We start from the raw sequence: 56,196 nt of genomic DNA on the forward strand, positions 1-56,196 counted from the left end.
AATGGTGGGACTGGAAGGTCCATGCCCTCAACCTGACGGAACAGTTCGCGCAGATCGCCGTTGTGGGGCCGAAAGCCCGCGCCGTGCTGGAGGAATTGGGCGGCCTTGACGTGTCGAAGGAGGCGCTTTTGTTCATGGGCTGGGTCGACGGGACCTTGGCTGGCCACGATGTGCGGGTGTTCCGCATCTCCTTCTCCGGGGAGTTGTCCTACGAGGTTGCCGTGCGGGCCTCGGAGGGTCTTGCCCTGTGGGAGAAGCTGCACGAGGCAGGCGCCGCGTTCGGCGTGACCCCCTATGGCACCGAGGCGCTGCATGTGATGCGGGCCGAGAAGGGCTTCATCATGATTGGCGACGAAACCGACGGCACGGTCATTCCGCAGGATCTTGGCCTCGACTGGGCCATTTCGAAGAAGAAGGACGATTTTCTTGGCAAGCGGGGACAGATGCGCACTCATCTGACCGATCCGGACCGCTGGAAACTCGTGGGGCTCGAAACCTTGGACGGGTCTGTCCTGTCGGACGGGGCGTACGCTGTCGACGATGGCACGAATGCCAACGGACAACGGAAAGTACAGGGGCGGGTCACCTCGACCTACCATTCGCCGACCCTCGGGCGTGGCATCGCGATGGGCCTCGTGCGCCGGGGCCCCGAGCGGATGGGTGAGGTTCTGACCTTCACCGCCCCGCGCGACGGACGCGTGGAGGCCCGCATCGTCGATCCGGTCTTCTACGATCGCGAGGGAGAGAGGCAGGATGTCTGAGATCACCCGCGTCACCGATCTGGGGATGATCACCCTTCGAGGCGATCTGGCCACGCTGTCCGGGGCCGTAGAGGCGGCCACCGGGTGCGACGCACCCGACACGCGGATGATGACCGCTTCGGGCGATTTTCGCTGTCTGTGGATGTCGCCGGACGAGCTGCTTGTGACCTGCCGACGGGATGACGCCTCGGAGCTCGCGCGCCGGCTCTCGGCCGCTCTCTCGGATGGTTTCGCGACGGTCGCTGAAGTGACGGACGCGCGTGCGGTCTTCGACGTGAGCGGCCCGCACCGCGCTGCGGCACTTGCCAAGCTGATGCCGGTCGACTTTGCCGCGCTGGCCGAGGCAGAGGTGCGACGGACCCGGCTGGCGCAGGTCGCGGCGGCGTGCTGGGACGAAGGGGATCGCTATCGTGTGGTCTGTTTCCGGTCGGTTCAGGACTACGTGGAGGCCGCGCTCCGGAACGCGGCCCGTGGGCCGTTTCCGGCAGCTTTCAGGGCTTGACCCTCGCCGAAACCGGGCGACATGAAGCGCAGCGCAACTTCAAGGAGTCCACGACATGGCTTTCGATCTTCCGGATCTTCCGTACCCCCACGATGCCCTCGCTTCGAAGGGGATGTCGAAAGAGACCCTCGAATACCACCACGATCTTCACCACAAGGCCTATGTCGATAACGGCAACAAGCTGATCGCCGGCACCGAGTGGGAGGGGAAATCCCTCGAAGAGATCGTGAAGGGCACATACGATAGCAGCGCGGTGGCCCAATCCGGGATCTTCAACAACATCAGCCAGCTTTGGAACCACAACCAGTTCTGGGAGATGATGGGTCCCGGCGAAAGCGCGATGCCCGGAGAGCTGGAGAAGGCGATCACCGAAAGCTTCGGCACCGTCGAAAAGTTCAAGGAAGAGTTCGCGGCCGCGGGCGCCGGCCAGTTCGGTTCCGGCTGGTGCTGGCTGGTCAAGGACACCGACGGCGGCCTGAAGGTGACAAAGACCGAGAACGGCGTGAACCCGCTCTGCTTCGGGCAAACGGCTCTGCTGGGCTGCGACGTGTGGGAGCATTCCTACTACATCGACTACCGCAACAAGCGCCCGGCCTATCTCCAGAACTTCGTCGACAATCTCGTGAACTGGGAGAATGTCGCGTCCCGGATGTGAGGCGACAGACCGATCTGAACGGAAAGGGGCCCGGGCGGGCCCCTTTTGCGTCGGGAACCCTGCTTTCCACCGCGCGTTCGTCCTTTGAACCTATCAAGGAGGCGAGCCATGACGGAACGTGTGCGTTCGAAGGACGGATCCCGCGAAACCGATGACTACATCGAGGACATGCCCAAGACCCCCGATCATCAGGGGCGCCAGGGCGGCGATATCGCGCGGGAAGTCGGGACGCGGGACGCTCTTCTCCGCGCCAATACGCAAGGTGCGCGCGGCGTGACGCGGATCGGGAAGACCAACGAGGTCCAGGGCGGCAACAGGAACGGTGAGGGCCCTGCCGAGATGAACCATCCGGAGGACCGCGAATGACCAGGCTGACGAACGGTACCCTGGTCGTCGTGACGGACAGCGAGAAAGCGCTGTTCCTCATCAACAAGACCGACGACGAAAACCCGCATCTGGAAGTGGCCGGCAAGAAAACCGAAGACAACCCGCCGGACCGAGAGCAGACCGAAAACCGTCGGGGCCGCGTCCAAGAGAGCCACGCGCCAGGCAGCCGGGCCTACGACGAGACCGATTTTCATGAGCTTCAGAAAGAGCGCTTTGCCTCCGATCTGGCGGACAGGCTCTACAAGATGGCCCATGCAGGTGAATACGATCGGCTGGTCCTCGTCGCGTCTCCGCAAGTTCTGGGCGTCGTCCGGGACGAGATGCACAAAGAGGTTGCCGACCGGCTGGTTGCGACGATCGACAAGACGCTGACAAACCATCCTCTTGGCGAGATCGAACGTATCGTGGCGGAAGATCTTCACGAGGGATCCAGCGCCGCGTAGCCGCAAAAGAGTGAGCTTGAAATAATGCCCGCCGGTCTGACCGGCGGGCTTTTTCGTGGGCAAGGGATCACGCAGCCTCACTTTTGCGAGGCGCCGCGCCATCTCTTTTGACCGGATATGTCAGGCTTGCTACCTTTCCCGCCGGGGAACGCAGCGCGGCAGTGCTGTTCGTGGAAAGGGTCGGGTATGGCCGCACGTATGGGAATTCTGGCCGGCATCGTCGTGGCGGGCGCCATCGGGTTCGCTGTCCTCTACGGTCTGCCGGAGCGTCTGACCCCTCAAAGCACAGAAGGCCGCGACCCGCCCGTTCAAGCGGCGGAGCCGAAACGACCGGCAGCCCCCGAGACAGCCGAACAGCCGGCACAGGAAGAAGCCTCAGCCGACCCCGCACCCGTTCTGGAGATCGTCCGCGTCGAGGCAGATGGTGCTGCAATCGTTGCGGGCCGCGCCGACCCCTCGTCGGAGGTTCGGATTTTATTGGACGGATCGGAGATCATACGCGCACCGGCCGACGTTGACGGGAATTTTGTCGCCTTCCTAACACTGCCCGAAAGTACCGTGCCGCGGATCATCACCGCCGAGGTCGAGCGGGGGGACGGAAGGACCGTCCGCGCGCGGGACAGCGTGATCGTCGCGCCCCCCGCGCCCAGAGAGAAGGACGACAGGGACGTCGCATCCGCACCGTTGACCGCGCCGCGTGTCGCGGGCCCGACGGCCGGGGCCGCACTGTCACAGCCGCAGGGGGCGGAACCCATGGATGCGGCAGTATCGGAGCCTCCGGCAGAGACGGCTGGCGGCGATCCTGTGCCTGACACCACCAAGCCAAGCGCCTTGATCGAGACCGCGGCCGTCGACGCACCGGACCGGGGCCAAACCATCGACGCGCGGCCCGTTGAGGCCCCAGAGGGCCGAATGACGCGGGAGGCGGCCTCCGTGCCGCCCGACGAGGCTTTGGCCCCAGTGGACAGCCTGCAGACTGCGTCAGGGACCGCTCCGGAGGCGCCTCGCGTCTTCCGCGCCGGGGCCGACGGTGTGCGTGTGCTGTCGGCAATCGAGAGCGAGGCGCCCCCCAAGGAGGTCCGGATCGACGCGATCAGCTATGACGACACGGGAGACGTGCGCGTGACCGGGCGCGCGAAGCCGTCCGCGCGGGTCCAACTCTACCTTGACGGCGAGGCGATCGGTGAGACCAGCACCGTGGATCCCAGCGGCCTCTGGGACAGTGCCCTCGCCGATGTGAAGCAGGGGGTCTATACCCTCCGCATCGACGAGATAGACGAGGCGGGATCGGTTCGGTCCCGGGTGGAGACACCATTCGAACGCACGGCGCCCGAGATCGTCGCAGCCGCGGCGAACCGGGGAGAGGGCGTGTCTGTCGTGACGGTCCAGCCGGGCTTCACGCTGTGGGCGATCTCCGAAGGCTATTTCGGAAGCGGCGTCAACTACGTCCAGATTTTCGAGGCCAACCGCGACCTGATCCGGGATCCGGACCTGATCTATCCGGGGCAGGTGATCACGCTTCCAACGGCCGGCGCGGATCGCTAGGTAGCCATTCCCGACCGCAGGCCATAGGGTCCGCCAGATGCGGCGCAGCCAGACCCCCGATTCCGAAAGCGCAGCCGGCGGATGGTCGATCATCCGCCGTGTTCTGCCGTATCTCTGGCCGGACGGTCAGGCCTGGGTCAAACGTCGGGTGGTTCTTGCCCTCCTCGCATTGGTCCTGGCCAAGGTCGTGGCCGTCACGACACCGTTCTTTTACAAGGCGGCCGTCGACTCGCTGACGCCCGACACGCCGACACCGGCCTGGGCCCTGGGCATGGGCGCACTTGCCCTGACCGTCGTCTATGGCGGGGCCCGGGCGCTGAATGTCGGGTTCCAGCAACTCCGTGACGTGATCTTTGCCCGGGTGGGGCAGCGCGCCCTCCGCAGGCTTGCCGCTCAGACGTTCAGGCACATGCATCGGCTGTCGATGCGTTACCACATCAGTCGTAAGACGGGCGGGCTCAGCCGGATCATCGAGCGGGGCGTCAAGGGCGTCGAATTCCTGCTCCGCTTCCTGCTCTTCAGCATCGGGCCGCTGATCCTCGAATTGTCGATGATCGCGGTGATCCTCGCGATCGTTTTCGACTGGCGGTACCTCGTCGTCGTTCTCGGCACGATCGCGGTCTATGTGGCGTTCACCTTCAAGGTTACGGAATGGCGGGTCCGCATCCGGCGGGAAATGAACGAGCAGGACACGGATGCGAACCAGAAGGCCATCGACAGCCTGCTGAATTTCGAGACGGTCAAGTATTTCGGAGCCGAGCAGCGCGAGGCGCAGCGCTACGACGGCGCGATGGAGAAATACGAGCAGGCAGCGCTCAAGACCGCGTGGTCACTGGGCGCGCTGAATTTCGGTCAGACGCTGATCATCACGACCGGGCTGATCGCCGTGATGGGCATGGCGGCCGTGGGCGTCGAGCGCGGCACGCTGACGGTTGGCGATTTCGTGATGGTGAATGCCTACATGATCCAGATCACGATGCCCCTCAACTTCCTGGGGACGGTCTATCGAGAGATCCGGCAGGCGCTCGTGGACATGGGCGAGATGTTCGGGCTTCTCGAACAGCCGGCGGAGATAAAGGATCGCCCGGACGCCGAGCCTCTGCGGGTCACGGAAGGTCGCGTCCTCTTCCGGAACGTGGAGTTTGGCTACGACGCGGCCCGGCCGATCCTGCGCGATCTGACCTTGGAGGTCGAGCCGGGACAGACCGTCGCCGTGGTCGGGCCGTCCGGGTCGGGCAAGTCGACGCTCGGCCGGTTGTTGTTCCGCTTCTACGATGTCGGCTCCGGGGCGGTTCTGATCGACGGGCAGGACATTCGCGAGATCACGCAGGAAAGCCTGCACGAGCAGATCGGGGTCGTTCCGCAGGACACCGTCCTCTTCAACGACACCCTTCGCTACAACATCGCCTATGGACGCCCCGATGCGACCTTCGCCGAGATCGAAGCCGCCGCCGCAGCAGCACAGATCGGCAGCTTCATCGACGGTCTGCCGGACGGCTACGAGACGACGGTGGGCGAGCGTGGCCTCAAGCTGTCCGGTGGAGAGAAGCAGCGAGTGGGCATTGCCCGCACTCTCCTGAAGGACCCGCCGATCCTGATCCTCGACGAGGCGACCTCGGCACTGGACTCCGAGACGGAGCGCGAGATCCAGGATCAACTGCGCGCCATGGCCAAGGGGCGAAGTGTCATCACGATCGCGCACCGTCTGTCGACCGTCGTCGATGCGGACCGGATTGTCGTATTGGAGGCAGGCGTGATCGTCGAAGAGGGCCGCCATGCCGACCTGTTGGCGCGGGGTGGCCGCTATTCCTCGATGTGGGCGCGTCAGGCCGAGGAGGCCGATGCGGCCTGAGATCCGCGTCGGGACCTCGACGCGGGGCAGGCAGTTGGATACGGCGCGACACATGGAACCGCTCTCCGTCTTTTTGGCCGCTCCGGCCGGTCTTGAGCCGCAACTGCTGGACGAGGCGCGCGAGATCGGTCTGAAGGGGCCGAAGGCGGTCTCCGGGGGCGTCGAATGCGACGGCGGCTGGGAAGCGGTTCGCCGCGCCAACCTGCGCTCTCGGATCGCCTCGCGGGTTCTGGCGCGCATCGCGCGGTTCGATGCGCGCGGCTTTCCGGCCCTGATCGCTGGCTTTCGCGCAATCGACTGGTCCGCATGGCTGCCCGCCGGCGTCGGCGTGACCGTCGACGCGACGTCCGTCCGTTCCCGCGCCAGTCACGGCGGCGCCGTCGCGAGGCATCTCGGCGAAGCTTTGGCCCGGAGCGGGACCGAGGCCGGGGACGACTTCCGCATCCTGGCCCGGCTCGAACGCGACATCTGCACAATATCGCTCGACACATCGGGGGAGCCGCTGCATCGCAGGGGCTACAAGCAGCGGGTCAATCGCGCTCCGCTGCGAGAGACGCTTGCCGCGGGGTTTCTGAGGGCGGCGGGCTACCGGGCCGGCGAACCTCTCCTCGACCCGATGTGCGGCTCGGGCACTTTCGTCATCGAGGCGGCGGAGATTGCGCGCGGACTTCGACCGGGGCGGATGCGCGGTTTCGCATTCGAGCGATTGCCCTCCCACGATGCAGGCCGTTGGGATGCGCTGCGCGCGATGGACGCGGTCAATTTGTCGATCCTGAAATGCCATGGCTCCGACCGGGATGCAGGAGCCGTGCAGATCGCCAAAGAGAACGCCGCGTCGGCCGGCATGTCCTGTTCATTCGAATGTCGGTCGATTTCGGATGTCGTTCCGCCGGAAGGCGCAGCCGGCCTGGTCATCACCAACCCGCCCTATGGCACGCGGATCGGAGATCGCCGGCTAGAGCCGCTCTACGGGACCTTCGGTCGGATCATGCGGGAGAGGTTCGGCGGGTGGCGGATCGCCATGGTGACAAGCGAGGACGGGCTCGCCCGCGCGACGGGTCTCGATTGGGATGCCCCCGGGCCGTATGTCGACCACGGGGGCTTGAAGGTGAGGCTTTGGCAGACAGCGCTCTAACCGGGCCTAGGACGCCGCTTTCAACTTGTGAGCGAGGCTTTCGATATCGTCGTGCGGCACACGCGGAATGATCCGATACGCGGCGTTGACGAAGCAGAAGAATGCGAAGCCCAATAGACCGATGCAGATCGCGACGACAAGAAGGTTCCCGAAGGGCTGAGAGGCGAGCCAGTCGAAGGCCGCGCCCAGACCGCCGGCGGGCGCCTCGCTGGCACGCCAGGCCGCAATGGCGAGGAAGCCTCCGATGATGAGGATCAGAAGGCCGTTGCACATCACGCCCGCGCGCAGGGCCCAATCGTAGTTGCGGGTGAATTCGTTGGCGGCGAGCTTTTCGCGGTATTTCGCCTTCCATCCCTTCAGGATGTAGTAGATCCCGCTGCCGATCGTGCAGGTCGCGGCGAAGCCCACGAGCCAGCGCCCGCCGGGCCAGTCAAGAACGGCGCCGACCGCGCGGGACACGGTGTCTTCTTCACCGCCGCCCGACGAGAGGCCGAGGCCCAGTGCGAGCGAGAGAGCAAGTGCCGCGATGGCTCCGTGGATCAGGCCGGTCACGATCATCCCGGCCCGCGACACCAGACCTTCGGCATCGTCGCCGTATTCCTCGAGATCTTCGGCCGCATCGATCCCGCGCCAGATCGTGTAGGCGAAGAGGCCGATCGCCACGAACCAGAGGACGGCGACACCCCAGCCGCTGTCAGAGAGCGATCTCAAGGCCGATCCGGTCCCTTGTGCCTCGCCTCCGCGCCAGATCGCCCAAAGCGAAAGGCCGGCAACGGCGAGATACGTGACACCTCGGCCGGCATAGCCGGCGCGCATGACGGGAATTGCCCAGCGATAGTCTGACATAGCGGTCTCCAGCAGGTATACCGGATGAACGCAGCCCGCGGCTCGCAGGTTCAGTCGCTATTCGGCGGCGATCTGGATCACCGGTTCCATCGAGGCGAAGTCCTCTTCGGACAGATGGCACTTGATCTGATGGCCATCGAAGTTCCGCATCGGAGGCACCTCCGTCTCACAGAGCGCGCCCGGGACCTTTTCCTTCCACCGGCATCGCGTCTGAAACGGACAGCCCGGCGGCGGGTTCATCGCGGACGGAATGTCGCCTTCGAGCACGATCTGCTTCTTGACGACGTGCGTGTCCGCGATCGGGACCGCCGACAGCAGCGCCTCGGTATAGGGATGGTAGGGCGGCGCGAAGACCTCTTCGGTCGTGCCGAGTTCGACGACATGGCCAAGATACATGACCATGATCCGGTCGCTGAGATAGCGGACGATCGAGAGATCGTGGGAGATGAACAGGAGCGTCGTCTTGTGCTCGCGCTGGATCTCCATCAGCAGGTCCGTCACCGCGGCTTGCACGCTGACGTCTAGCGCGCTGACAGGTTCGTCGGCGACGACGATCTTGGCGTCCCCAGCAAAGGCGCGGGCAATGCCCACCCGCTGCTTCTGTCCACCGGAAAGCTGGCGCGGCATCCGATCGGCGAATTCGCGGGGGAGCTTTACGAGATCCAGAAGCTGTAGCATCCGCTGCCGTCGGTCGTCGTCGCTGTTGCCGTAATCGAAGACCTCCAGTGCCCTGGTGATCTGCCGTCCGACCGTCATGGACGGATTGAGCGTATCGAAGGGGTTCTGGAACACCATCTGCACGTCGGAGACCTGCGACGGACCTCGATCCTCGATCGGCTTGTCCTGGATCTCTTCGTTGCCCAGAGTGATCGTACCGTCCGTCGCCGTCTCCAGCCCCATCAGCATCTTGGCGAGGGTGGACTTGCCGCAGCCGGACTCTCCAACGATTGCCAGTGTCTCGCTCTCTCGGGCTTCGAAATCGATGGTCTCGTTCGCCTTGACGACGCGTGCCTCACCGCCGCCGGTCAAGGCGTTTGCGGCGACCTCGTAATACTTCTTCAGGTTCGACACCTTCAGGACCGGAGCGCCCGGTGCCGGAGCAGGTGGCTTGTCGGATGCCTCGGGCGGGGCATCCCAGTCGATCTCTTCGAAGCGGACGCAGCGTGAATTGTGCCCGGGGCCCGCATCGCGCATCGGGATCGGCTGTGCGTCGCAGCGGCCGGCTTCGAAATAGTCGCAGCGGGGGCCGAAATTGCAGCCGGGCGGACGCTCATGGGGCAGGGGGAAGTTGCCCGGGATCGCCACGAGCGGGCGGGCCGTCTTGTTCGCACTCGGCAGAGGGATCGAGCGAAAGAGGGCCTGCGTATAGGGGTGCCGCATCCGGTCGAAGACTTCGGCGATGGCGCCATCCTCGACCGCTTCGCCGGAATACATCACGCAGACCCGATCGCAGGTCTCGAGCACGAGACCCAGATTGTGCGAGATGAACAGCATCGAAGTGCCGTATTTGACGCCCAGTTCCTTCACGAGTTCGACGATGCCGGCCTCGACCGTCACGTCGAGCGCGGTGGTTGGCTCGTCCAGGATCAGAAGCGACGGTTTCGACATCAGTGCCATCGCGATGACGATGCGCTGCTGCTGGCCGCCGGAGAGCTGGTGCGGATAGGCGTCGAGGATGCGCGCCGGATCCGGCAGCTTGACGTCCGTGACGGTCTGGAGCGCCATGTCGTAGGCGGCCTGTTCGTCGGCGCCATCGTGCAGGATCGGGACCTCCATCAGCTGCTTCCCGATTTTCATGGCAGGATTCAGAGAGGCCATGGGTTCCTGGTAGATCATGGCGATCTCGTTGCCGCGGATATCGCGCAGTTCGGCCTGGGACATCTCGGCCAGATCGCGGCCCTTGAACTTGATCGTGCCGCCGACGATCCGTCCGTTCACGCCGAGATCCTGCATCACGCCGAGCGCGACCGTGGATTTGCCGCAGCCCGACTCTCCGACCAGCCCCACCGCTTCACCCGGTTGGACGCTGACGGAGAAATCCATGACGGCCGGGATCTCGCGCAAGCGGGTGAAGAAGGAGATCGAGAGACGGTCGATCTCGAGGATGGGGCCGTCGTAGTCGGGGTTCTGTTTCATGTCTGTCTCCGGGTGGAGAGCGCCGGGGGGCCAGCCCCCCGGACCCCCCGGGATATTTTCAGCAGGATGAGAGGCAGGACTGCCTCAATCCCGCAGGCTTTCTTCGCGCAGGCCGTCGGCCAGGAGGTTGAGGCCGAGGACGAGGCTCAGGAGGGCGAGCGCGGGCGCGATGGCCGGGTGCGGGTAGATCGAGAGGAGCTTTCGGCCCTCGTTGATCGTCGATCCCCAATCTGGGCTCTCTGGCGGAAGGCCGAGGCCGAAGAAGCCGAGCGTCCCCAGCAGGATCGTGGTGTAGCCGATGCGGAGGCAGAAATCGACAATGAGGGGGCCGCGGGCATTGGGCAGGATTTCCCACAGCATGATGTACCAGGGCGTCTCGCCCCGTGTCTGCGCGGCGGCCACGTAGTCACGTGTCTTGATGTCGAGCGTCAGGCCGCGGACGATGCGGAACACGGTAGGCGAGTTCACGAAGACCACCGACACGAATACCACGAGGATGCCGCCGGGAATGTTGAAGAAGTCCAAAGGCCAGAAGTCGATCGGCGTATCGTCGGCGTTGATGACCGAAAGGTATACCAGCGCCATGGGCGTCAGGACGAGCGCGAGCAGAAGCCAGGCGCGGTTGGGTTGGGTGCGATACCGGCTCCAGATCAGGACGCCCATGAAGACGAGCGGCGCGAGGAACAGCACCATCGCCATGTAGGCGGGGAGGCCCGTCTGGACGATCTCCGGCGTCACGAGAAGGTAGAAGAGCAGGATCACCGGGAAGGCGAGGATCAGGTTCGCAAGAAAGGACAGGACGGTGTCCAGCTTGCCGCCGTAATAGCCAGCGGGCAGGCCCAGGGTGATCCCGACCATGAACGCGAAGAGCGTGGCGAAGGGCGCGATCACGATGACGATGGTCGACCCGGCCACCATCCGCGCGAACACGTCACGGGCCAGCGTATCGCCGCCGAGGAGGTAGAACGGATAGCCCCCGTCTTCGGTCAGGGGCGAGCCGGGCGGCTCGTTCTTCATGCCCGACACCTGATTGAGCGGGTCGGAGGTGTAGATCATGTCGAAGACGCCACCAAAGATCGCGGTGAAGACCCAGAACATGACCAACCCGAAGCCGATCATCCCGATCGTCGAGTCGAAGAGCTTGCCGTAGAGCCCGAGGCTCCGCTTGAACCAGATCGAAGCCGCGAAGAGCGCGACGAGCGACAGCCAGACCGGGGTGAAAGCGCGCATCATTCCGCCGATGATGCCAGCCCCCTGCCATCCGAGCGCGATGCCTCCGACGATGTAGGCGACCAGCGTTCCGATGAGCGCGTAGAGCGCGTTTTGCTGTGCCCGTCCCACGAGGCCCGGCAAACCTTCTGCCATTGCGGCAGTGCCATCGGGGTTCACCGTGATGCGGGGCGTCGGTGTCACGAACGAGGCAAGGATCGCGAATACGGTCGTCACTGCGAGCGCGAGGGTCGCAATCCCGAGCAAGGGATCCAGAATGTCTCCGAGTTCGCCTGTCCAGGTCAACGGTTCCATCTCAAGCGATCCTGATGCGGGGGTTCAGGTAGACGTAGCCGATGTCGGAAATCAGCTGCGTGACGAGAACCACGATGACGGAGATGATCGAAACGCCCAGCAGCAGTTCGATATCGTTGTTGCCGGCCGCCTGAACGAGCGTCCAGCCTATGCCCTTGTAGTTGAACAGTGTCTCGACGATCACGACGCCGTTCAGGAGCCAGGGGAATTGCAGCATGATCACCGTGAAGGGGGCGATCAGCGCGTTGCGCAGGGCGTGCTTGAGGACGATGTCGCGGAATGCCACGCCCTTGAGGCGGGCGGTCCGGATATATTGGGCGGTCATCACCTCCGTCATGGACGCTCGGGTCATGCGGGCGATGTATCCCATCCCGTACAGCGCGACCGTCAGAACGGGGAGCGTGAAGTTCTCGAAGGTGATGTTCTCCATCGCCGAGGTGGCGGTCCCCTTGAACCACCGCAGACCGACCGCCGAGGATGCAAAGACCGCGATGAAGATGACGCCCGACACATATTCCGGGGTCGCGGTCGTCGCGATGGAGACCGTCGACAGGGACCGGTCGAGCTTGGAGCCTTCCCGCATGCCCGCGAACACGCCCAGAAGCAGAGCGCCGGGCACCATCACCACCGTAACCCAGAACATCAGCTTGGCCGTCTGCCATCCACGCTCTGCGAGGATGTCGAGCACGTCGGAGCGGAAGACGGTCGAGAACCCCCAATTGCCCTGAAGCACACCGCAGTAGCGGCCGACTTCGTCCGGCTCTTCTCCGGGGCGGGCGCAGCGGTTGAAGACGATGGCACCGTCGTCGCCAGTCCGGACATAGGCCGGCGCGACGCCAAGCCACCGGGCGTACTTCAACGGCATCGGATCCAGGTAGCCCCGGTTGTCGAGCCAGGACACGACCTGATCGTCGCTCATCCTCGCATTGGCTTGCGTTTTCGCCAGCTTTTCGAGGTTCGGATAGAGGTTCGTCAGGAAGAAGACGATGAAGGTCAGGCACAGTGCCGTCAGCACGATGACCCCGAACCGTCTCAGAATGAACAGGCCCATTCGCCCCCCGATGGTCTGTATTCTTTGGCCCGAAGGCAGAAGGGCAGGGGCCGCCGGCCCCCGCCCGGATCAATCGCTCAGGCGGCGAGGCCCCATTTATACATCTGCGGAAGGTACGCGATGTGCATGTCGAGGCCGACCAGGCCGGGCCGCGAGTGGCGGTAGAGCGACCGCCAGTACGGCTGGATCGTGACGCCCTCGTCGATCACGATCTGCTGGATGCGGCCCATCACTTCGCGCCGGGCATCGGCGTCGGCGATCGAGTTGGCTTCGGCCAGCAGGCTGTCGAACTCGGCATTCGAGAAGCCGAACTCGTTCCAAGCGACCCCCGACTTGTAAGCCAGACCCAATACCTGCGTTCCGAGCGGACGGTGGTTCCAGTTCGTCGAGGAGAAGCTGTACTTCGTCCAGTCGTTCCAGAAGGTCGAACCCGGCAGGATCGTGCGCTTCACCTGGAACCCGGCGTCACGCAGCTGGGCCGCGACGGCATCCGTCGTGTTCCGGCGCCAATCGTCGTCGATGGAAAAGAGCTCATGCTCGAAATCCATCATCCCCGCCTCTTCCATCAACGCGCGGGCGCCGTCGGGATCGTAGGGGATCCGGGTGACCGACGGGTCGTGCTCCGGGTGGATGGGACCGACATGGCAGTTATCCGCCGTGACGCCCTGACCGGCATTGCCCAGTTCCAGAAGGACCGCGTTGTCACAGGCCATGGCGAGAGCCCGGCGGACGCGCGCATCCTCGTAGGGGCGCATGCCGTCGACTTCGGCCAATTGGTTCGGGCGGATGACGATCGTCGATCCGGTCGCGATCTCGGACTTGTCCCAACCCAGCGAGTCGAAGATCTCGACGAACTCTCCGACATTCTCGTAGATCGTGTCGACTTCCTCGGCTTCGGCCGCGGCCACCCAGGCGGAGGGATCCGTTCCGTAATCTATGTATTCGATCCGATCCAGATAGGCGCCCTTGCCGGCGGCAGCGCCCCACCATTCGTGATCGGGCCGACGAACCAGAACGGACTTCACGCCCACTTCGTGGCTTTCGGACATGTAGGGACCCGTCCCGATCTGCTGGCCGAGAATATCGCCCGGATCCTGGTCGGGATGGATGATGTGCGCCGGATAGTCGGCAATCCCGGGAATCATCGTGATGTCGGGGACGTTCAGGTTCAGGCGCAATGTCAGGTCGTCGATCACCTCGATCGCGCCTTCCGCCGCCTGACCTGTTTCCTCGTCGATGATCGAGGCGACCCGTGCCGCCATCGAGTTCCCTTCCGCATCCCGTTCGGCCCAGCGGCGGAAATTGTGCGCGACGTGTTCGGCGGTGAACAGATCGCCGTTCGACCACGCGACATTCGGGCGGATACGAAGGGTGTAGACGGTCGCGTCATCGTTCACGTCCCAACCGTCCAGCAGGAAGCCTGTGAACGTACCGTCGGAATTGTATTCCACCAGATGTTCCAGCCAGCCACCGGCGACATACGACATCTGGGTCCAATCGAAGGTGCGCGGATCCTTCAGGGCGCGCACTTCCATCTGCATCCGCAGCGTGCCGCCCTGTTGCGCATGAGCATCCGCGCGGGCCGGGGTGGCGCCGATCAGGGCATAGGCCGCCGGCACGCTCACGCCGAGCGCGGTCGCCCGGGTCAGGAACTCACGGCGGTCCATAAGGCCCGCCTTGTGCTCCTCGGCAAACATCACGGCACCCGGATGCAGGTTCTCTGTATCGGTCATGTTTCTCCAACTCTCCCTGTGGCGGACGGGCCCGTTTTTCAGGCCGCACCGTTGGGCTCGGACGAGGGTCCAAACCGTTTCCGCAAACATTGGGGCGGGTTTGCACGATGGCGTCAACAGCACAAATCGACTTGACGAGGTCAAAATGCGACATGACGTGGGGAAAGATGTGTCGCTTTCTGACCGCTTCGAAGGGCTATCGGCGCGGCCTCAGAACGTCCGCGCATTCACTCGAACCCAGCCCTTCATCCGGTTCCGGAACCACGTGCGCTGCCGCTTGGCGTATTGGCGGGTCGCGAGGATCGCGGCGTCGCGCGCCTGATCCAGGCCGGCCTCCCCGTTCAGATATCCGACCAGTTCCGCTGCGCCGATCGCGCGCGCGGCGTTCAGTCGCGGATCCCATCGCGGCAGGATCCTTCGCACTTCATCCAGTGCACCAGCCTTGAGCATCGTGTCGAAGCGGAGGGCGATGCGCTCGTCCAGCCAGTCGACGGGCGCCTCGATCACGATACAGGTTGCATCCTGCAAGCGCAGCAGCGGAGGCGGGGTTTCGGCCTGCCATGCCCTGATCGACCGGCCGGTTGCCCGTTTGACCTCCCACGCCCGCAGGACGCGCATCGGATTGGAGAGGTCGAGGTCGGCGCGCACGTCCTCATCCAATTCTTCGGCAAGACGGGACAGGCCGATGTCTTCCAGCCGCGCAATTGCTTCTTCCCGGATCTCCGCCGGGATTGCCGGGATATCCGCCAGCCCCTCCGTCAGAGCGCGGAAATAAAGGCCGGTCCCGCCGACGATGATAGGGCGGGGTCCGCCAAGCAGGGGGGCGACATCCCTGAGCCAATCGCCCGTGGAATAGGCCCGCTCCCACTCGACATGGCCATAGAGGACGTGAGCTGCCCGAGCTTCGTCCTCGGCGCTTGGCCGTGCGGTCAAGACCCGCCAATCCGCAAAGACCTGGAGCGCGTCCGCATTGATGATCCGGCCCCCACGCTTGGCGATCCGCATGGCAAGCCCCGATTTCCCGGAGGCTGTCGGGCCTGCGATCAGGACGGGGCGGTTCTGAGGTATCGAGTCCAACAATTCCAATATCCTAGGGCCCGTCCTTCATGTCACTCGGCAACCATTGAGGTAAGCGGCCCCGCAGCGGTTGCCGAGATGGGGGTATTCTGGCACACGTCGCTCCGCAACGATGGGGGCAGGCCATGCAGGACACCGCAACGCAAAGCGACCCGCGCCCCACCCATTCCCGCGTGATGCTCAAGATCAGCGGCGAGGCCCTGATGGGAGATCAGGGGTTCGGGCTGCATCCCCCCACCGTGGAACGGATCGCGCGAGAGGTGAAGTCGGTCCACGATCTGGGTGTCGAGATCTGCATGGTCATCGGCGGCGGCAACATCTTTCGCGGTCTTCAAGGGTCGGCTCAGGGGATGGAACGGACCACGGCCGACTACATGGGCATGCTGGCCACTGTGATGAATGCGCTGGCCATGCAGGGCGCGCTCGAAACGCTGGGCCTGCATACGCGGGTCATCAGCGCGATCCCGATGGATCAGGTCTGTGAGCCTTACATCCGGCGTCGCGCCGTCCGCCATCTGGAGAAGAAACGAGTCGTGATCTTCGCGGCCGGCACCGGCAACCCCTATTTCACGACCGACACGGCCGCGACCCTTCGTGCGTCCGAAATGTCCTGCGAGGCGATTTTCAAGGGCACGAAGGTCGATGGCGTCTACGACAAGGACCCCATGAAGCACGACGACGCCGTGCGTTACGACAGCATCACCTACGACGAGGTTCTCCAGAAGCACCTCAAGGTAATGGATGCGTCGGCCATCGCGTTGGCCAGGGAGAACCAGCTTCCGATCATCGTCTTCTCGCTGGATGAACCGGGCGGGTTCCGGTCCATTCTTCGTGGCGAGGGCACGTCTACACGGGTCGAGGGGTAGCGGATCGCCTCTCGTCTGCCCGGTGATGCCGCTCGACGGCGCCTTCGACGATCGGAGCGGCCTAGGCGGCCTCGACCTGCGATGGAGGCTTCGCTCCCCTGACAGATAAGAAAATTTCGTGGAGCTTTGCGCTCGATGCCTTACTGACCAGCCGGCTTAGCCGGAGAGGGCAGTGCACCGGGCGACAGAGGATTCCAAGACACAGTTCGGAAACCCACCCGGCCGGCTGACGCTTTGCATCGCGCGGTGCGCCGGATATAGCCACGTCAATGGAATAAGAAAGACCTCCGAATGTCCGACGATTTCGACCTCGACACCGGCGATCTGGAACGCCGCATGGATGGGGCCATGGCCAACCTGCGAACGGAGTTCGCGTCGCTGCGAACCGGCCGGGCCAGCGCATCGATGCTCGAACCGGTGATGGTCGATGCCTACGGCTCGCCGACGCCGATCAACCAGGTCGGCACGGTGAACGTGCCGGAGCCGCGGATGGTCACGGTCAATGTCTGGGACAAGGGACTTGTCGGGAAGGTCGAGAAGGCGATCCGTGAAAGCGGGCTCGGCATAAACCCGCAGCTGAACGGCACGATCATCATGCTGCCGATCCCGGAACTCAACGAAGAGCGGCGGCGCGAACTCACGAAGGTCGCCGGCCAATATGCAGAGAGCGCCCGTGTCAGCGTCCGCAACATCCGCCGTGACGGAATGGATCAGATCAAGAAGGGCGATCTGCCGGAAGACGAACGAAAGATGTGGGAACAGGAGGTCCAAGAGATGACCGACCGCCACATCAAGGCGATCGACGACGCCCTCGAGACGAAGCAGGGCGAGATCATGCAGGTCTGACGGCCTGCCTCCGCCGATCCGGAAGTGCGGTCCGGGGAAGATGACGGCGAACCCCACCAACCCCAGACTTCACCCGGAAGGAACCTGCAGATGGCCAACCAGACATCGCCACGGCACGTCGCGATCATAATGGACGGAAACGGCCGCTGGGCCGAGATGCGGGGACGCCCTCGGTTGCTCGGTCACCGCGCCGGTGCCAAGCGGGTCCGCGAGATCGTCGAAGCCTGTCCCGACCTCGGCGTCGAGTACCTCACGATCTTTGCCTTCTCGACCGAGAACTGGAAGCGGACCCAGGAAGAGGTTTCGGGTCTGATGCGCCTTTTCCGGACCTACATCCGGAAAGAGGCACAAGATCTGCTCCGGCGCGGCGTGCGGGTCCGATTCATCGGCGACCGCCTTCGGCTCGATGCCCAATTGCGCCGCCTAATGGACGAACTCGAAGCGCTGACCGCCCACAATACGCGCGTGAACCTGACCATCGCGCTGAATTACGGTGGCCGCGACGAGGTGGCGCGGGCGACCAAGCGGCTGGCGCGCGATGTGGCGGACGGCAAGCTCGACCCCGAAGGCATCAGCGACGAGACGCTGCCCCGTTATCTGGATACCTGCGTCTTGCCCGATCCGGATCTCGTGATCCGGACTTCGGGCGAAGCCCGGATCTCGAACTTCCTTCTCTGGCAATCGGCCTACGCGGAATACGAGTTCGTCGACACGCTCTGGCCCGATTTCACCGAGGCCTGTTTCCGGGAGATCATGGGGCGCTTCGGCGCCCGTGACCGCAGGTTCGGAGGCATCAAGTCCGCATGAGCGAGACGGATCCGCGACACGAGCGGGCGGACCCCGCGCGCCCGGAAGCGGAAGAAGAGGAGCCGCCGCTCTTCCAGTTCGAGATGCAGGATCCGATCGAGCCCGCGCTGGCCGGGCGGTTCGAGGATCTCGCTCCACGGCTTGTGACCGCGTTGCTGCTCCTGGCGGTCGGACTCGCGTCGATCTGGATCGGCGGCCTCTTCTTCACGGCGCTGATCTCGCTGGCGGTCGGGCTGATGATCTGGGAACTCGCCACGATCGTGCGGACCGGACCGAGGCGCGCGATGCTTCTGGCCGGAACCGGGGGCGTCACCCTGTTCCTGTCGAGTGTCCTGCCTGTCGGCTTCGGCCTGCCGCTCATGATGCTCGTGCCGATGCTGGCGATCGCCGTCATCCGCAAGCATCGGCGGCTCATGGTCTTCTTTCCGACCGCGATCATGCTGGCCGGCCTCGCGCTGACTGAGCATCTGACGAATTTCGGCTTCTGGTGGATGATCTGGCTGATCCTCGTCGTCATCGCGTCCGACGTGATGGGGTATTTCGCCGGACGGATGCTTGGCGGTCCGAAGTTCTGGCCTCGCGTCAGCCCCAAGAAGACGTGGTCCGGGACCATCGCCGGCTGGGTTGGCGCCGGAATCGTGGGCTTGATCTGGGCGATCTGGATGGATGCGGGCTGGGAAACCATCGGCATTTCCGTCGCGCTCGCGATGATGGCGCAGATGGGCGACATCGCTGAATCGGCGGTCAAGCGGCGGTTTGGCGTCAAGGACAGCTCGAACCTCCTTCCGGGACATGGCGGGCTCTTCGACCGCTTCGATGCCATGCTCGGCGCTGCCCTCATGCTTCTGGTAATCGAGTCCGTGGCCGAGTTCCCGCCGATCCCTGGGGTCTGACATGCGCCGCCGCGTCAGCATCTTCGGAGCGACCGGGTCGATCGGGCAGTCCACGCTCGACCTCATCGGGCGGGAGCCGGACCGGTACGAGGTCGTCGCGTTGACGGGGGCGTCGAACATCGTCCGGCTCGCGGAGGACGCGATCAGATTGCGTGCCGAAGTCGCGGTGACGGCCGACGAGGACCGGCTGCAGGACTTGCGGGACGCGCTGTCCGGCACGGGTATCGAGGCGGCGGCGGGGCAGGGCGCTTTGATCGAGGCCGCCGACAGGCCGACCGACTGGGTCATGAGCGGGATCGTCGGCTTCGCCGGTCTCGCACCGGGCCTGAGGGCACTCCGCCATGGCGGCACTCTCGCGCTTGCTAACAAGGAGAGCCTGGTCTGCGCCGGTCCGATCCTGCTGGCCGAGGCGCGGCGGCACGGCGCGACCGTTCTTCCTGTGGATAGCGAGCATTCCGCGCTGTTCCAGGCCCTTGTCGGCGAACGCATGGATACAGTCGAGAAGGTCATCATCACCGGCTCCGGGGGCGGTCTGCGCGACTGGCCGCTGGATCGTCTGGCCTCCGCAACGCCCGAAGAGGCCGGGACCCATCCGAACTGGGACATGGGCCAGCGGATCACGATCGATTCCGCCACGATGTTCAACAAGGCGATGGAGCTGATCGAGGCGCACGAACTGTTCGACCTTCCGTCCGACAGGATCGAGACGGTCATCCATCCCCAAAGCCTGATCCACGCGCTGGTCCAGTATTCGGACGGAGCGCTGATGGCCCATATGGGCACGACCGACATGCGTCATGCGATTGGCTACGCGCTGAACTGGCCGGACCGCCGGCACCTTCCGGTCGAACGTCTCGACCTGCCCCGCATCGGCCGCCTGGATTTCCGCGCCCCGGATCCGGCGCGCTACCCGGCGATCGACCTCGCCTGGCGGGTGATTGAGACCGGTGGCCTGTCCGGAACGGCCTTCAACGCGGCAAAGGAAATGGCGCTCGACCTCTTCATCGGGCGGTCGATCCGCTTCACGGATATGGCGCCATTGGTCGCGCGGACCATGGATGCGCTCGAAAGCCGCCTTGAAGCTGACGCGATCACGCTCGATATGGTGCGGGACATGGATGCGCGGGCCCGCGAGACGGCTCGACGTCTTGGTGAGCAGGCGATGGCGACGAGGTGAGCATGGACGCTGCGGGAGTGATCTTTCAATTCGGCAGCGTGATGTGGACTTTGCTGGCCTTCATCGTCGCGATCTCGATCATCGTCGCGGTCCATGAATACGGCCATTACATCGTCGGACGCTGGTGTGGCATCAAGGCGGATGTCTTCTCGATCGGCTTCGGGCCGGTCCTTCTGAAGCGAATGGACAGCCGTGGGACGCAATGGCAGCTCGCGGCGCTTCCGCTTGGCGGTTACGTCAAGTTTCGCGGCGACGCCAACGCGGCTTCGGTGGGTGACGACGGCACCGTGGCCACGATGTCGGCAAGCGAACGTGCCGAAACGATGACCGGCGCGGCCCTGTGGAAGCGGGCCGCCACAGTCTTCGCGGGGCCTGCGATCAACTTCCTTCTGACGCTCGTCATCTTCGCGGCATTCGCCCTGTTTACCGGTCGCGCGACCGATGACGCCGTCGTTGGGGACTACGTGGCTCTGCCAGCAGACGTGCCCACGCTCGTCCAGGGCGACGAGGTGCTGGCCGTCGAGGGGACGCCCGTCGGCTCGCTCACGGACATGCATGAGCAGCTCAAGGACGTGTCGGATCAGGCGACGGTCACCTACACGGTCCTGCGCGATGGCGCGGAACTCGAAGTCGAGGCCGCGCCCGCTCTTCCGCCGCGCGCCGGATCGGTCGAGCCGCGCTCGGCCGCCTGGCAGGCCGGCATTCGGCCGGGCGACCTCATCCAGACGGTTGACGGCTCTCCGATCCATTCGTTCCGTGACCTGCAGAACGTCGTCGCGGCGTCCGAAGGAGCGACACTCGAACTTGAAGTCTGGCGCCCGGAAGAGGGGATGCTGCCCCCGGTCGCGCTGAACCCGCGCGAATCCGCCAGACCGGCAGAAGACGGTGGGTTCGAGAACAAATACCTGATCGGTATCGGCGGAGAGCTGGCGTTCGCCCCCGCCACGGAATGGGTCGGGCCGTTCTCGGCGATCGCGCACGGCGCGACGCAAACCTACGACATCGCGGCGACGTCGCTTTCGGCTCTCAAGCACATCCTCATCGGGACGATCAGTACCTGCAACCTCTCCGGACCGGTCGGGATCGCGCAGGTATCCGGGGCCACAGCCTCGCTGGGGGCAGAGAACTTCATCCTCTTCATCGCCATCCTGTCGACCGCGGTCGGGCTGCTGAACCTCTTTCCGATCCCCGTACTCGATGGCGGGCATCTCGTGTTCTATGCCTACGAGGCGGTGCGCGGCCGGCCTCCGTCGGACAACGCGGTAAAGGTCCTCATGACGGCTGGGATCACCCTGATGGCGGCGCTCATGATCTTCGCGCTGTCGAATGACCTCTTTTGTCCGGGTGGCCTGCTGGCGCGGTAGTCGGGAAGACTAAAAGTCGCCCTATCGCCGCCGGGCTGCCCCAATCGCGCCCGAATTCACCTTCACCTGTTCATCGCAGAGCAGGAGAGTTGACATGCGACATATGCAAGATGGATATCGCGGCCTGTCCCTTTTCCTTGGGCTGAACATCGACCGTTTCCTGTCGGCCTTCGCGATCGGCGGTGCGATTCTGATGGCTGCCTGGATCCAGTCCCTCTGACGCGCAGACGCCACACCCGACACGCGCGGGTGCTGGCTCTTTGACAAGGGTTGGGCCCCACGCTACTCCGATCCCAAGAATAATGGCGGGACAGGATGGAAGCGATGGGGGCACGCTCTGGCGGGCGGATCGGGTATAGGCCGATCCTGACGTTCCTTTCGGGCACGGCGCTGGCCGCGGTCACGGCGGCAGCGATACACGCGCAATCTTTCCGGTTCAGCAGTTTCGACGTGCAGGGGAACCAGCGCATCGAAACAGCCACGATCCTGTCCACGCTTGGCGTCACTCCCGGCGAAGTGGTCAGCGCGGGCGCGCTGAACGATGGGATCCAGCGCCTTCAGGCGTCGGGTCTCTTCGAAAGCGTCGAGGTCGTCCCGCAGGGCAACCAGCTTCTGGTTCTTGTCGAGGAATACCCAACGATCAGCCGCATCTCCATCGAGGGGAATCGCCGCGTTGATGACGAGGTGCTGAACCAGATCATCCGAAGCCAGGTCCGTCGCGTCTACGATCCCCGTCAGGCCGAGCAGGACGCCGCGAACCTCGCCCAGGCCTACGCCCAGGAAGGACGCCTCGCGGCGACCGTGGTGCCAAAGATCATCCGCCGCAGCGACAACCGTGTCGACCTGATCTTCGAGGTCGCCGAGGGACAGGTCTCGGAAGTTGAGCGGATTAGCTTCGTCGGGAACCGCGCCTTCTCGGACAGACGCCTGCGGCGCGTTCTGGAGACCAAGCAGGCGGGTATCTTCCGGACGTTCATCGGCTCGGACACGTTCGTCGCCGACCGTGTGGCCTTCGACTCGCAGCTCTTGCGCGACTTCTATCTGAGCCGGGGATACATCGACTTCGAGTTGCTGTCCGCGACGCCTGAACTCTCGCCGTCCCGCGATGCCTACTTCCTGACCTTCCGTGTGCAGGAGGGACAGCAGTTCCGTTTCAACAACGTCACGGTCACGTCCGATCTGCCCGAAATCGACATCGACGCCTACCAGCGCCAGATCCGGATCGACGATGGCGACGTCTACTCGCCGCAGGCCGTTGAGCGTCAGATCCAGCGGCTGGAGCTTCTTGCGACCCGAGACGGTCTCAGCTTCATCCGTGCGACGCCCCGCGTGACCCGCAACGATGCCGATCTGTCGCTGGACATCGAATTCGTGATCGAGCGTGGAGAACGCGTCTTCGTCGAACGCATCGACATCGAGGGCAACGCGACGACGCTTGATCGGGTCATCCGCCGCCAGTTCGAGACGGTCGAGGGCGATCCCTTTAATCCGCGCGAGATCCGCGCGGCGGCCGAACGCATCCGCGCCTTGGGTTACTTCACCCAGGCCGAGGTCACCGCCCGCGAGGGGACCGACGAAGGGCGCGTGATCGTCGACGTGGACGTCGAAGAACAACCGACGGGATCGCTCGGCTTTGGTGTGAGCTATTCGTCCGACAACCAGGCCAGCGTGGCATTCAGCTTTGCCGAGACCAACTTTCTGGGTCGCGGACAGACGCTGAACTTCGCCGTCGATACCGGCAGCCAGGCATCGGCCTCGAACATCACCTTCGTGGAGCCGGCCTTCCTCGACCGCGATCTCGCATTCAGCGTGTCCGCCTTCTACAACGAGACGTCGCGCGATGGCCGGAACTTCGACAGCAAGGATATCGGCTTCCGTACCGGCCTCGGGTTTCCGGTGGGCGAGTATTCCCGCCTGAACGTTTTCTACAGCCTGACGGAAACGGAGTTGGAGCGGAACGAGGATCCCTTTGACGTGAACGACGATGGCATCGTCGATCCGGGCGAAGGGATTGATCCGGTATCGGCAATCCTGCTGCGCGATGCGGGCGACCCGACGCTGACTTCTTCGGTCGGGTACAGCTTCGTCTACAACACGATCGGGACCGGTCTCGATCCAACGAGAGGCATCCGGCTGACATTTGGCCAGGAATTCGCGGGCCTCGGCGGGGACGAGAAGTTCGTGAAGACGACATTGGGCGTCGATGCCCAGCGGACGGTCCGGAACGACGAGGTCGTGCTGCGCGCATCGCTGGATGTCGGGGCGCTGGTGTCGCTGGACGACACGGTTTCCGTACGAGGTAACCGTTTCATCAACAACACCGGCCTGATCCGGGGCTTCGCCTCGGGTGGGATCGGTCCGCGTGACCCGTTCGCGCCCGACGATCCTCTGGGCGGCAACTATTTCGCGTCCGCCCGCTTCGAGGCGCAATTTCCTCTTGGGTTCATCCCCGAGGAATACGGCATCTCGGGCGCGCTCTGGCTGGATGCCGGTTCGGTCTGGGGGTTGGACGATGTGGACGGTGGCGCCGATGGCGACGACGGGATCGGCCTCGTGGACGATGACTTCTTCCTGAACTCCGCCGTTGGCTTCTCGATCCTGTGGGACACCCAGATCGGCCCGCTTCGCTTTGACTTCTCCGAGGCGATCGACAAGCGCGACTTCGATGAGACCCAGTCCTTCGATCTGACGATTCAGACGCGGTTCTGATGCACCGCAGAGGCGTCCTCGCGGGATTGGCCGCGTGGATCGCGCTTCCCGGCCATGCGCAGGGTCAGGACGCGATCGCGGTGCTCGACCGGGATGCCCTCTTTCCGCGCTCTGCGTTCGGCCAACGAATCCTGCGGGAAATCGAGGCAGAGACCGCGGAACTCGGGGCCGAGAACCGGCGGATCGAGGCGGAACTCGAGGCCGAAGAACTGACGCTGACCGAACGGCGCAAGGAGATGGAACCGGGCGAATTTCGCCTGTTGGCGCAGGCCTTCGATACGCGAGTGGAAGGGATCCGGCGGACGCAGGACGCCAAGGCGCGAGCAATCCAGGCCAAGTCGGACCGGGCACAACAGGTCTTTCTGGAGCGGGTGCGCCCGATCCTGGGCGCTCTCATTCAGGAGGCAGGGGTGCAGATCCTCTTGGATCGGCGTTTCGTCATCGCTTCGGCCGAGGGGATCGACATCACCCAGGCCGCGCTTCGCCGGATCGACGCGGAACTGGGCGAAGGGCACGGGCTGGAGGACCCTTCCGGGACAGAGGAGACCCCCGCTCCAGTCGAGGAAGCCACCGATCCTTAGATCTGAACGGGGGCCATCGCGCAGTCCAATACGCGGTCGCCAAGCGGGCATGCGAGTCCCCGGCACCAGCCAACTGGACCCGCTCCGGCCGCCCTGCTACCCCCGTTACAGACGTGAAGGAGGGCGCATGTCCGACACCCCGAGTGAAGCCGATATCCACCTCATCCAGCGGATCATTCCGCATCGGTACCCCTTTCTCCTGATCGACAAGGTCCGCGACATCGTTGCGAACACGTCCGCGACGGGGGTGAAGAACGTCACCTTCAACGAGCCGCACTTTCAGGGGCATTTCCCTCAGGCGCCGATCATGCCGGGGGTTACGATCGTCGAGGCGATGGCTCAGACCGCGGCGGTTATGGTCGGGGTCAGCAACGATTTGGCGGACAAGGATTTCCTCGTCTATTTCATGGGGATCGACGGCGCCAAATTTCGCCGCAAGGTCGTTCCGGGCGACGTGCTCGAACTGGCCGTCACCGTCACGCGGGGCAAGCCCGGCGCGAAGGTCTGGCGGTTCACGGGGCGCGCCACCGTCGAGGGGGAACTCGCCGCCGAAGCCGACTTCACCGCCATGATGGACTTGCCCAAGGACGCGGCTTGATGGCCATCGACCCGTCCGCCTCCGTCCACCCGAGCGCGATTGTCGAAGAGGGCGCAAGCCTAGGGCCCGGGGTGCGCATCGGTCCGTTCAGCGTCGTCGGTTCGGACGTGACCCTGAACGAAGGGGTCGAGCTGAAATCCCATGTCGTTGTCACCGGCTGGACGGAGATCGGTTCGGGGACGACGATCTGGCCCTTTGCCTGCATCGGCGAGATCCCTCAGGATCTGAAGTTCGGTGGCGAACGCACGAAGCTCTCGATCGGGAGGCGGAACCGGATCCGCGAATACGTGACGATGAATCCGGGCACCGAAGGCGGCGGGGGCGAGACAGTGGTCGGGGATGACGGGCTCTACATGGCGGGATGCCACATCGCCCACGATTGCCATGTCGGCAACAACGTCATCGTGGTGAACAACTCTGCCGTCGCCGGTCACTGCCAGGTCGAGGATGACGTGATCATCGGCGGGCTGTCGGGCATTCATCAATGGGTCCGGGTCGGGCGCGGGGCGATCATCGGGGCCCTGTCGATGGTGACGGCGGACGTGCTGCCCTACGGCCTCGTTCATGGACCTCGTGGAGAGTTGGACGGCCTGAACCTCGTCGGACTGAAGCGACGCGGGGTTGCGCGCTCCGACATTCAGGCTTTGCGTGCCGCGCTGCTGACGTTGAAACAGGGCGAGGGCACGTTCGCCGAGCGGGCCCGCCGTCTTGGTGAGGAAAGCGACAGCGCCTACGTCACGCGTATGGTGGAGTTCATCACCGGCGCGACCGATCGGTCGTTCCTCGTGCCGAAATGAGCCGCACGGCGCTGATCGCGGGGCAGGGCGGTCTGCCCCGCGCCGTGGCCAACGCATTGGGCCGCGCCGATGTGCCGTGGTTCGCGTGCCATCTCGAAGGCTTCGTGCCCGAGGGTGTGGGCCAGTCGCGTGGCTTTCGCATCGAACATCTCGGCAGCTTCATCGCCGGCCTGAAGGATGACGGGGTAGAGCGGGTGGTTTTCGCCGGCCGCGTGGCCCGTCCGCCTTTGGACGCCGAGGCAGTGGACGCGGCGACGATGCCGCTTGTGCCTCGGATGATGCAGGCGATCCGCTCCGGCGACGATGCCGCCCTGCGCGCCGTGATCTCGTTCTTCGAAGAGGCCGGCCTCGCCGTCGTCGGCGTGCAGGACGTCGCGCCGGAACTGGTCGATCTGCCGGAGATCGGAGAACCGGACGAAGGACACCGCGCCGACATCGCCCGTGCACGGGAGGTCCATGCCGCGATGGGGTCGGCCGATGTCGGGCAGGCCTGCGTCGTCGTGGCGGGGCAGGTCCTGGCGGTGGAGGCCTTGCCGGGGACGGACTGGATGCTGGCCTCGCTCGCGCCGCCACCCCCCGCACCGCCTCGGCCATCCACAGGGGGGCTTTTCGGGGGTGATCTCTTCGGCGGGGCAGCGGATTGGTTGTCCGGACCCGGCCTCCCCGCCGGTCTGCCGGACTTTCCGCGTCCCCCGGGCGGGGTGCTCCTGAAGGCGCCGAAGCCGGGTCAGGACCGACGCATCGACCTGCCGACGATCGGCCCGGAAACCGCGCAGCGGGCCGCCAAGGCCCAGCTCGCGGGCATCGCCGTGGAAGCCGGCGGCGTGCTGGTGATCGACCGCGACGAGGTCGCGCAGATCGCGCGCGGCGCAGGGCTGTTCCTGCACGCCTATACGCCGTGAACCTGTTTCTTCTGGCCGGGGAGCCATCTGGGGACCGCCTTGGCGCGGCCCTGATGGACGGCTTGCATACGATTGCAAAGCCGCGGATCGCTGGTATCGGCGGGCCGCAGATGATCGCGCGGGGTCTCGACAGCCTGTTCCCAATGGATCGGCTGTCGGTGATGGGCCTCGCGGAGGTCCTGCCGCGTCTCCCGGAACTTTTCGCCCTTCGGGATCAAGCGGTAGAGGCCGTGCTGGACGGCAAGCCGGATGCGCTGATCACCATCGACAGTCCCGATTTCGGCCTGAGGGTCGCGGCGAAGGTGCGCGCCGCGGACCCTTCGATCCGGACCATCCACTACGTCGCCCCCTCCGTCTGGGCGTGGCGGCCCGGCCGGGCGGCGAAAATGGCGCGCAGCATCGACCACATCCTCGCGCTTCTGCCGTTCGAGCCGCCCTACATGGAGGCCGCTGGTATGACCTGCGATTTCGTGGGCCACCCCGTGGTCGCCGCGCCCCGAGCGACCCTGGCGCAGGCAGAGGCGTTCCGTTCGGCCCACGGGGAGCGCCTGGCTCTCGTTCTGCCCGGCTCTCGTGGAGGGGAGATCGCGCGCCTTGCGTCCATCTTCGGTGAGGCGTTGCGGCAATTGCCCGACGGCGTCCGTGTCGTGGTTCCGACCCTCCCGCATCTGAAGGACCGTCTCTCCGAGGCGACGCGGAACTGGCCCGGCAAGCCCCTTGTCGTGGCGGAGGAGGACGATCGCCGTGCGGCCTTCGCCGCAGCCGACGCCGCGCTGGCGGCCTCGGGCACTGTCAGCCTTGAACTGGCCGCGAACGGGGTCCCGATGGTTATCGCATACGACATGGCCTGGCTGAGCCGCCTCCTGCTCGCACGCATGCTCCAGGTCGATACCGTGACGCTCGTCAATCTCGTCAGCGAGACGCGCGCCGTACCCGAATTCCTCGGCGCCGCCTGCAAGCCCGGTCCCGTGGGCGAAGCTTTCTCCCGGTTGCTGACGGTGCCTTCTCTCAGGGAAACCCAGCGCGAGGCACTGGACCTGACGATGGATCGTCTGGGCCGCGGGGGCGAAGCGCCCGGTCTGCGTGCCGCACGCTCTGTGCTGGCCCATCTGTAGGCGGTCGAGACATGCCCTGGGCACATCGGCTGCAGGATCCACCTCAGCCCGGTCAGGCAGGCGCCTCGGTTGCAGGCAGCGCCTCTGCCACGCCGATCATGCTGTCGCGCGTCACCAGCTTCGCGAGTCGATCGGGCTGCCAGCCGTCGGTGCCGTCCGGCCTGCGCGGGACGACGATGTAGCGCATGTCGGCCGTGCTGTCGTGGACGCGAAGCTCCACGCCTTCCGGAAGGATCGTGCCGAACTCGGCGAGCACCTTTCGCGGCTCCCGCACGGTGCGGGAGCGATAGGCGCGGCTCTTGTACCAGTCGGGTGGCAGGCCGAGCAGGTTGCGCGGATAGCAGCTACACAGGGTGCAGACGACGACGTTGTGCAGCCGGGACGTGTTCTCCAGCGCGATCAAACGCATGGGACCGACCTCGAAGCCCATCTCCGCACAGGCGTTCGATCCGTCGCGCAGCGCGAGATCGCGAAAGGCAGGATCCGTCCAGAAACGCGCAACGAAGGCGGCGCCTTGTGCCGGGCTGCGCGCGTCCATCGCGTCGATCTGCTCTCGAACCTGAGCAGCGGTGACGATGCCCTTCTCGACCATCAGTTCCCGGATCGCGATCTCCATCGCCTGCCAGTAGGTCAGCGGTCCATCCTGATCGGGCCGATACGGATGACCGGATGGAGAGAGATGATCGTGGTGATCGTGAGGCATCAGGCCGGCTCCAGCCAGTGCGCGTAGATCTCGGCCTCCAGCGTGTCCGCGTCGTCCCTGTCCCACAGATCGCCAAGCGGGAAGCGGACACGATAGAGATCGAGGGGATCTCCCTTCCGGCGGTAGGCAAGCTGTTCGGGGTTCGGAAATGGACCGAGGACGCGCTCGACCTCTCCGACGCGGCCGCGCAGGTATCCCGGCGTGCGCACGTGGCCGGGCGGCATCATCGCTTTGACGCGGACACGCGCACCGGGCGCGAAGTCAGCCATTCGACGCATCTCCGTAAGTCTCGCCGCGTGCCTGGACCGCCGCGATGCGCTCGCCCAGTTCCGAAGGGGTATAAACGCCCGCTTCAAGGAGGTTCTGGTTCAGCGATGCGACCCAGCGTTCGTAGTAGCTCATGGTCTCGAAGGCGTCTTCGCCCATGTCCTCCAGCACGCGCCGCAGGCCGTCGACATTCATCTTGCCAGTGGTGGTCGCCAGGATGACCAAGGCGTCGACCCGCTTTTCCCATAGCGCGTAATCGTGATCCTCGGGCACGACGCGGCCCGCCTCGCGTCCGCCCATGTCGTGCCAGCGGCGTCCATCGGTCATCGCTGCGCCATCGTCTCGATCTGTGTGCGCAGGCCCGGCATCGGATAGCCCGCCTGGTCGAGTGCGGCCATGATCTCGTCGGTCGGCATGCGCCCTGCCATGGCCAGCGCCCAGAGGATCGCCGAGCGGGTGCCCGAGGCGCAGTAGGCCACCGTCAGGCCCGAGGCCGCTTCTATGGCGTTCGCCTGCTCTTCGATGGCGTCGACGGTGAGGCCCGGCATGGCGACCGGGTTGAAGGTGAAGGCCATGCCGGCCGCTTCGGCCGCCGCCTGCATGTCCGCAGCCCTGTGGCCGGGCGGCACTTCGGCATCGGGCCGGTTGCAGATGATCGCCGTCGCTCCGCGTTCGGCGAGGATCGCCATGTCGGCCGGTTCCAGCATGGGGGCGACGGAGTGGCTTTCGGAAAGAGGTCTCAGGTCCATGATTCGACGATGGGTCAGGGCAGGGGGATGGTCAACGGGTCCCTCGCCGGTCTTGCGCATCCGGTTTCACCGGTCGCCCCGGCGGGACCGGAGCATGGAAGCCGCTCTGCTTGGCGTCTATACGGCGCGCATGAGCCTCGACCGTTCCGATCCGCCTGTCGCGCCCCAGCCGCCAACCCGTCCCGCTCCGGAGGGGGCGTGCGACACCCACATCCACATGCTGGCGAATGACATGCCGATGTGGCCCGGACGGGTGGAGGACCCGGCGGCATTGGGGTTCGCCGACTATCTCGCGGTCTGGCGCGCCGAGATGGCTGCGAACGGCATCGACAGAACGGTTGTCGTGCAGTCGATCCTGTACGGGACCGACAACACGGTGACGCTGCGGACGGTCGAGGAATTGGGACGCAACGCCGCTCGCGCGGTGGTGCTGGTCACGGATCAGGTCACCGATGCGGAGCTGGACGAGCTGGTCGCGCGCGGCGCCGTCGGTGTCCGTCTGAACTATGTCCATGGCGGCGTGCTTACGTGGGACGGGGTCGAGGCCATCGCGCCCCGCCTCGCGGATCGCGGCCTGCACATTCAGATGTTGTGCATGGCCGACCGACACTTGCCCGACCTGGCCTCGCGGATCGCTGCATTGCCGGTTCCCGTGGTGCTCGATCACATGGCATGGCCGAACGTGTCCGCCGGTCCGACCGAGCCGGGCTTCGCCACGCTCTGCCGACTGCTGGAGCGGCACGACGTCTATGTAAAGCTGTCGGCCCCCTACCGTCTGGCCGAAGCGCCGTTCGACAGGCTGGACGACCACATCCGCGCGCTGCTGGCCGCGAATGCCCAGCGATGCCTCTGGGGGTCCGATTGGCCGCAGATCATGCTCAACGGGGCGAGACGCGCTTCGGGGGGCACGCTGCTCGATGCGTTCGATCGGGTGTGTCCGAACGATGCGACACGGAACGCCGTGCTCGTCGACAACCCGGCACGTCTCTACGGGTTCTGAACTTCGGCGCCATCGCCTGACCGGTGGGGCAAGTCTCGGGTCGTCTCCTATCCCGTGGCACTGGCAAGCTCCGCCCGCAACTCGCCCAGTCGGCCGAGGCAGGCTCTCCCGACGATGCGGACCGCGTCCGTATCGCCCGTGTTCAGGAGCTCGCTGAGCTTCTGTGCGAGGGTCTGGGTCGGCAAAGCACCCAGAGCCCCGGTCAGCGAAAGCAGGATGTGCGTCTGGAATCGTGCCTCCGCCAGATCTCCCTGCGCGAGGGCATTCTCGAGCGTCTTCTCGACATTGGCGAGGTCCTCTTTCATGCGCTCCAGCATCTCCGGCGCGGCACTCGGTCCGGCAGAGGCGAGCAGGTCGGCAAGGATGGCGGCGCTCAGGACCGGTGCTGCTTCGGGCTGCCAGTCGGCTGCGCGGGGGGCGTCGGCCAGAAGGCCGGAGATTGCGCGTCCGAACGTCTCAAGGTCGGGCAGCGGCTTCGTCAGGATCCCGTCCGCGCCTTCCTCCACTATGTCGGCCTGTATGGCGGGATCCCGATGTGCAGTCATCGCGATCATCGGCATCGGCGGGGCGACGCCGCGCGCCTGGCGCAGCCGCTCGGCCCGTATGACCTCGCGCCCCCCGAGCAGAGGCATCTCGACGTCGATCAGCGCCAGATCGAACCGCGCCCGCGCGAGCCAGTTCAGGGCGGCCACGCCATCCGTCGCGATGTCGCATTCCGCCCCCATGCGGGACAGCATGCCGGCCAGCAGCGTCTGAACGGTCGCGCTGTCATCGACGATGAGGACTTTCCAGCCCGACAGATCAGGGATCTCTTCGCTGGGCGGAGGATCGGCGACCTGAAGCTCTGCCGGCAGATGGAGCGAGACCTCCGCGCCGCCCTCTGCGACGTTTCGTGCGGTGATCGTGGCCCCGATCCGGCCCGCATGCTCGGTCGCGATGTGCAGGCCCATGCCTGTCCCGTGCGATCCCGGCCCGGTCTGTGCCGGTTCGAACAAGAGCGGCAGCTCGGGCGGAAAGCCCGGCCCGTCATCGATGATCAGAAGTGCCGCGCCGCCATTTCGTTGCTCCAGCGTGAGCGTGACACGGCTCCGGGCGTGGCGGAGTGCATTGCCCAGGACGTTGGCCAGGATGCGGCGCAACGGCAATGCTTCGACGCGCCAGAGTCTCGTGACGCCGTCGTCGATATCCAGGTCCACCGTGACGCCCAACGGCGCGGCCGCACCGCGCCAATGGCGCATGGTTCGGTCCAGCAGCCTGCGCAGATCGACCACGGAAGTGTCGCCCGGAAGGCTCGCCGTGTCGTCCAGCAGCTCGTCCATGAGCCGCACCATGAGGTCCGACGCGGCCTGCACCCGTTCGAGTTGCGCCCGGGCGGCCGACGTCAGGACTTCCTGTTCCAGGAGGCGCAAGCCGCCGACGACGTCAGCCGCCGCAGCCCGGAGATCATGGCCCAGAAGGACTCTGTGATCGGGAAGGTCGCTCGCCTCGTCCGCCGGATCGTTCACCCGCGACCTCTGCCGAGCGTCGCGAGCGCGTCGCGGATCTCGTCCAGGATCGCAGGATCGTCGATGGTGGCCGGCGTCGCCACCGTTTCGCCATCGGCGATCTTGGCCATGGTCGCGCGAAGGATCTTGCCTGATCGGGTCTTGGGCAGGCGTGGGACGCAGACCGCCTGATGGAAGGCGGCGACGGGCCCGATCCTCTCGCGGACCAGGCGCACGCAATCCGCGACGATGTCGGCTTCCGCACGCTGGGCACCTGCGTTCAGGCACAGGAAGCCGACCGGGACCTGACCCTTCAGCGGATCGGCCGCGCCGATCACGGCGCATTCGGCCACGTCAGGGTGGGTCGAGAGCACCTCTTCCATTCCGCCGGTCGACAGGCGATGGCCGGCGACGTTGATGACGTCATCCGTGCGGGCCATGATCCAGAGGTATCCATCTTCGTCCAGCATCCCGGCATCCCCGGTCTCGTAGTAGCCGGGGAAGGTGGTCAGGTAGGATTTCCGGAACCGCTCTTCGGCGTTCCAGAGCGTTGGCAGGGTTCCCGGCGGCAGGGGCAGCTTGATCGCGATCGCACCCAGCGCCCCGGGGGCCACGGCGGTGCCTCCCTCGTCGAGCACCTCGACCTGATAGCCGGGCATCGGAACCGACGGGCTTCCGGATTTCACTGGCAGAGGCTCCAGCCCCATCGGGTTCGCGGCGATGGCGAATCCGGTTTCGGTCTGCCACCAATGGTCGATGACCGGCTTTCCGGTGGTCCGTTCGATCCATTCGACCGTATCCGGGTCGGCCCGCTCTCCGGCGAGGAAGATCGTCCGCAACGCTGACAGATCGAACCGCGAAGCCAGCTCACCTTTCGGGTCCTCACGCTTGACGGCGCGGAACGCGGTCGGCGCGGTAAAGAAGACCGAGACCTCGTGATCCGCCATCACGCGCCAGAACGTCGTCGCATCCGGCGTGCCTACCGGCTTGCCTTCGAAAACGATGGTCGTGCAGCCGTGGATCAGCGGCGCGTAGGCGATGTAACTGTGGCCGACGACCCATCCCACATCCGATGCCGCCCAGAAGACTTCGCCGGGCGCGACGCCGTAGACGTTCGTCATGGTCCATTCCAGCGCGACCAGATGCCCGCCGGTCGGCCGGACGACGCCCTTCGGCGCCCCTGTCGTCCCCGACGTATAGAGGATGTAGGCCGGATGATCCGCTTGCACCGGGACGCACTCGACGGGTGCGACCCCGTGTTGCGCGGCGACCCAATCCTCCCATCCCTCTTGCATTTCGGCGTGGCATCGGTTGCGTTGCAGTATCAGGATGCAGTCGGGTTCATGTTCGGCCTGGTTCAAGGCCCCCGCCAGAAGCGGGCCGTATTCGACGACCCGCGAGGGCTCGATCCCGCAGGAGGCCGCGAGGACGGCCTTGGGCTTGGCGTCGTCGATCCGGATTGCCAGCTCCGGACTTGCGAACCCGCCGAATACGACCGAGTGAATGGCCCCAATTCTGGCGCAGGCGAGCATCGCAACGATCGCTTCGGGGATCATCGGCATGTAGATGACGACGCGGTCCCCCGTGCCGACACCGCGTGCGGTCATGGTTCCAGCGAGAACGGCCACCCGGTCACGGAGTTCCACATAGGTCAGGCGCGCGACGCTTTCCGTGACCGGGCTGTCATGGATGATCGCAAACCGGTCGCCATGTCCGGCCTCGACATGCCGGTCGACCGCGTTCCAGCAGGTGTTGACCAGTCCGTCGCAATACCATTCCGGCACCGGCCCGCCCCGGTCGAACAGCGCCCTGGAGGGCATCCGATCCCAGTCGATGGCCTGCGCCGCGTCCATCCAGAACCCTTCGGGATCCGTCGCGGCCCGATCATACTCGTCCCTGTAACCCATGCTGGCATCCCCTCTCGATCTCGCAGGCGACACTAGGGCGCGGCTGGCGAAACGCGCAAGGGCGCTCGCGCGGGGACGCACGATGGACGGAACATGCGGGTAGCAATAAGAGTTTCGACTCGGCTCAACCGCAAAGAGAAATGCGATGACCACTCCTCACGTGCCGGGCAAGATTCTGAAAGGGTGGGCGCGCTGGCGCTCCATCCTGATGCACCTGTCTCCGCCAAAGCTGCTCCTGGTCGGATATCTGAGCTACATGCTCATCGGTTGGGCCCTGCTCTGCCTTCCGTTCGCGCAACAGGTCCCGGTCGCCGCCCTGGACGCGCTCTTCATTGCGACATCGGCGGTTTCGACCACGGGTCTCGTGTCGGTCGATCCCGGTTCCTCGTTCAGCCTGTTCGGCGAGATCGTGATCCTTTTCCTGATCCAGATGGGCGGGTTGGGTTACATGACGATCGGGTCGTTCGTCATCATGCATCTGGCCCAAGGCTTCGACCGGGTGAGGCGCACCACGACGAAGCATGCATTCAACCTGCCGGACACGATCGACCCGGCCCAATTCGTCAAGGCGGTGGTGATCTTCACCTTCGCGGTCGAGGCGATCGGTGCGATCCTGCTCTACTTCCTGTTTTTGGAAGCGGGTGTGGATCGGGCCGCCTGGTCGGCGATCTTCCACTCGGTCTCGGCCTTCGCGACCGCCGGGTTCAGCCTCAATTCGAACTCGTTCGAGGATTTCGTCGCCAACCCGGGCGTGAATATCGTGATTTCGACGCTGTCGATCCTCGGCGCGATGGGCTTTCTGATCGTCGTCGATTTCTGGCGGAACATGACGGGCCGGAACCGCCATCTGGGCTTCACGTCGAAGGTCATCTGGCGCATCACGCTCAGCTTCCTGATCGTCGGCACGCTGGTTCTGTTTGTCGTCGAGCCGTCCTATCAGGAGATGCCCGCTGACGAACGCCTGATGGCCAGCTTCTTCCAGGTGATGACCGCCTCGACGACGGTCGGGTTCAACACCACCCCGACATCCGCGCTTGCCCCCGCGATCATCGTGGTGATGTTCTTCCTCATGATCGTCGGCGCCTCGCCGGCCGGGACGGGAGGAGGGCTCAAGACGACCTCGTTCGCCGCGCTCGTCGGGCTCGTCCGGTCGACGCTGAAGGGGCGGGACCGGATCCGCTATTTCAAGCGGGAGATCCCGTTGGAACGGCTCCAGACGGCGACGGCATCGCTGACCTACTATGTCGGGCTCCTGTTCGTCGCCACGTTCCTGCTGTTTCTCACCGACAGTTCGCTGCCCTTCGACAAGGTCTTCTTCGAGGCGATCAGCGCGATGGGCACCGTGGGCCTGTCGATGGGGATCACCGGCGATCTGACGGAAGTCGGCAAGCTGGTCATCATCGTGCTGATGACCGCCGGACGCGTGGGTATCCTGACGTTCGGAATGGCGCTGGCGGCACATGACGAGACCCGCGACGAGGAAGAGGACAACGACTTGGTCCTCTGACGTCCTCGCGCGGAATGCTCGCTGCAAGATCGGCGGGGTGAGCTTAGCTTTGGTTCGCCCCCCGCCAGGATCGGATGATGCGCCTCACGGCCTCCCAGTCGTCGGCCTCGTCCCGGTGCCCGGCGACGCGTTGTTGGCGCGCATTCTTGGCGGCGACGGCTTCGGCGCGGTCGCCCGCCACATCGTATAGCCGATGGGCCTGCTGAACGGCTTCGCTTGGTTGCAGCATGACAATCCTCCCAGTTGTCGTGACGAGACCAAGCATACGGGCCCGATGCAGCGATTTAAGGGGAAAAGGGTCCCTCAGCCATACTGGGCGAGCATCTGCATGAGGGTGTCGTGGGTGTCCGCCTCGCTGACGTCTTTGTCTTGCCGCCAGCGCAGCATCCGTGGAAAGCGCAACGAGACGCCTGACTTGTGGCGCGTACTTTCGCGTATCCCCTCGAATCCGATCTCGAAAACCTGTTCGGGGGGAACCTGCCGCACGGGTCCGAACCGCGCGAGGGTGTTGCGGCGGACCCAGTGGGTGATCTTCCGGAATTCCGCATCCGTCAGCCCCGAATAGGCCTTGGTGAAGGGCACCAGATCGTTTCCTTTCCAGACGGCGAAGGTAAAGTCGGTATAAAGGTTCGCGCGCCGTCCGTGGCCGGCCTGCGCGTAGACCATCACCGCGTCGATGCTGAGCGGGTCCAGCTTCCACTTCCACCAATCGCCCTTCTTGCGGCCGACATGGTACGGGCTGTCTTTGCGTTTGAGCATCAAGCCCTCGGCTTGCGCCTCGCGCGCGCCGCTGCGGATCTCCGCCAGACCCTCCCAATCGTCAGCCGAAACCGTCGGGGACAAGAGGACCGGCGCATCCGCGGGCAGGGGCGAGACAAGCTCTTCGAGCCGCGCGCGCCGCTCGGCGAACGGTCGGGCGCGGATGTCGCGGCCCGCCTCCTCCAGCAGGTCGTAGGCATAGAGGATCGCGGGCGCCTCGCTCAGCAGTTTCTTCGGCACCGTCTTGCGCCCGATGCGCTTTTGCAGCGCGCTGAAGCCCATGGGGCGACCGGCCGTATGATCCCATGCCAGGATCTCACCGTCGATGACGGTCCCGTCGGGCAGGAAGTCGCCCGCCCGCGCGAATTCGGGGAAGCGGTCGGTCATCAATTCTTCGCCGCGCGACCAGAGGTAATGCCCGCCGCCGCGAAGGATCAATTGTCCGCGAATGCCGTCCCATTTCCATTCCGCCAGCCAGTCTTCGGCGGGTCCCAAGACGGCGGGGCCCGTCCCGGTATCGTAGCCGGGGGCTGTGTCCACACCGTGGGCAAGGCAGAACGGATAGGGGCGGGACAGGTCGGCCCCGGGATCGGGCGCCACGATCAGAGACTGGTAGCTCACGCTTTCGGGGGACCATTCGCCCATGATCCGATGGGCAAGCTCCGCCTCCTCGATCCCGGTGGCCTGCGACAAGGCCCGGGTCATGAGCTTCTGGCTCACTCCGACGCGGAAACCGCCCGTGATGAGCTTGTTGAAGACAAAACGCTCTGCGCCGCCGAGCCTGTCCCACGCATCCAGGATCGCGGCCTTCTTCTCGGCTTCGTCGGCTTTTGCCAATGCACGGATATCGCCGATCCACTCCGACAGGCTCCGGTCGGCCTCGCGGGTGGGGTCGGGCAGCACGAGGTGGATGGTCTCCGCCAGATCCCCGACCTTGTCGTAGCTTTCGCGGAACAGCCACATGGGCAAGCCGGCGACTTCGGCCGCCCACTCCGCGAGCCGGTTGGCGGTGATCGTCCGCTTTGGCCGCCGCCCCGAAAGGAGCGCGATGGTCCAGAGGCGATCCGCCTCGGGCGCGTCTCCGAAATATGCCGACAGCGCCGCCGTCTTGCGCGTCGTTTTCGTCGTCTGGTCCAGCGCGGTGAAGAGTTGGGCAAACCGTTTCATGCAGGACCAAGCGAGGCGACGATACGCTCGATCGCGGCATCGGCGGCAGCGGAATAGCCCGCCGACAGATGGTAGACATGCGGGACGCCTTCGACCCGCGCGACTTCGACCGGGGCGCCGTATCCCCGCAGCAGCGCCGCAACGGCCTGTCCGTCGCCCTCCAGCACTTCGCGGGCGGAGACCTCGATATGGACCGGTGGGCATCCGTCGTAGCGGCCGTGGATCGGCGAGAGCCGGGGATCGGAACAATCCACGTCGCAGGCATAGGCAGCGATGCATCGTCGCAGAAAGGCCTCCGGCAACAGCATCTCGTCATGATCCGGCGGTGCCTCGCGCGTGGCGTCAACGCGCGCAACCGGCGAGATCAGGAAGACCGTGGCCGGGGGCGTGCCCCGACGCAGCAGGTCCTGCAGGACGGCCAGCGCGATGCCACCGCCAGCGCTGTCCCCTCCCAGATGGAAGCCGGGCTCCAGGGCGCGGGCGACCGCTTCGCAATCCTCGACCGCCGCGGGGAACGGGTGTTCGGGTGCCAGGCGGTAATCGGGCACGATGACCTCGGCCCGGGCGGCCGAAGCGATCCGGTCCGTCAGCCCGGCATGGGTGCGCGGAGATCCGAGAATGAAACCTCCGCCGTGCAGGTAGAGCACGCGGCGCACCGCGTCGGGCGGCGTGACGATCCTGCAGGGAACGCCCGCGATCCTTTCCCATCGTGCGGGAAGTCGGGGCGTCTTGGTGGCGAGGCGGGCCTGCATCTCGAACATCGCACGGTGCACGGCGATCGGCAGCGGCAGCGCGAGAAGCGGACGGTCGATCCAGCGCGCGGTCAGCGCCCGCATCCGATCGAACCGGGCCTGCGTGCTCATGCGTCGCCCTTGAGAAATGCCGCCATCTGCGCCAGCGCCGCATCCGCGGCCGGGGCGCGCCCGGCGGCGATGTGCCATGCATGGGGAAGGCCGGCCGCTTTCTCGACCGTCACCTGGCCTCCGCCATCGCGCATCCTGTCCGCCAGCCGGTCGCAATCCTCCTCCAGGATCTCGCCATGCGAGCAATGGATCAAGACCGGCGGGCAGCCGGGATAGTCCGCGCGCAACGGCGACAGGCGCGGGTCGGCGGGATTGGCGCCAGCCACGTAGTCCCGCGCGATCCGTTCCAGCAGCGGGCGCGACAGGACCAGATCGCGCGCCCCGGTCGGGTCGGGGCGTGCCGGATCGAGGTCCGCGGCGGGGGCGATGAGGGCGACGCGAAGGGGCGGCGTGCCGTCCGCAAGCAATTGGGCGAGAACCGATGCCGCCAGTGTGCCCCCCGCACTGTCCCCCCCCAGCAGAAAAGGACCCTGCGCGGCGATCTCGCGGGCGGCGGCGAGGCAGTCCTCGTAGCCTGCGGGGAAGGGGTGCTCGGGCGCGAGACGATAGTTCGGGACCACGAAGCGCAGACCGGCCGCAGCCATCGGGTCCGTCAGACGCGCATGGGTCCGTGGCGAGCCGAGCGTGAAGCATCCGCCATGGCACCAGAGAACCGTCTCGACCGGGTCGCGCGGCGTGGCGATGCGGGCCTCGCGGGAGCCGATGCGCCCCCATTCCACATGCAGGCCGGGCCGGGCCGTATCCCTGACAGCGATCTGGACCGCGCTGCGCCAGACGCTCCAGGGCAGGGGCGCGGCCAGGGCCGGCTTGGCACCGAACCGTGCCGACAGGGCCAGCGCGCGATCCTGCCAGGTCGTCGGCTCCATCGCGGTCACGCGGCGTCCTCGGCCGTGTCGAGCTCGCTCTCGAACTCCTCGCCCTCGTATTCGGTGCTGACGACATGGGCGTCATAACCCTCTTCGCGCAGCCAGCGATGGAAGGCCGCGGTATAGCCATGGGTGGCGAAGATCCTGCTGGCGCCGGTCGCGCGGATCGCGTCGTTCAGACCTGGCCAATCGGCATGATCGCTGATGACGAAGCCCCGATCGGCAGACCGGCGGCGCCGCACGCCACGCAGCGCCATCCACCCCGATGCGATCCCCGTCGAGGCCTGCCCGAACTTGCGGATCCACCCGCCCGCAAGAGCCGAAGGTGGAGCCACGACAAGCGCGCCGGCATGGGCCTTGAGATCTGTCTCGGGCGTGACCCGCACCGTGTCGGGAAGGGCCACCCCCTGCGCGCGCAGAACCGCATTCGTGTTCTCCACCGCACCATGGGTGAGGATCGGTCCGATTGACGCGTCGACCATGGTCATCACGCGTTGCGCTTTTCCCAAGGCATATGCGCCGATGACGCTGAAGCGGTCCTCTGCGGCGTTCGCGGCCCACCATGCGTTCAAATCGGCTTCGAGCTCCGCGTCTTCGCGCCATTTGAAGACCGGGAGACCGAAGGTGCATTCCGTGATGAAGGCGTGGCAGGAAACGGGTTCCCACGGTTCGGACAACCTGTCTGCACCCGTCTTGTAATCGCCCGAGACGACCCAGACCTCGCCCTTGTGCTCCACGCGGATCTGAGCGCTTCCCGGAACGTGCCCGGCCGGGTGGAAGCTGACGGTGACGCCGTTTACGTCGCGGGTCTCCCCGAACCCGATCCCGTCGGCCCGGATCTCGCCAAGCCGATGGCGCATGACCGGCAGCGCCGCATGGGTTGCGAGGTAGGCCCCATGGCCCGGCCGCGAATGATCCGCATGTCCATGGGTGATCAGCGCGCGGGCGACGGGCCGCCAAGGGTCGATGTGGAAATCGCCCGCCGGGCAATAGATCCCATCGTCGGTGAATTCGAGTACCATCCCCTTTTAGGTGGGGCGGATGGGACGACGTGTCCAGCCGTCATCTCCGGGCTGAATTGGTTCGGAGCGCCTCCGGACGGCTGAAGCCGGATCCGGGCTTCTGTCGATGGTAGGTTAGGATCGGTGCCGCGTGTCCGGCATAGGCCGCTGCATTCGGGGGCTGCCCGGATTGCGCGGCCTATGCTTTGCTTGCACATGGCTGGCCGCGATCCGGTTCGGCGGCCGTGTCAGCCCGATCTGTCCTGTCGCGGTCAAGCTACGCAGAGAGGCACCGAGATCGGGCGCGATGGTCCGATGGCTGGCAGCGGACGGAGGCGCAATGGCGCATGTTCTTCCGACATCGGAACCCACTGACGCCACAGGGCCTCTTGGTTCGGTTCCGTAAAGGGCAGCTTCGCGCCCCCGATCATGCCGCGCGAAGATACGGATGGTCGCGCGTGGCCCGAAGCACGACCTGATCCGCCGGAGCAATTCGACCTTTCACGAGACGTCGTGCCGAGCGGCCGGCGATCATGCAGGCCATGAACCGGTCGGGTCCGCCCTCAGCTCTCCGGCGCAGGCAGAAGCGTCAGCTCACCCGCATCCTCCAACTCGCGAATCTTCGCGGCGAAGTCCCGTTGGGCGACCTCCGCCTCTTCCGGATCGATGGCGCCCTTCTCTTCCAGTTCGTCACGCATCTGTTGCGAAAGACGCTCGGTGATCGCAGAGAACAGGAAGGTGGCGACCGGGCCATCGGCCTCGTTCCCGATGGCGGCAAGGACGGTTTCGTTCGGGACGTCGCGCATGACCCGCGGCACATCGCGCTTTTCAAGGCGGTCCGGAATGTTCTCCCATGAGAAGACGGCAGCCCGAAGTCGGGCCGCAAATTCCGGCGCCGCGGCGTCCAGGCGATCGAGAAGATCCGCCCGCGCACCGGAGGTCGATGCGTTCAGGATCGCACCGCCCCTGATCTCCGCCGGGAGATCGAACGCCTTGGGCGCCGTCGACGCGGCCGATCGGCCGAGCGCACGGCCGATCTGCGCGACGGTGTGCGGAGGCACCGCGCCCGTCGTGTCGAAGGCGATCATCACCTCGCTCGCCCGGTCGGGGCCCATCTTCTGCATCAGGTCGGCCGACAGCAGTGACGGCAACTGAGAGAGGAGAACCGCGCAGACCTCCGGCGTTTCGCCAGCCATGAGGGCGAGCAGGCGGTCCGGCGGAAGTTCCCCCAGGCTGTTCCACGTCGCGTTCCCGGAGACCGAACCCTCATCCGGCAATTCGGATATCAGGTCCTCGACGACTTCAGGCGCAAGGCGCCCGTCGAGCGCGGTCAACGCCTCCCCAAGATCGGCGGGAAAGCGGACGCCGAGCTGGTCGATCTCCGTCGCGAATTCCGCCGTGACCGCGGCCAATGTCGCACGGTCCACGAAACGCAGATCCCCAAGCGCACGCGTCAGTAACCGCTGAAGATCCGGCGGGAGATCCGAGACACCGGGATCCGCCCCCTCCGACAACAGAAGGTGGACGATCACCGCAGCCTTCTGCGTCGGTGTGAGAGGATGGCGGGGCGCGCTCATGCGCCTCTCTTGGCAGTGCCGCCTTAAGGAAGCGTTACACCAGCGATGCCGTCAGCCGCGCCAGTTGGCCGGCCGGCTCGTCCGAGCTCCAGATCTCTTCTCCTAGGGCGAAGAAGTCGCAGACACCGGCCAGCGCCTCGATTGCGGTCGCGTCCAATCCGCCCTCCGCCACGACGGGCAACTCTATGATCTCGGACCACCAGGCGAACAGTTCGCGTTGCGCGGTCTCGCCGGCGCCGAGGTTGGTGCCGACCGGCCCGAAGGACACGTAGTCGGCGCCGTTCTCGCCTGCGACCATGCCGTCGTGACGCGAGGCGCCGCACCACGCGCCGATGATCGGGTCCTCGCCCCAATCCGCGCGCAGCTTCCGCAAGGGCCGGGGGTCCGTCAGGTGAACGCCATCCAGCCCGAGCGGCTGTACGAGCGCGGTATGATCGGCGACCACCAACGGCACGTCGCGCGCATGGGCGACCTCGCGGCACAGATCGGCGGCGCGCGTCACCCGGTCCGCATCCTGCGTGAGCATTTGCAATCGTATGCAAGCCACCGGCCGTGCATCCAGAACCGCCGCCAGACGGTCGGGAAAGGCGGCGTCGATCTCGGGCGGGGTGATCAGGTAGATCTGCGGCACGTCGGTCATGCGCGCTTCGCTATCCGGCGGGACGTTGCGCCGCAAGCGCCAGCGGGATAGGGCGCGCGCCATGTCCCGACCCGCCTTCGTCCTGGTCCGCCCCCAGATGGGTGAGAATATCGGCGCCGCCGCCCGTGCCATGCTGAATTTCGGTCTGGATCGGATGCGCGTGGTCGGCCCACGCGACGGATGGCCCAACGAGCGGGCCGTCGCATTGGCGTCGGGCGCGGGCAGGGTGCTGGACGCGGCGATGGTGACGGAAACCACGGCGGAGGCCGTGGCGGACGCGCAATGGGTTCTGGCCACGACCGCCCGTGACCGCGATCTGACCAAACCGATCTACACTCCCGAAGCGGCGATGACCGAGGCCCGCGACCGCATCGCGGCGGGCCAGCGGGTCGCCGTCCTGTTCGGGCCCGAGAGGGCGGGGCTGGAGAACGACGACATCGCCACGGCGAACGCCATCGTGAGCGTGCCGACCAATCCCGACTTCGCGTCCCTGAACCTCGCGCAATGCGTGCTGCTGACGGGATACGAATGGCGGCGTGTCACGACCGGGGCGGCGGGCGCAGAGACCCGCATGGCCGGCACGGACTGGGCCAATGCGGCCGAGATCGCGGCATTGGGCGACCATTTCGAAGAGCGGCTGGGGCAGGCCGGGTTCTTCTTTCCAGAGGCGAAAGCGCCCGCCATGAAGCGGCACCTGCGCAACCTCTGGTCACGCATGCCGCTGACGCGGGCCGACGTTCAGACCTTTCATGGCATGATGCGTCAGATGGTACGCTGGAAGGAGCGGGGATAACTGCTTACCTGCCCCCCGACGGATGACGAGAGGGACCCGCATGGCAAAGCGCGCGATCTTCGAGGAAGTGGGCACAAGCGAGCGCAAGGCGGTCGCGACCGGTGGTATAGATGCCGCGCGCAAGGGCGACAGATTGGCGGTCCGTCTGTGGCTGGGGATCCTGTTCGCCTTGGTCGTCGTGATGATCGCCGTTGGCGGCATGACCCGGCTGACCGACTCGGGGCTCTCGATCACGGAATGGCGCCCCGTGACTGGCGCGATCCCTCCGCTGTCGCAGGCCGACTGGGAGGCCGAGTTCGAGCTCTACCGCCAGATCCCGGAATACCAGCTTCAGAACCGCGGCATGACGATGGCCGAGTTCAAGGTGATCTATTGGTGGGAATGGGGGCACCGGCAGCTTGGGCGCTTCATCGGACTCGTCTGGGCGGTTGGCTTCCTCGGCCTGCTGCTGACCAAGCGCATCCCGCCGGGCTGGACGGGGCGCCTGTTGGGTCTCGGTGCTTTGGGCGGCCTGCAGGGGGCGATCGGCTGGTGGATGGTCGCCTCCGGTCTGACGGGGACGATGCTGGACGTCGCCTCTTATCGCCTCGCGACGCATCTCGGGCTGGCCTTCGTGATCCTGGGCCTGATCGCGTGGTTCATGCTGTCGATGGCGCGGCCCGCATCGGACCTGCTCCAGGCGCGGCGGCTGTCGGAGACACGCTTCATGACCTGGGGCGCCGTGCTGGTCGGGGCGGTCCTCTTCCAGATCATATGGGGCGCGCTGGTCGCGGGCATCGATGCCGGGCGCAACTATATCGACTGGCCGCTGATGGCCGGCGGCCTGACCCCGCCCGGCATGTGGGAGATGGCACCGTGGTGGCGCAACCTGTTCGAGAATGACGGAACGGTGCAGTTCTTCCATCGTCTCTGGGGGTACGTTCTGTTCGCGCTGGTGATCTGGGCCGCCATGGCCGCGCGCCGGTCGCCGAACCGTAAGACGAAGATCGCCTTCACCGCCGTGGCGCACATGACCTTCCTTCAGATTCTGTTGGGGATCGTGACGGTGATGTATTCCTCGCCCTGGTATCTCGCGATCGTCCACCAATTCGGGGCCGTCGTGCTGTTGGTCCTTGCCATCCGGGCCAGGCATCGCGCCAAGTATCCATTGGCTCAATCGGTGAGGACCGCATGAAGGACACGCTCTCTGCCTACGATACGCTGATGGCGCATCAGCGGACGACCGAGGCGCTCGCCTCGGTTGCCGGTCGGACCGGATGGGACCAGGAGACGATGATGCCACGCGGCTCCGCCCCCCAGCGTGCCGATGAGATGGCCGCGCTGGAGGAGGTGCTCCACGCCCGCCGCACGGATCCGCGCATCGGGGAGTGGCTGGACGCCGCAGATCCGATGGACGAAGTGCAAACCGCCAACCTCCGCGAGATACGCCGCAATTACGAGCGGACGCTGAAAGTGCCGGGCGATCTGGCGGCGGAAATCGCGCGGGTCACGTCGCTGGCGCAGGGCAAGTGGGCCCGCGCACGCGAGAACGAGGATGCCGATGCCTTCATCCCGGTGCTGGCCGAAGTGGTTCGCCTGCGCCGCGAGGAGGGGGCGGCCTTGGCCGAAGGCGGGGATCCCTACGACGCGCTGATGCAGGATTACGAGCCGGGCGGCCATGCCTCGGCCATGGCGGCCATGTTCGACGAGATGCGGTCCCGCCTGGTCGACCTGCGCCGCCGTGCGTTGGACGGCGAGCCGGCACCCCGCCTCTCGGGGACCTTCCCGAAAGAGACGCAACTCATGCTGGCGCGCGAGATCGCCGAGGCGTTCGGCTACGACTTCCAGCGCGGCCGACTCGATCTTGCGGTGCATCCTTTCAGTTCCGGCTCGGGGCTGGACGTTCGCATCACCACACGCGTGGACGAGGCCGATCCTTTCAACTGCCTCTATTCCACGATCCACGAAGTCGGCCACGCGGCCTACGAGCAGAACGTCGACGCAGCGCATCTGCTGACGCCGCTCGGGCGCGGTGTTTCGATGGGGGTCCACGAAAGCCAGTCACGCAGCTACGAGAACCAGATGGGCCGGTCCGAGGCCTATTGCGGATGGCTCTACGGGCGGATGCGCGACCTCTTCGGCGAGATCGGTGTCGCCTCGGAACGCGACTTCTACCGCGCCGTGAACGCCGTCCGGTCCGGCTACATCCGGACCGAGGCCGACGAGGTGAACTACAACCTCCACATCATGTTGCGCTTCGATCTGGAGCGCGCGCTGATCCGGGGCGAGTTGGAGGCGGACGGCATCGAGGCTGCCTGGAACGAGCGGTTCGAGGCGGATTTCGGCTTTGCCGTCGACAGGCCTTCGAATGGATTCCTGCAGGACGTGCACTGGTCGGTGGGATTGATGGGATACTTCCCGACCTACTCGCTGGGCAACCTGTATGCCGGCTGCCTCATGGCTGCGGCACGGCAGGAGCTGAGCGGGATCGACGCGGCGCTGGCAAAGGGCGATCCATCGCCTGCGACGACATGGATGTGCGATTGCCTGCAACGGTTCGGCGGTCTGCGCCCGCCGGTCGAGACGATCGAGAACGCTACCGGGTCGCCCCCCTCGGCGGGACCTTTGCTCGACTATCTGGAAGCGAAATTCGGCGACCTCTATCCGTAGGCCATTCAATCCCGAACGCGGTTACATCGACGCCCGGCTGGCCTCCCCTCCAGCCGGGCGTCGGCGCGCAGGAGCGTCTTTCGACGGCCCGCGCTCGCACGGAGCGGTCGTCGTCGCCTCCGTGACTGTCTTCGACCTCTAGCAGCCGGTTCCGGGCCGCGCATTGATCTGTGACAAACTCTATCAAACTTGGCCATTCAAACTATCAGGCAGCCTGCCGGTCAAGATGAGCGCCGTAATACAGGCCCACCACATGCTCCGCTTCGGCGAAGAACAGCCAGCGCGTCACGAAGACGCCGCCCAGATGGATCAGCAAGGCGAGGCCGGCCAGCGCGTGTTTGGCTGCGAAACCCAGATCGAAGGGGGCCAGGACCAGGATCGCGGGCACCAGGGATGCGGCAAGCAGGCCGATGACCCGCAACTTGACGGCATGCTTGCGCGCGATGCGAAAGACCATCTCTCTCGTCAGGTAGTTATCGCCAGTATGGGGGGCCTCGAATAGGGTGACTCCACTGTTCAGGCGCGTGGCGGAGCGGATCGTGGTCCCGACCTCGGCAAAGCGGCGGTCGCCCTTCCACCAGTGCCAGAGGGTGATCGCGCCGGCCAGCAGGAACAGCCAGCCCGACCATGTCTCGCGGCCCGACAGGAGCGCGCCCCCCGCCAGCGCGTAGGCCAGGAACATCGCAGGCGTTGCCGCCTGATTCCAACGGGGTACGGCACGGAGTTGGGCATAGATCATCGAGGTCGTGAAGACGGTGGCGAGCGAGAGCAAGGCGCCGACCCAGCCCAGAGGCGCGAAATGCGTGTCGCGGAAGACCAGCCCGGCCGCGAAGACACCCATCACGACCAGTGCCAGCACCGCCGCCCAGGCTTCCCGGCTCAGCCAGGACGTGCGCCATTGGCTGTAGGATTTCCAGGCGTTCTTCTTATTTTTCAGATGGAAGAACGCCGAAAACAATCCGCCGCAGGCCAGCGCGTAGGCGATGGCGAAGAAGGTGAAGCCGACCCATCCGCGGGGCGGGTCCGGGTCGAGGCCGAGGAAGAACAGCAATCCGAACCCCGCACCAGACAGGGTCGAGAAGATGATGACGCTGGGGGCAGGATGCATCAGAGCTTCTCAAGCGTCCGGTCGAGCCAGCCGAGAAACCCTTTCGGTTCCTCCGCGACCGGGGCGAGGAAGGGCGCGAGCACGTCTTCCTCCCCAGACATTTCAGGGGCTTGCAGCGTGTCCTTCTCACGCGGCGGCAAGTACTTGTTGACCGGTTTCGTCTCTTGTTCGGGCATCAGGTCGACGCCGCCGCGGGCCTGAACCAGCCGGCTGACATCGCTGTCCGGGTCGGCGAGGTCTCCGAAATGGCGCGCGCCGGCCGGGCAGGTGCGGACGCAGGCCGGCACGCGGTCCTCCTCGGGCAGGTTCTCGTTGTAGATCCGATCCACGCAGAGCGTGCATTTCTTCATGATTCCAGCGGCTTCGTCCACTTCGCGGGCGCCGTAGGGACAGGCCCAGGCGCAGAGGCCGCAGCCCATGCAGGCGTCTTCGTTCACGAGGACGATGCCGTCCTCCTCGCGCTTGTAGCTGGCCCCCGTTGGGCAGACCGTCACACAGGGCGCGTCATCGCAATGCAGACAGCTCTTCGGGAAGTGGATGGTTTGCGCAAGTCCTTGATCGGGCTCGACTTGGTAGGAGTGGATCCGGTTGAGGAACGTGCCGGACGCATCGCCATACGGATCCTGATCGGAGAGCGGGGCGCCGTAATTCTGGGTGTTCCAGCCCTTGCAGGCGGTCACGCAGGCATGACAGCCCACGCAGGTGTCGAGGTCGATGACGAGGCCGAGCTTCTTGTTCGTCGATGCAGGTAAGGCCGTCATCTTCTGCCCCCTTGGTGCAAAAATGCCGATGCACCCCCTGTGCACCCCCTGTGCACCCCCCGTCTGCACAACGTGCACCACTCTGCGGACCGGGACCCCCCGATATCTGTCTTCTCTGCTTCAAAAATATCCCGGGGAGCGCGAGGGGCTGGCCCCTCGCTCCCACCCCTGCAACCGGTGCTCGCCCGCCGGATCCGGAAGCGCGTGGCCGCGCGGATCGGCCCGCGGGCGCCAAATGCCGGGGTGGCGATGCAAGACGTCATTTCACCACCCATTCCAGTTGACCCGGACCTTTTCCGACAGGACTTTCCAGCCGGTCGAATTGCGGCTTGCTCACCCCGTCCGCAGGGGCTGCAATCTTCTTCACCTCGACCTTGAGGTCGAACCAGGCCGCCTGGCCGGTGATGGGGTCCGAATTGGACCAGCGCATACCGTCCTCTCGGGGGGGCAGAAGCTCGTGGATCAGATGGTTCAGGAGGAAGCCCTTCCTCGCCTCGGGTGCGGTGTCGTGGAGGGCCCAGGCCCCCTTGCGCTTGCCGATGGCGTTCCATGTCCAGACCGTGTTCGCGTTGAGCGCGGGCATGTGGGCGACGGGGACGGTGATCTCCCCATGGGGCGATGTCACCCGCGCCCAATCGCCGTCGGCGAAGCCTTCGCGGCGCCAGATGTCGGTGGGCACATAGAGCGGGTTGCGGCCGTGGATCTGACGCAGCCAGGCGTTCTGGGTGCCCCAGCTATGGTACATCGCCATGGGCCGCTGGGTCAGTGCCGTGGTGGTGAAGCGGGCCTCCGTCTCGTGGTCCTGCATGGGATTCCACCAGATCGGCAGGGGGTCGAAGGTCGCCAGGATGCGCGGCCGCAAATGATCGGGGGGCTGGCGATTGCCATGCCCTTCCGCGGCGAGCTGGAAGCGGCGCAGCGGCTCGCACCACAGCGTGAAGAGGTAGGGCGCGGGCTTGTCGTAGAGGCCCAGAGAGACGGCCCAATCCTGATACGCCTTGTTCCATGGCTTCATGAATTGCGCGTCTTCGGGAATGTGGGCCAGCGCGAAGCCGCCGTTTTCAATGTAGCGGTCCAACTGATTGGGGTTCGCATCGCCACGCCCGGTCTGTTCGCCGTTGCCGCGCCAGCCCATCAGAGGGCCGATGCCGGGGCGGCGTTCGTGGTTGACCATGTAGTCGGCGTAGTCGCGGTATTTCGGGCTGCCGTCATCGGTGACGAAACCCGGCAGGCCAAGCCTGGCGCCCAGTTCGATCAGTGCCGTCTGGAAGCCTTTCACGTCGCGGTCGGGCTCGACCACGGGCCAGCGGATGGCGTCGGCGGCGGCCTCTGCCTCGCAGATGGGACGGTCCAGCAGCGAGATGCAGTCGTGGCGCTCCAGATACGTCGTGTCCGGCAGGATCAGGTCGGCATAGGCCACCATCTCGGAGGAATAGGCGTCGGAATAGATGATCCGGGGGATCCGGTATTCGCCGTCGGGCCGCGTGTCGGTCAGCATCTTCATCGTGCCGGCCGTGTTCATGGACGAGTTCCACGCCATGTTCGCCATGTAGAGAAACAGGGTGTCGATCTCGTAGGGGTCGCCCGCATGGGCGTTCGAGATGACCATGTGCATCAGCCCATGCGCCGACATCGGGTTTTCCCAGGTGAAGGCCTTGTCGATGCGCGCGGGCGTGCCGTCTTCGCGCAGGGCCAGATCGTCGGGGCCGTGCACGAAGCCCAGATGCGGCCCGTCAAGCGGCGCGCCGGGCGTGACCTTGCAATGGGGCTTGGGATGGATCGTCGCGGGCTTGGGGTAGGGCGGCTTGAAGCGGAAGCCGCCGGGCGCCTCGACGCTGCCGATCAGGATCTGGAGCATGTGCAGCGCGCGGCAGGTCTGGAAGCCGTTGGCATGGGCCGAGATGCCGCGCATGGCATGAAAACTGACGGGGCGGCCCTGCATCGTCGCGTGGGTGCGGCCGCGGAAATCGGTCCATTCGATGGGCAGCTCGAACGCCTCCTCGAAGGCGACGCGCGCGATTTCGGCGGCCAGGGCGCGGATGCGGGAGGCGGGGATGCCGGTGCGGTCGGCCACCGCCTCGGGCGCGTATTGCGCATCGAGATACTTGTGGGCGAGCGCGTGGAAGACGGTGCGGTGGATCACCCCGTCCTCCTCCCAGGCGCCGTTCAGGTCGGGTTCGACGTCTTCGGCGTCGAAGCAGCGCGGGCGCTGTTCGCGCCGGCACCAGACGAGCGCGTGGCCGTCGTCGTCGCGCAGCGGCAGGCCCTTGGTCGGCCCCTCGCGCGCATCGATCAGGACGGGAGCGTCCGTGAAGTCGCGAAGGTATCTGAGGTCGATGCGCCCGGCCTTGAGCAGGCAATGGACGAGCGAGAGGATCAGGAGGCCGTCGGTGCCGGGCGTGACGCCGAACCAGTCGTCGGCGACGGCGTTGTAGCCGGACCGGATCGGGTTCACGCCGACGACGCGCGCGCCGTTCGCCTTGATCTTGCCGATCCCCATCTTGATCGGGTTGCTGTCGTGATCTTCCGCCACCCCGAAGAGGATGAAAAGTTTGGTGCGGTCCCAGTCGGGCTGGCCGAATTCCCAGAACGCGCCGCCCATCGTGTAGATGCCCGCCGCCGCCATGTTGACCGAGCAGAAGCCGCCATGGGCCGCGTAGTTGGGGGTGCCGAAGGCCTGGGCCCAGTAGCTGGTGAAGCTTTGCGACTGGTCGCGGCCGGTGAAGAAGGCGAGCTTTTCGGGCGCCGTCTCCCGGATCGGCCCGAGCCAGGAGGCGGCGATCTCGTAGGCCTCGTCCCACGAGATCTCCTCGAACTGGCCGGAGCCGCGGGGGCCCGTGCGCTTCATCGGGGCGCGCAGGCGGGACGGGGCATTGTGCTGCATGATCCCCGCGCTACCCTTGGCGCAGAGGACGCCGCGATTGACGGGATGGTCGCGATTGCCCTCGATGTAGGAGATGCGGTCGCCCTGGTCGGTGTGCTTGACGTGGACGTCGATGCCGCAGCGGCAGGCGCACATGTAGCAGGTCGTCTTGCGGATCTCGTCGCCGGGTTTGGGATGCAGGTTCGGAATCAGCTTGGTCATGATCGCTCCCATGCGAGCCGGATCAGGCCAGACCCGGCAAGCCCCAGCAGAAGGACGAGGCAGGCGGGGCGGTAGTACCGCTCCCACCGGGGGGTGAAGGCGGCCTGTCCGAGAAAGACGCCCAAAAGGGTCACCGGCACGAGGATCGCCGCGCGCGCCGCGGTCTGCCCGTCCATCGTGCGCAGGGCCAGATGCGTCACGAGGCCCACCGCGCCGGAGCCCAGCATGTAGATGTTGAGCGTGCCGCGCATGGTGCGCGCGGGCAGGTCGCGCACCAGCGCGTAGAGCGCGATGAACATGCCGCCCGCGCCCGCCAGCCCCGTGATCAGCCCTGCGCCCAGCCCGGTGGCCAGCGTGCCGGGGCGGCTGGCCAGTGCCGGGATCCGCAGACGCGCGAGTTGGGTCAGCGCCAGCCCGATCAGGAGCGTCAGCGCGACCGCCTTCGAGAGCGTGGCCGGGATGGCCATCGTGGCCAGCAGGCCAAGCGGCAGGCCGACCCCCGCCGTGGCGACCAGCGTGACCGCGGCGGTCCGGTCCGCATCGGCCCAGCCGCCCTTCATCAGGACGAGGCTGGCCGACATCTCGAGGAACCAGAAGAGCGGGATGAGCTCGATTGGGGCGATGAAGGCGGCGAGGATCGCCATGGCGAGCGCGGAGAGGCCGAACCCGGCGAAGCCCCGGATCGCGCCCGCCAGAAGGCAGGCAAGGATGGCGAGTACCGCGATGCCGGGTGCGAGGCCCATCCAGTTGCCGAGCGTGGTCATGCGGCCTCCAGCAGGGCGGCGGCGTCACGGGCGAGGGTGCGCTCTTCCTCGGCGGGGATGACGTGGACGGGGATGTCGCCCGCCCAGGAGAGGCCATCGGCGATGCGGTCGCGAATCTCGGCGTCGTTCTCGCCGATGCCGCCGGTGAAGGCGAGCGCATCCAGCCCGCCCATCGCGGCGATGGCGCTGCCCGCATGGCGGATGGCCCAATAGGCGAAGTGGTCGCGGGCGAAGCGGGCATCGGCCGTCCCCGCCTGCGCCAGCATCCGCATGTCGGAAGCGCCCCCCAGCGCGCGCAGGCCCGAGGCGCGGTTCAGGCGTTCTGCGGCGCCGTCGATGCCATGGCGGCGCGCCATGTCGAGGACGGCCATCGGATCGATATCCCCCGACCGGGTGCCCATGGTCAGGCCCGCCACCGGGGAATAGCCCATGGAGGTCGCCACAGAGCGTCCATCGCGGATCGCGCAGAGCGAGGCGCCATTGCCCAGATGCAGCGCCAGAAGGCGGGCGGGCAGCGCGCCACGCGCGCGCAGGGTTTCCGTGAGGCCGGCATAGGAGAGGCCGTGAAAGCCGTAGCGGCGCAGGCCCGCTTCGCGATCCTCGGCGGGGATGGCATAGGTCTGCGCCACTTCGGGGATCGTCGTGTGGAAGGCGGTATCGAACCCCGCGACCTGCGCCAGATCGGGAGCGCGGGCGGCCAGCGCGCGGATCGGGGCGAGGTTGTGGGGATTGTGGAGGGGGGCGAGGGGGACATGCGCCTCGATCGCGTCGATGACGTCGGACGTCACTCGGACGGTCCCGGTGAAGGCGGTGCCGCCATGGACGACCCGGTGGGCCGCCGCCGTGAGCGTGGCGGCGGGATGGCCGCGGTCGCGCAGCGCCTCCAGTACGAGGGCGGTGGCGGCATCGTGGTCGGGCGCGTCGGCCGATGTCTCGGTGTCGTCCAGTTCGAAGCGGGCCGCGCCGCCGATTTCGGACACGGCGCCGGCCAGCGCCTCATTCAGGTCCGCGTCGAACAGCGCGAACTTGAGGCTGCTGGAGCCGGCATTGAGGACCAGCATCATTGCGCGGCCGGCGCGGTGCGCGCCGCATCGGCCGCGACGATCATGCCCAGCGCCGCCGAGGCGAGCCGCGCAGGCGTCTTCTGCGCGCGCGACGTCAGCAGGAAGGGGACCTTCGCCCCCATCACCACGCCGCCCGCACATGCGCCCATGCCGAAGGCCAGCGTCTTGAAGAGCACATTGCCCGTGGTGATCGCGGGGGCGACCATTATGTCCGCGGCGCCCGCGACGGGGTTCTCGTAGCCCTTGATCCGCGCCGCCTCGGCCGACAGCGCGAGGTCCATCGCAATGGGACCCGCGACGTCCGCCTGAGGCAGCGCGTCCTTCGCCCAGTCGGCGATGTCCTGTGATTCCAGCGTGTTGGGGATCGAAGCTATGGGATCTTCGGTCGCGCCCAGCATGGCGGCACGGGGCCTTTCGATCCCGACGAGCTGCGCGAGCCGGACGGCGTGGGCTAGGCAGGCCTTCCGGGTCTCGACATCGGGCGCCACGTTCAACGCCGCATCCGTCAGGAAGAGCGGGCGGTCGTCGCCGGGGAGGGTGATATGGAAGACGTGCCCGCAGCGCGCGCCGGGAGCCCGGAGGCCCGCCCGGGACGGAAGGAGACCCTTCAGGAAGGTGGAGGTGTGGACCTGCCCCTTCATGATCGCGTCGGCGCCGCTGTCGCGCGCCAACTCGGCGGCGGCGACCGAGGCCGCCTCTCGCGGGGCGTCGATCAGCGGGAGGTCCGAGATGTCCCAGTCGATCTGCGTCGCGGCGTCCCGGATCTTGGCCGGGTCCCCGATCAGGATCGGCGTGGCGAGGCCCGCCGCTGCCATCTCGCGCAGGCCGGCCAGCGCGGTGGCGGAGCCGGCATTGACCAGCGCCACGCGGGGAACGGGCAGATCGCGTGCGCGGGCCAACAGGGCGCCGGGCGTCTCGGGCGGGGTGGGGGACAGGAAGGGATGGGTCATGGGACAGGCTTGGCCGGTTTGTGGACGATGGCCAAGTGGGTAGGGCCCGGAGGCGACGGGGATGTGACCCCCCGCCGCGGCGCGCCGCTCATTCGGCGGCGACGTTCATGTCGTCTTTCGAGATCCCCGCGACCTGGACCGGCTTCTTCATCGCGTCGCGGCGGAAGGGTTCGCCCAGTTCCTGGTTCAGCATCACCTCGATGAGCGTGGTGCGGTTGTCCTTCATCTGTGCGCGGATCGCCTCGGCCAGCGCCTCGGTCAGCTCGTCCATGGTGCGGACCTGCACGCCGATCAGGCCACAGGCCTGCGCGATGCCCGCATAGGAGACCTTGGTGTCGAGTTCGGTACCCACGAAATTGTCGTCGAACCAGAGGGTCGAGTTCCGCTTTTCTGCGCCCCACTGGTAGTTGCGGAACACGATCTGCGTGATGGCCGGCCATTCCTCGCGCCCGATGGCGGTCAGCTCGTTCACCGCGATGCCGAAAGCGCCGTCCCCAGCGAACCCCACGACGGGGACGTCCGGCTGGCCGATCTTGGCGCCAACGATGGAGGGCAGGCCGTAGCCGCAAGGGCCGAAGAGGCCGGGGGCTAGGTATTTCCGGCCGGCGTCGAAATCGGGATAGGCGTTGCCGATGGCGCAGTTGTTGCCGATGTCGCTGGAGATGATGGCGTCGCGGGGCAGGGCCGCCTGGATCGCGCGCCAGGCCATGCGGGGGCTCATCCAGTCGGGCTTGGCGTCGCGGGCGCGCTGGTTCCAGGTGGTGCCGGGATCGTCTTCTTCGTGGTCGAGGGACGACAGCTCCTGCTTCCAGCGCGATTTCGTGTCGGCGATGACGGCCTTGCGGTCGGCGCGGCCCGCATCGCCCGCGTCGTCGGCGAGGTTTTCCAGGATGCCGGACGCCACCTTGGCGGCATCGCCGACGATGCCGACGCTGACCTTCTTGGTGAGGCCGATGCGGTCGGGATTGATGTCGACCTGAATGACCTTGGCGTCCTTGGGCCAGTAGTCGATGCCGTATCCGGGCAGGGTCGAGAACGGGTTGAGACGGGTGCCGAGCGCCAGCACGACGTCGGCCTTGGAGATCAGCTCCATCCCCGCCTTGGAGCCGTTATAGCCCAGCGGCCCGGCAAAGAGCGGGTGCGCGCCCGGGAAGGCGTCGTTGTGCTGGTAGCCCACGCAGACCGGTGCATCGAGACGTTCGGCCAAGGCCTTCGACGCCTTGATCCCGCCGTCGGAAAGGACCGTGCCGACCCCGTTGAGGATGACCGGGAACTTCGCCGACGACAGCAGGTCGGCGGCCGCCTTGACGCTGTTCTCGCCGCCCGGCGAATGCTCGAACTCGATGGGGTCGGGGATGTCGATATCGACGACCTGGGTCCAGAAGTCGCGGGGCACGTTGATCTGCGCGGGCGCGCTGGCGCGGTGGGCCTTGGCGATGACGCGGGTGAGGACCTCGGCGATGCGGGAGGGGTCGCGGACCTCTTCCTGATAGGCGACCATGTCCTCGAAAAGCTTCATCTGCTCGACTTCTTGGAAGCCGCCCTGACCGATGGTCTTGTTGGCCGCCTGGGGCGTCACCAGCAGCAGCGGCGTGTGGTTCCAGTAGGCCGTCTTCACGGCGGTGACGAAGTTGGTGATGCCGGGGCCGTTCTGGGCGATCATCATGCACATCTCGCCCGTGGCGCGGGTATAGCCGTCGGCCATGAAGCCCGCGCTGCCCTCGTGCGCGCAATCCCAGAAGGTGATGCCGGCGGTCGGGAACAGGTCCGAGATCGGCATCATGGCGGAGCCGATGATCCCGAAGGCATGACGGATGCCATGGCGCTGGAGGACTTTGACGAAGGCTTCCTCGGTGGTCATCTTCATGGGCCGACTCCTGCTGGCAGCGGGCGCGCCTGACGCGCGGGAATTACGGGTGGCGGCGCCCTCCCCGGCGCCTGAGCCGTTGTGTTCAGAATCTACGGTCCGGATCAAGGGGTCGATAGGGCCAGACGACCGGTGGGCCTAAGGCCAGACGGCCTGGGCCGATCCGGCCAACCGGGCGGTTTCCCGCGCGATGCGGGCGATGCCCTCCGGGATGTCCTCGGAGGCGATGGACGAATAGGCGAGGCGGTAGAACGGCCCCGGGCGCGGGTCGGAGAAGAAGGCATCCGCGGGTTCGATCAGGACGCCGCGGGCGCGCAGGCGGTCCGCAAGGTCGATGGCCCGGACGCCCTCGGGCGCGCGCAT

53 protein-coding genes (2 of these 53 cut by a window edge) are annotated in these 56,196 nt (G+C 66.1%); 26 read left to right on the forward strand and 27 right to left on the reverse strand.

All coding sequences use genetic code 11. The annotated features are described in order from the left end of the window. From jaqu_RS11125 to jaqu_RS11160, 8 genes are all read left to right on the forward strand, one after another. On the forward strand, positions 1-761 hold the end of the coding sequence (locus jaqu_RS11125) for a sarcosine oxidase subunit alpha family protein (protein WP_043919043.1). 2,185 nt of this gene lie to the left of the window's left edge; 761 of the gene's 2,946 nt are visible here — the last part of the coding sequence; its start codon lies beyond the left edge, outside the window; it ends in the stop codon at positions 759-761. Beyond that, positions 754-1,263: a sarcosine oxidase subunit gamma gene (locus jaqu_RS11130; protein WP_043919044.1), complete on the forward strand. Its 510-nt coding sequence runs from the start codon at positions 754-756 to the stop codon at positions 1,261-1,263. Before jaqu_RS11125 ends, jaqu_RS11130 begins: the two co-directional genes overlap by 8 nt. 55 nt (positions 1,264-1,318) lie before the next feature. Beyond that, entirely contained in the window at positions 1,319-1,918 is a 600-nt protein-coding gene (locus jaqu_RS11135; protein WP_043919045.1) for a superoxide dismutase, read from the forward strand. Between the two features lie 108 nt (positions 1,919-2,026). Continuing rightward, positions 2,027-2,284: a hypothetical protein gene (locus tag jaqu_RS11140; RefSeq protein WP_043919046.1), complete on the forward strand. Its 258-nt coding sequence runs from the start codon at positions 2,027-2,029 to the stop codon at positions 2,282-2,284. Continuing rightward, positions 2,281-2,748 carry a host attachment family protein gene (locus tag jaqu_RS11145; RefSeq protein WP_043919047.1) on the forward strand — a complete coding sequence of 156 codons (468 nt, stop codon included), beginning with the start codon at positions 2,281-2,283 and terminating at the stop codon, positions 2,746-2,748. Before jaqu_RS11140 ends, jaqu_RS11145 begins: the two co-directional genes overlap by 4 nt. Before the next feature lie 186 nt (positions 2,749-2,934). Next, the gene (locus jaqu_RS11150; protein WP_043919048.1) at positions 2,935-4,293 is read left to right on the forward strand and encodes a LysM peptidoglycan-binding domain-containing protein; all 1,359 of its coding nucleotides are present in this window, start codon (positions 2,935-2,937) and stop codon (positions 4,291-4,293) included. Between the two features lie 37 nt (positions 4,294-4,330). Next, complete coding sequence (locus tag jaqu_RS11155; protein ID WP_043919049.1) at positions 4,331-6,145, forward strand: ABCB family ABC transporter ATP-binding protein/permease; 1,815 nt, start codon at positions 4,331-4,333, stop codon at positions 6,143-6,145. Positions 6,146-6,197: 52 nt separating this feature from the next. Continuing rightward, on the forward strand, positions 6,198-7,280 hold the full coding sequence (locus jaqu_RS11160; RefSeq protein WP_043919175.1) for a THUMP domain-containing class I SAM-dependent RNA methyltransferase: 1,083 nt from the start codon (positions 6,198-6,200) through the stop codon (positions 7,278-7,280). 6 nt (positions 7,281-7,286) lie between these two features. Here jaqu_RS11160 and jaqu_RS11165 read toward each other — a convergent pair whose 3' ends face one another. The 6 genes from jaqu_RS11165 to miaA all read right to left on the reverse strand — a co-directional run bounded on the left by jaqu_RS11165 (position 7,287) and on the right by miaA (position 15,656). Continuing rightward, positions 7,287-8,126 carry a DUF1206 domain-containing protein gene (locus jaqu_RS11165; protein ID WP_043919050.1) on the reverse strand — a complete coding sequence of 280 codons (840 nt, stop codon included), beginning with the start codon at positions 8,124-8,126 and terminating at the stop codon, positions 7,287-7,289. A gap of 57 nt (positions 8,127-8,183) precedes the next feature. After that, positions 8,184-10,262 (reverse strand): ABC transporter ATP-binding protein, encoded by a 2,079-nt coding sequence (locus jaqu_RS11170; RefSeq protein WP_043919051.1) that lies wholly within the window; start codon positions 10,260-10,262, stop codon positions 8,184-8,186. An 84-nt stretch (positions 10,263-10,346) separates the two neighbouring features. After that, positions 10,347-11,786, reverse strand: a complete 1,440-nt coding sequence (locus jaqu_RS11175) for an ABC transporter permease (protein ID WP_043919052.1) — start codon at positions 11,784-11,786, stop codon at positions 10,347-10,349. Between the two features lies 1 nt (position 11,787). Continuing rightward, a complete protein-coding gene (locus jaqu_RS11180; RefSeq protein ID WP_043919053.1) occupies positions 11,788-12,837 on the reverse strand; it encodes an ABC transporter permease in 1,050 nt (349 codons plus the stop codon). A gap of 77 nt (positions 12,838-12,914) precedes the next feature. Beyond that, a complete protein-coding gene (locus jaqu_RS11185) occupies positions 12,915-14,570 on the reverse strand; it encodes an ABC transporter substrate-binding protein (protein ID WP_043919054.1) in 1,656 nt (551 codons plus the stop codon). A 210-nt stretch (positions 14,571-14,780) separates the two neighbouring features. Next, positions 14,781-15,656 carry a tRNA (adenosine(37)-N6)-dimethylallyltransferase MiaA gene (gene miaA / locus jaqu_RS11190; RefSeq protein ID WP_316243064.1) on the reverse strand — a complete coding sequence of 292 codons (876 nt, stop codon included), beginning with the start codon at positions 15,654-15,656 and terminating at the stop codon, positions 14,781-14,783. Between the two features lie 116 nt (positions 15,657-15,772). On the opposite strand from miaA, the gene pyrH reads away from it, so the two are divergent. The 13 genes from pyrH to lpxB all read left to right on the forward strand — a co-directional run bounded on the left by pyrH (position 15,773) and on the right by lpxB (position 28,302). Continuing rightward, the gene (pyrH, locus tag jaqu_RS11195) at positions 15,773-16,513 is read left to right on the forward strand and encodes a UMP kinase (RefSeq protein ID WP_043919056.1); all 741 of its coding nucleotides are present in this window, start codon (positions 15,773-15,775) and stop codon (positions 16,511-16,513) included. Between the two features lie 291 nt (positions 16,514-16,804). Next, a complete protein-coding gene (gene frr / locus jaqu_RS11200) occupies positions 16,805-17,359 on the forward strand; it encodes a ribosome recycling factor (protein ID WP_043919057.1) in 555 nt (184 codons plus the stop codon). 90 nt (positions 17,360-17,449) lie between these two features. Continuing rightward, positions 17,450-18,166 carry a polyprenyl diphosphate synthase gene (gene uppS, locus jaqu_RS11205; RefSeq protein ID WP_043919058.1) on the forward strand — a complete coding sequence of 239 codons (717 nt, stop codon included), beginning with the start codon at positions 17,450-17,452 and terminating at the stop codon, positions 18,164-18,166. Next, positions 18,163-19,059 (forward strand): phosphatidate cytidylyltransferase, encoded by an 897-nt coding sequence (locus jaqu_RS11210; RefSeq protein ID WP_236687839.1) that lies wholly within the window; start codon positions 18,163-18,165, stop codon positions 19,057-19,059. The genes uppS and jaqu_RS11210 overlap by 4 nt, the downstream gene beginning before the upstream one ends. A 1-nt stretch (position 19,060) precedes the next feature. Then, entirely contained in the window at positions 19,061-20,236 is a 1,176-nt protein-coding gene (dxr, locus tag jaqu_RS11215) for a 1-deoxy-D-xylulose-5-phosphate reductoisomerase (RefSeq protein WP_043919059.1), read from the forward strand. A 2-nt stretch (positions 20,237-20,238) separates the two neighbouring features. Continuing rightward, entirely contained in the window at positions 20,239-21,600 is a 1,362-nt protein-coding gene (gene rseP, locus jaqu_RS11220; RefSeq protein ID WP_043919060.1) for an RIP metalloprotease RseP, read from the forward strand. Between the two features lie 94 nt (positions 21,601-21,694). Then, entirely contained in the window at positions 21,695-21,820 is a 126-nt protein-coding gene (locus jaqu_RS22235; protein ID WP_269078988.1) for a hypothetical protein, read from the forward strand. A gap of 104 nt (positions 21,821-21,924) precedes the next feature. Next, on the forward strand, positions 21,925-24,309 hold the full coding sequence (gene bamA, locus jaqu_RS11225; protein ID WP_236687840.1) for an outer membrane protein assembly factor BamA: 2,385 nt from the start codon (positions 21,925-21,927) through the stop codon (positions 24,307-24,309). Continuing rightward, positions 24,309-24,890 carry an OmpH family outer membrane protein gene (locus jaqu_RS11230; protein WP_052500926.1) on the forward strand — a complete coding sequence of 194 codons (582 nt, stop codon included), beginning with the start codon at positions 24,309-24,311 and terminating at the stop codon, positions 24,888-24,890. The genes bamA and jaqu_RS11230 overlap by 1 nt, the downstream gene beginning before the upstream one ends. A 127-nt stretch (positions 24,891-25,017) precedes the next feature. After that, a complete protein-coding gene (fabZ, locus tag jaqu_RS11235) occupies positions 25,018-25,488 on the forward strand; it encodes a 3-hydroxyacyl-ACP dehydratase FabZ (RefSeq protein ID WP_043919061.1) in 471 nt (156 codons plus the stop codon). After that, positions 25,488-26,285: an acyl-ACP--UDP-N-acetylglucosamine O-acyltransferase gene (gene lpxA, locus jaqu_RS11240; RefSeq protein WP_043919062.1), complete on the forward strand. Its 798-nt coding sequence runs from the start codon at positions 25,488-25,490 to the stop codon at positions 26,283-26,285. Before fabZ ends, lpxA begins: the two co-directional genes overlap by 1 nt. Next, on the forward strand, positions 26,282-27,187 hold the full coding sequence (locus jaqu_RS11245; protein ID WP_043919063.1) for an LpxI family protein: 906 nt from the start codon (positions 26,282-26,284) through the stop codon (positions 27,185-27,187). The genes lpxA and jaqu_RS11245 overlap by 4 nt, the downstream gene beginning before the upstream one ends. After that, on the forward strand, positions 27,184-28,302 hold the full coding sequence (gene lpxB / locus jaqu_RS11250) for a lipid-A-disaccharide synthase (protein ID WP_084629750.1): 1,119 nt from the start codon (positions 27,184-27,186) through the stop codon (positions 28,300-28,302). Before jaqu_RS11245 ends, lpxB begins: the two co-directional genes overlap by 4 nt. 52 nt (positions 28,303-28,354) lie before the next feature. On the opposite strand, the gene jaqu_RS11255 is transcribed toward lpxB, so the two are convergent. From jaqu_RS11255 to jaqu_RS11270, 4 genes are read right to left on the reverse strand one after another with little or no spacing between them, the layout of a single operon-like run. Further along, a complete protein-coding gene (locus jaqu_RS11255) occupies positions 28,355-29,005 on the reverse strand; it encodes a nitrile hydratase subunit alpha (protein WP_043919064.1) in 651 nt (216 codons plus the stop codon). After that, on the reverse strand, positions 29,005-29,274 hold the full coding sequence (locus jaqu_RS22240; protein WP_043919065.1) for an SH3-like domain-containing protein: 270 nt from the start codon (positions 29,272-29,274) through the stop codon (positions 29,005-29,007). The genes jaqu_RS11255 and jaqu_RS22240 overlap by 1 nt, the downstream gene beginning before the upstream one ends. After that, a complete protein-coding gene (locus jaqu_RS22245; protein ID WP_043919066.1) occupies positions 29,267-29,599 on the reverse strand; it encodes an SH3-like domain-containing protein in 333 nt (110 codons plus the stop codon). The genes jaqu_RS22240 and jaqu_RS22245 overlap by 8 nt, the downstream gene beginning before the upstream one ends. Continuing rightward, on the reverse strand, positions 29,596-30,021 hold the full coding sequence (locus tag jaqu_RS11270; protein ID WP_043919180.1) for a TIGR01244 family sulfur transferase: 426 nt from the start codon (positions 30,019-30,021) through the stop codon (positions 29,596-29,598). Before jaqu_RS11270 ends, jaqu_RS22245 begins: the two co-directional genes overlap by 4 nt. Positions 30,022-30,115: 94 nt before the next feature. Here jaqu_RS11270 and jaqu_RS11275 point away from each other — a divergent pair, with 94 nt between their 5' ends. Further along, positions 30,116-31,021, forward strand: coding sequence for an amidohydrolase family protein (locus tag jaqu_RS11275; RefSeq protein ID WP_236687841.1), 906 nt, complete (start codon positions 30,116-30,118; stop codon positions 31,019-31,021). Between the two features lie 47 nt (positions 31,022-31,068). Here the strand turns inward: jaqu_RS11275 and jaqu_RS11280 are convergent, their stop codons facing one another. Both jaqu_RS11280 and jaqu_RS11285 read right to left on the reverse strand, forming a co-directional pair. Further along, positions 31,069-32,526, reverse strand: coding sequence for a hybrid sensor histidine kinase/response regulator (locus jaqu_RS11280; protein ID WP_043919067.1), 1,458 nt, complete (start codon positions 32,524-32,526; stop codon positions 31,069-31,071). Next, complete coding sequence (locus tag jaqu_RS11285; protein WP_043919068.1) at positions 32,523-34,412, reverse strand: AMP-binding protein; 1,890 nt, start codon at positions 34,410-34,412, stop codon at positions 32,523-32,525. The genes jaqu_RS11280 and jaqu_RS11285 overlap by 4 nt, the downstream gene beginning before the upstream one ends. Positions 34,413-34,557: 145 nt before the next feature. On the opposite strand from jaqu_RS11285, the gene jaqu_RS11290 reads away from it, so the two are divergent. Next, positions 34,558-35,919 (forward strand): TrkH family potassium uptake protein, encoded by a 1,362-nt coding sequence (locus jaqu_RS11290; RefSeq protein WP_043919069.1) that lies wholly within the window; start codon positions 34,558-34,560, stop codon positions 35,917-35,919. A 43-nt stretch (positions 35,920-35,962) separates the two neighbouring features. On the opposite strand, the gene jaqu_RS11295 is transcribed toward jaqu_RS11290, so the two are convergent. The 7 genes from jaqu_RS11295 to jaqu_RS11325 all read right to left on the reverse strand — a co-directional run bounded on the left by jaqu_RS11295 (position 35,963) and on the right by jaqu_RS11325 (position 42,792). Next, positions 35,963-36,148 carry a hypothetical protein gene (locus tag jaqu_RS11295; protein WP_043919070.1) on the reverse strand — a complete coding sequence of 62 codons (186 nt, stop codon included), beginning with the start codon at positions 36,146-36,148 and terminating at the stop codon, positions 35,963-35,965. A gap of 74 nt (positions 36,149-36,222) precedes the next feature. Then, positions 36,223-37,845, reverse strand: a complete 1,623-nt coding sequence (locus tag jaqu_RS11300) for an ATP-dependent DNA ligase (protein ID WP_043919071.1) — start codon at positions 37,843-37,845, stop codon at positions 36,223-36,225. After that, complete coding sequence (locus jaqu_RS11305) at positions 37,842-38,708, reverse strand: alpha/beta hydrolase (RefSeq protein ID WP_043919072.1); 867 nt, start codon at positions 38,706-38,708, stop codon at positions 37,842-37,844. The genes jaqu_RS11300 and jaqu_RS11305 overlap by 4 nt, the downstream gene beginning before the upstream one ends. After that, positions 38,705-39,574 carry an alpha/beta hydrolase gene (locus jaqu_RS11310; protein ID WP_141134328.1) on the reverse strand — a complete coding sequence of 290 codons (870 nt, stop codon included), beginning with the start codon at positions 39,572-39,574 and terminating at the stop codon, positions 38,705-38,707. The genes jaqu_RS11305 and jaqu_RS11310 overlap by 4 nt, the downstream gene beginning before the upstream one ends. 5 nt (positions 39,575-39,579) lie before the next feature. Further along, the gene (locus jaqu_RS11315; RefSeq protein WP_043919073.1) at positions 39,580-40,596 is read right to left on the reverse strand and encodes a ligase-associated DNA damage response exonuclease; all 1,017 of its coding nucleotides are present in this window, start codon (positions 40,594-40,596) and stop codon (positions 39,580-39,582) included. 542 nt (positions 40,597-41,138) lie between these two features. Then, the gene (locus tag jaqu_RS11320; RefSeq protein WP_043919074.1) at positions 41,139-42,152 is read right to left on the reverse strand and encodes a FliG C-terminal domain-containing protein; all 1,014 of its coding nucleotides are present in this window, start codon (positions 42,150-42,152) and stop codon (positions 41,139-41,141) included. A 34-nt stretch (positions 42,153-42,186) separates the two neighbouring features. Continuing rightward, complete coding sequence (locus jaqu_RS11325) at positions 42,187-42,792, reverse strand: thiamine phosphate synthase (RefSeq protein WP_043919183.1); 606 nt, start codon at positions 42,790-42,792, stop codon at positions 42,187-42,189. A 61-nt stretch (positions 42,793-42,853) separates the two neighbouring features. Here jaqu_RS11325 and jaqu_RS11330 point away from each other — a divergent pair, with 61 nt between their 5' ends. From jaqu_RS11330 to jaqu_RS11340, 3 genes are read left to right on the forward strand one after another with little or no spacing between them, the layout of a single operon-like run. Continuing rightward, positions 42,854-43,585, forward strand: a complete 732-nt coding sequence (locus tag jaqu_RS11330) for an RNA methyltransferase (protein ID WP_043919075.1) — start codon at positions 42,854-42,856, stop codon at positions 43,583-43,585. A gap of 40 nt (positions 43,586-43,625) precedes the next feature. After that, a complete protein-coding gene (ctaA, locus tag jaqu_RS11335; RefSeq protein ID WP_043919076.1) occupies positions 43,626-44,759 on the forward strand; it encodes a heme A synthase in 1,134 nt (377 codons plus the stop codon). Next, positions 44,756-46,234, forward strand: coding sequence for a carboxypeptidase M32 (locus jaqu_RS11340; RefSeq protein WP_043919077.1), 1,479 nt, complete (start codon positions 44,756-44,758; stop codon positions 46,232-46,234). The genes ctaA and jaqu_RS11340 overlap by 4 nt, the downstream gene beginning before the upstream one ends. A gap of 205 nt (positions 46,235-46,439) precedes the next feature. Here the strand turns inward: jaqu_RS11340 and jaqu_RS11345 are convergent, their stop codons facing one another. The 8 genes from jaqu_RS11345 to pdxR all read right to left on the reverse strand — a co-directional run. Continuing rightward, the gene (locus jaqu_RS11345; RefSeq protein ID WP_043919078.1) at positions 46,440-47,342 is read right to left on the reverse strand and encodes a dimethyl sulfoxide reductase anchor subunit family protein; all 903 of its coding nucleotides are present in this window, start codon (positions 47,340-47,342) and stop codon (positions 46,440-46,442) included. Next, on the reverse strand, positions 47,342-48,103 hold the full coding sequence (locus jaqu_RS11350) for a 4Fe-4S dicluster domain-containing protein (protein ID WP_043919079.1): 762 nt from the start codon (positions 48,101-48,103) through the stop codon (positions 47,342-47,344). Before jaqu_RS11350 ends, jaqu_RS11345 begins: the two co-directional genes overlap by 1 nt. A gap of 259 nt (positions 48,104-48,362) precedes the next feature. After that, entirely contained in the window at positions 48,363-51,188 is a 2,826-nt protein-coding gene (locus jaqu_RS11355; protein ID WP_043919080.1) for a molybdopterin oxidoreductase family protein, read from the reverse strand. Further along, on the reverse strand, positions 51,185-51,952 hold the full coding sequence (locus jaqu_RS11360) for a sulfite exporter TauE/SafE family protein (protein ID WP_043919081.1): 768 nt from the start codon (positions 51,950-51,952) through the stop codon (positions 51,185-51,187). The genes jaqu_RS11355 and jaqu_RS11360 overlap by 4 nt, the downstream gene beginning before the upstream one ends. Continuing rightward, on the reverse strand, positions 51,949-53,016 hold the full coding sequence (locus jaqu_RS11365; RefSeq protein ID WP_043919082.1) for an acetate/propionate family kinase: 1,068 nt from the start codon (positions 53,014-53,016) through the stop codon (positions 51,949-51,951). The genes jaqu_RS11360 and jaqu_RS11365 overlap by 4 nt, the downstream gene beginning before the upstream one ends. Further along, the gene (locus jaqu_RS11370) at positions 53,013-53,966 is read right to left on the reverse strand and encodes a phosphate acyltransferase (protein ID WP_043919083.1); all 954 of its coding nucleotides are present in this window, start codon (positions 53,964-53,966) and stop codon (positions 53,013-53,015) included. The genes jaqu_RS11365 and jaqu_RS11370 overlap by 4 nt, the downstream gene beginning before the upstream one ends. 88 nt (positions 53,967-54,054) lie before the next feature. Next, positions 54,055-55,833 (reverse strand): sulfoacetaldehyde acetyltransferase, encoded by a 1,779-nt coding sequence (gene xsc, locus jaqu_RS11375; RefSeq protein ID WP_043919084.1) that lies wholly within the window; start codon positions 55,831-55,833, stop codon positions 54,055-54,057. A gap of 138 nt (positions 55,834-55,971) precedes the next feature. Continuing rightward, a protein-coding gene (gene pdxR, locus jaqu_RS11380) for a MocR-like pyridoxine biosynthesis transcription factor PdxR (protein ID WP_043919085.1) crosses the window boundary here: on the reverse strand, positions 55,972-56,196 show its 3' end. It continues 1,266 nt past the right edge of the window; the window shows 225 of its 1,491 coding nt (coding positions 1,267-1,491); its start codon lies beyond the right edge, outside the window — the gene reads right to left on this strand; its stop codon occupies positions 55,972-55,974.

Origin of the sequence: Jannaschia aquimarina (assembly GCF_000877395.1) — a bacterium.
GTDB lineage: Bacteria > Pseudomonadota > Alphaproteobacteria > Rhodobacterales > Rhodobacteraceae > Jannaschia > Jannaschia aquimarina.

What these genes read in the sequence shown, in the direction of transcription:
- xsc (WP_043919084.1), bottom strand. Translation starts at nt 55,833, where the DNA reads ATGAAGATGACCACCGAGGAAGCCTTCGTCAAAGTCCTCCAGCGCCAT.
- jaqu_RS11345 (WP_043919078.1), bottom strand. Translation starts at nt 47,342, where the DNA reads ATGCATCCTGCCCCCAGCGTCATCATCTTCTCGACCCTGTCTGGTGCG.
- jaqu_RS11185 (WP_043919054.1), bottom strand. Translation starts at nt 14,570, where the DNA reads ATGACCGATACAGAGAACCTGCATCCGGGTGCCGTGATGTTTGCCGAG.
- jaqu_RS11270 (WP_043919180.1), bottom strand. Translation starts at nt 30,021, where the DNA reads ATGGACCTGAGACCTCTTTCCGAAAGCCACTCCGTCGCCCCCATGCTG.
- ctaA (WP_043919076.1), top strand. Translation starts at nt 43,626, where the DNA reads ATGGCAAAGCGCGCGATCTTCGAGGAAGTGGGCACAAGCGAGCGCAAG.
- jaqu_RS11135 (WP_043919045.1), top strand. Translation starts at nt 1,319, where the DNA reads ATGGCTTTCGATCTTCCGGATCTTCCGTACCCCCACGATGCCCTCGCT.
- jaqu_RS11275 (WP_236687841.1), top strand. Translation starts at nt 30,116, where the DNA reads ATGGAAGCCGCTCTGCTTGGCGTCTATACGGCGCGCATGAGCCTCGAC.
- jaqu_RS11175 (WP_043919052.1), bottom strand. Translation starts at nt 11,786, where the DNA reads ATGGAACCGTTGACCTGGACAGGCGAACTCGGAGACATTCTGGATCCC.
- jaqu_RS11165 (WP_043919050.1), bottom strand. Translation starts at nt 8,126, where the DNA reads ATGTCAGACTATCGCTGGGCAATTCCCGTCATGCGCGCCGGCTATGCC.
- jaqu_RS11210 (WP_236687839.1), top strand. Translation starts at nt 18,163, where the DNA reads ATGAGCGAGACGGATCCGCGACACGAGCGGGCGGACCCCGCGCGCCCG.
- jaqu_RS11150 (WP_043919048.1), top strand. Translation starts at nt 2,935, where the DNA reads ATGGCCGCACGTATGGGAATTCTGGCCGGCATCGTCGTGGCGGGCGCC.
- jaqu_RS22235 (WP_269078988.1), top strand. Translation starts at nt 21,695, where the DNA reads ATGCGACATATGCAAGATGGATATCGCGGCCTGTCCCTTTTCCTTGGG.
- jaqu_RS11230 (WP_052500926.1), top strand. Translation starts at nt 24,309, where the DNA reads ATGCACCGCAGAGGCGTCCTCGCGGGATTGGCCGCGTGGATCGCGCTT.
- jaqu_RS11370 (WP_043919083.1), bottom strand. Translation starts at nt 53,966, where the DNA reads ATGACCCATCCCTTCCTGTCCCCCACCCCGCCCGAGACGCCCGGCGCC.
- jaqu_RS11170 (WP_043919051.1), bottom strand. Translation starts at nt 10,262, where the DNA reads ATGAAACAGAACCCCGACTACGACGGCCCCATCCTCGAGATCGACCGT.
- jaqu_RS11315 (WP_043919073.1), bottom strand. Translation starts at nt 40,596, where the DNA reads ATGGTACTCGAATTCACCGACGATGGGATCTATTGCCCGGCGGGCGAT.
- rseP (WP_043919060.1), top strand. Translation starts at nt 20,239, where the DNA reads ATGGACGCTGCGGGAGTGATCTTTCAATTCGGCAGCGTGATGTGGACT.
- jaqu_RS11325 (WP_043919183.1), bottom strand. Translation starts at nt 42,792, where the DNA reads ATGACCGACGTGCCGCAGATCTACCTGATCACCCCGCCCGAGATCGAC.
- frr (WP_043919057.1), top strand. Translation starts at nt 16,805, where the DNA reads ATGTCCGACGATTTCGACCTCGACACCGGCGATCTGGAACGCCGCATG.
- uppS (WP_043919058.1), top strand. Translation starts at nt 17,450, where the DNA reads ATGGCCAACCAGACATCGCCACGGCACGTCGCGATCATAATGGACGGA.
- jaqu_RS11365 (WP_043919082.1), bottom strand. Translation starts at nt 53,016, where the DNA reads ATGATGCTGGTCCTCAATGCCGGCTCCAGCAGCCTCAAGTTCGCGCTG.
- jaqu_RS11145 (WP_043919047.1), top strand. Translation starts at nt 2,281, where the DNA reads ATGACCAGGCTGACGAACGGTACCCTGGTCGTCGTGACGGACAGCGAG.
- bamA (WP_236687840.1), top strand. Translation starts at nt 21,925, where the DNA reads ATGGGGGCACGCTCTGGCGGGCGGATCGGGTATAGGCCGATCCTGACG.
- jaqu_RS22240 (WP_043919065.1), bottom strand. Translation starts at nt 29,274, where the DNA reads ATGGCTGACTTCGCGCCCGGTGCGCGTGTCCGCGTCAAAGCGATGATG.
- jaqu_RS11310 (WP_141134328.1), bottom strand. Translation starts at nt 39,574, where the DNA reads ATGGAGCCGACGACCTGGCAGGATCGCGCGCTGGCCCTGTCGGCACGG.
- jaqu_RS11340 (WP_043919077.1), top strand. Translation starts at nt 44,756, where the DNA reads ATGAAGGACACGCTCTCTGCCTACGATACGCTGATGGCGCATCAGCGG.
- jaqu_RS11290 (WP_043919069.1), top strand. Translation starts at nt 34,558, where the DNA reads ATGACCACTCCTCACGTGCCGGGCAAGATTCTGAAAGGGTGGGCGCGC.
- jaqu_RS11255 (WP_043919064.1), bottom strand. Translation starts at nt 29,005, where the DNA reads ATGCCTCACGATCACCACGATCATCTCTCTCCATCCGGTCATCCGTAT.
- jaqu_RS11245 (WP_043919063.1), top strand. Translation starts at nt 26,282, where the DNA reads ATGAGCCGCACGGCGCTGATCGCGGGGCAGGGCGGTCTGCCCCGCGCC.
- jaqu_RS11330 (WP_043919075.1), top strand. Translation starts at nt 42,854, where the DNA reads ATGTCCCGACCCGCCTTCGTCCTGGTCCGCCCCCAGATGGGTGAGAAT.
- lpxA (WP_043919062.1), top strand. Translation starts at nt 25,488, where the DNA reads ATGGCCATCGACCCGTCCGCCTCCGTCCACCCGAGCGCGATTGTCGAA.
- pyrH (WP_043919056.1), top strand. Translation starts at nt 15,773, where the DNA reads ATGCAGGACACCGCAACGCAAAGCGACCCGCGCCCCACCCATTCCCGC.
- jaqu_RS11305 (WP_043919072.1), bottom strand. Translation starts at nt 38,708, where the DNA reads ATGAGCACGCAGGCCCGGTTCGATCGGATGCGGGCGCTGACCGCGCGC.
- jaqu_RS11180 (WP_043919053.1), bottom strand. Translation starts at nt 12,837, where the DNA reads ATGGGCCTGTTCATTCTGAGACGGTTCGGGGTCATCGTGCTGACGGCA.
- jaqu_RS11155 (WP_043919049.1), top strand. Translation starts at nt 4,331, where the DNA reads ATGCGGCGCAGCCAGACCCCCGATTCCGAAAGCGCAGCCGGCGGATGG.
- jaqu_RS11160 (WP_043919175.1), top strand. Translation starts at nt 6,198, where the DNA reads ATGGAACCGCTCTCCGTCTTTTTGGCCGCTCCGGCCGGTCTTGAGCCG.
- jaqu_RS11360 (WP_043919081.1), bottom strand. Translation starts at nt 51,952, where the DNA reads ATGACCACGCTCGGCAACTGGATGGGCCTCGCACCCGGCATCGCGGTA.
- jaqu_RS11285 (WP_043919068.1), bottom strand. Translation starts at nt 34,412, where the DNA reads ATGGGTTACAGGGACGAGTATGATCGGGCCGCGACGGATCCCGAAGGG.
- dxr (WP_043919059.1), top strand. Translation starts at nt 19,061, where the DNA reads ATGCGCCGCCGCGTCAGCATCTTCGGAGCGACCGGGTCGATCGGGCAG.
- jaqu_RS11300 (WP_043919071.1), bottom strand. Translation starts at nt 37,845, where the DNA reads ATGAAACGGTTTGCCCAACTCTTCACCGCGCTGGACCAGACGACGAAA.
- jaqu_RS11350 (WP_043919079.1), bottom strand. Translation starts at nt 48,103, where the DNA reads ATGACGGCCTTACCTGCATCGACGAACAAGAAGCTCGGCCTCGTCATC.
- jaqu_RS11130 (WP_043919044.1), top strand. Translation starts at nt 754, where the DNA reads ATGTCTGAGATCACCCGCGTCACCGATCTGGGGATGATCACCCTTCGA.
- jaqu_RS11140 (WP_043919046.1), top strand. Translation starts at nt 2,027, where the DNA reads ATGACGGAACGTGTGCGTTCGAAGGACGGATCCCGCGAAACCGATGAC.
- jaqu_RS11295 (WP_043919070.1), bottom strand. Translation starts at nt 36,148, where the DNA reads ATGCTGCAACCAAGCGAAGCCGTTCAGCAGGCCCATCGGCTATACGAT.
- fabZ (WP_043919061.1), top strand. Translation starts at nt 25,018, where the DNA reads ATGTCCGACACCCCGAGTGAAGCCGATATCCACCTCATCCAGCGGATC.
- jaqu_RS11355 (WP_043919080.1), bottom strand. Translation starts at nt 51,188, where the DNA reads ATGACCAAGCTGATTCCGAACCTGCATCCCAAACCCGGCGACGAGATC.
- jaqu_RS22245 (WP_043919066.1), bottom strand. Translation starts at nt 29,599, where the DNA reads ATGACCGATGGACGCCGCTGGCACGACATGGGCGGACGCGAGGCGGGC.
- jaqu_RS11320 (WP_043919074.1), bottom strand. Translation starts at nt 42,152, where the DNA reads ATGAGCGCGCCCCGCCATCCTCTCACACCGACGCAGAAGGCTGCGGTG.